58 protein-coding genes (2 of these 58 only partly in view) are annotated in these 55487 nt (G+C 74.3%); 24 read left to right on the top strand and 34 right to left on the bottom strand.

What is annotated here, in order from left to right; translation table 11 throughout:
• Window positions 1–229 carry the final stretch of an HNH endonuclease signature motif containing protein gene (locus ACYVDO_RS09255; protein ID WP_460935012.1) on the top strand. It extends 1271 nt beyond the left edge of the window, so only the last 229 of its 1500 coding nucleotides appear in the window; the start codon falls outside the window, past its left edge; its stop codon occupies window positions 227–229.
• A 97-nt stretch (window positions 230–326) separates the two neighbouring features.
• Here ACYVDO_RS09255 and ACYVDO_RS09250 read toward each other — a convergent pair whose 3' ends face one another.
• The 10 genes from ACYVDO_RS09250 to serS all read right to left on the bottom strand — a co-directional run bounded on the left by ACYVDO_RS09250 (window position 327) and on the right by serS (window position 10383).
• Window positions 327–962, bottom strand: coding sequence for a VOC family protein (locus ACYVDO_RS09250; RefSeq protein ID WP_460935010.1), 636 nt, complete (start codon window positions 960–962; stop codon window positions 327–329).
• 48 nt (window positions 963–1010) lie between these two features.
• On the bottom strand, window positions 1011–1835 hold the full coding sequence (locus tag ACYVDO_RS09245) for a TrmH family RNA methyltransferase (RefSeq protein WP_460935007.1): 825 nt from the start codon (window positions 1833–1835) through the stop codon (window positions 1011–1013).
• A 106-nt stretch (window positions 1836–1941) separates the two neighbouring features.
• Window positions 1942–2283: a thioesterase family protein gene (locus tag ACYVDO_RS09240; protein ID WP_460935005.1), complete on the bottom strand. Its 342-nt coding sequence runs from the start codon at window positions 2281–2283 to the stop codon at window positions 1942–1944.
• A gap of 108 nt (window positions 2284–2391) precedes the next feature.
• Window positions 2392–3681 (bottom strand): ABC transporter permease, encoded by a 1290-nt coding sequence (locus ACYVDO_RS09235; protein ID WP_460935003.1) that lies wholly within the window; start codon window positions 3679–3681, stop codon window positions 2392–2394.
• Window positions 3678–4559 (bottom strand): ABC transporter ATP-binding protein, encoded by an 882-nt coding sequence (locus ACYVDO_RS09230; protein WP_460935001.1) that lies wholly within the window; start codon window positions 4557–4559, stop codon window positions 3678–3680. The genes ACYVDO_RS09235 and ACYVDO_RS09230 overlap by 4 nt, the downstream gene beginning before the upstream one ends.
• Before the next feature lie 145 nt (window positions 4560–4704).
• The gene (locus ACYVDO_RS09225; RefSeq protein ID WP_460934999.1) at window positions 4705–5373 is read right to left on the bottom strand and encodes a response regulator; all 669 of its coding nucleotides are present in this window, start codon (window positions 5371–5373) and stop codon (window positions 4705–4707) included.
• Window positions 5370–6731 carry a sensor histidine kinase gene (locus tag ACYVDO_RS09220; RefSeq protein WP_460934997.1) on the bottom strand — a complete coding sequence of 454 codons (1362 nt, stop codon included), beginning with the start codon at window positions 6729–6731 and terminating at the stop codon, window positions 5370–5372. Before ACYVDO_RS09220 ends, ACYVDO_RS09225 begins: the two co-directional genes overlap by 4 nt.
• Window positions 6732–6906: 175 nt before the next feature.
• Window positions 6907–7704 carry an HAD family hydrolase gene (locus ACYVDO_RS09215; RefSeq protein ID WP_460934995.1) on the bottom strand — a complete coding sequence of 266 codons (798 nt, stop codon included), beginning with the start codon at window positions 7702–7704 and terminating at the stop codon, window positions 6907–6909.
• A gap of 10 nt (window positions 7705–7714) precedes the next feature.
• Entirely contained in the window at window positions 7715–8926 is a 1212-nt protein-coding gene (locus ACYVDO_RS09210) for an alpha-hydroxy acid oxidase (RefSeq protein WP_460934993.1), read from the bottom strand.
• 194 nt (window positions 8927–9120) lie between these two features.
• Window positions 9121–10383: a serine--tRNA ligase gene (serS, locus tag ACYVDO_RS09205; RefSeq protein WP_460934991.1), complete on the bottom strand. Its 1263-nt coding sequence runs from the start codon at window positions 10381–10383 to the stop codon at window positions 9121–9123.
• A gap of 105 nt (window positions 10384–10488) precedes the next feature.
• Between serS and ACYVDO_RS09200 the strand changes: the two genes are divergently transcribed.
• Window positions 10489–11127, top strand: coding sequence for a LysE family translocator (locus tag ACYVDO_RS09200; protein ID WP_460934988.1), 639 nt, complete (start codon window positions 10489–10491; stop codon window positions 11125–11127).
• A gap of 6 nt (window positions 11128–11133) precedes the next feature.
• Here ACYVDO_RS09200 and ACYVDO_RS09195 read toward each other — a convergent pair whose 3' ends face one another.
• A complete protein-coding gene (locus tag ACYVDO_RS09195; RefSeq protein ID WP_460934986.1) occupies window positions 11134–11736 on the bottom strand; it encodes a DinB family protein in 603 nt (200 codons plus the stop codon).
• A 51-nt stretch (window positions 11737–11787) separates the two neighbouring features.
• Here ACYVDO_RS09195 and ACYVDO_RS09190 point away from each other — a divergent pair, with 51 nt between their 5' ends.
• Genes ACYVDO_RS09190 through zwf form a run of 4 tightly spaced genes read left to right on the top strand, consistent with a single transcriptional unit; the run spans window position 11788 to window position 15838 of the window.
• On the top strand, window positions 11788–12900 hold the full coding sequence (locus ACYVDO_RS09190) for a diacylglycerol/lipid kinase family protein (RefSeq protein ID WP_460934984.1): 1113 nt from the start codon (window positions 11788–11790) through the stop codon (window positions 12898–12900).
• Complete coding sequence (locus ACYVDO_RS09185; protein WP_460934982.1) at window positions 12900–13610, top strand: phosphatase PAP2 family protein; 711 nt, start codon at window positions 12900–12902, stop codon at window positions 13608–13610. The genes ACYVDO_RS09190 and ACYVDO_RS09185 overlap by 1 nt, the downstream gene beginning before the upstream one ends.
• Entirely contained in the window at window positions 13547–14287 is a 741-nt protein-coding gene (locus tag ACYVDO_RS09180) for a phosphatase PAP2 family protein (protein ID WP_460934980.1), read from the top strand. The genes ACYVDO_RS09185 and ACYVDO_RS09180 overlap by 64 nt, the downstream gene beginning before the upstream one ends.
• A 36-nt stretch (window positions 14288–14323) precedes the next feature.
• Entirely contained in the window at window positions 14324–15838 is a 1515-nt protein-coding gene (gene zwf / locus ACYVDO_RS09175) for a glucose-6-phosphate dehydrogenase (protein ID WP_460935067.1), read from the top strand.
• Window positions 15839–15978: 140 nt separating this feature from the next.
• Here zwf and pheA read toward each other — a convergent pair whose 3' ends face one another.
• Window positions 15979–16935, bottom strand: coding sequence for a prephenate dehydratase (pheA, locus tag ACYVDO_RS09170; RefSeq protein WP_460934978.1), 957 nt, complete (start codon window positions 16933–16935; stop codon window positions 15979–15981).
• Between the two features lie 112 nt (window positions 16936–17047).
• Between pheA and ACYVDO_RS09165 the strand changes: the two genes are divergently transcribed.
• Window positions 17048–17677, top strand: a complete 630-nt coding sequence (locus tag ACYVDO_RS09165) for a TMEM165/GDT1 family protein (RefSeq protein ID WP_460934976.1) — start codon at window positions 17048–17050, stop codon at window positions 17675–17677.
• 171 nt (window positions 17678–17848) lie between these two features.
• Here ACYVDO_RS09165 and ACYVDO_RS09160 read toward each other — a convergent pair whose 3' ends face one another.
• Entirely contained in the window at window positions 17849–19138 is a 1290-nt protein-coding gene (locus ACYVDO_RS09160; protein WP_460934974.1) for a glycosyltransferase 87 family protein, read from the bottom strand.
• 41 nt (window positions 19139–19179) lie between these two features.
• Here ACYVDO_RS09160 and ACYVDO_RS09155 point away from each other — a divergent pair, with 41 nt between their 5' ends.
• Window positions 19180–21354: a hypothetical protein gene (locus ACYVDO_RS09155; protein WP_460934972.1), complete on the top strand. Its 2175-nt coding sequence runs from the start codon at window positions 19180–19182 to the stop codon at window positions 21352–21354.
• On the opposite strand, the gene ACYVDO_RS09150 is transcribed toward ACYVDO_RS09155, so the two are convergent.
• From ACYVDO_RS09150 to ACYVDO_RS09130, 5 genes are all read right to left on the bottom strand, one after another.
• Complete coding sequence (locus ACYVDO_RS09150; protein ID WP_460934970.1) at window positions 21278–22780, bottom strand: hypothetical protein; 1503 nt, start codon at window positions 22778–22780, stop codon at window positions 21278–21280. The genes ACYVDO_RS09155 and ACYVDO_RS09150 overlap by 77 nt on opposite strands.
• A gap of 15 nt (window positions 22781–22795) precedes the next feature.
• Window positions 22796–23533, bottom strand: a complete 738-nt coding sequence (locus ACYVDO_RS09145; protein WP_460934968.1) for a glycosyltransferase — start codon at window positions 23531–23533, stop codon at window positions 22796–22798.
• Window position 23534: 1 nt separating this feature from the next.
• The gene (locus ACYVDO_RS09140; protein WP_460934966.1) at window positions 23535–24425 is read right to left on the bottom strand and encodes a DUF5926 family protein; all 891 of its coding nucleotides are present in this window, start codon (window positions 24423–24425) and stop codon (window positions 23535–23537) included.
• An 89-nt stretch (window positions 24426–24514) separates the two neighbouring features.
• The gene (locus tag ACYVDO_RS09135; RefSeq protein ID WP_460934964.1) at window positions 24515–24982 is read right to left on the bottom strand and encodes an ATP-binding protein; all 468 of its coding nucleotides are present in this window, start codon (window positions 24980–24982) and stop codon (window positions 24515–24517) included.
• Window positions 24983–25019: 37 nt separating this feature from the next.
• Window positions 25020–25856: a glycerophosphodiester phosphodiesterase family protein gene (locus tag ACYVDO_RS09130; protein WP_460934962.1), complete on the bottom strand. Its 837-nt coding sequence runs from the start codon at window positions 25854–25856 to the stop codon at window positions 25020–25022.
• 96 nt (window positions 25857–25952) lie between these two features.
• Here ACYVDO_RS09130 and ACYVDO_RS09125 point away from each other — a divergent pair, with 96 nt between their 5' ends.
• Window positions 25953–26432 (top strand): RNA polymerase sigma factor, encoded by a 480-nt coding sequence (locus tag ACYVDO_RS09125; RefSeq protein ID WP_460934960.1) that lies wholly within the window; start codon window positions 25953–25955, stop codon window positions 26430–26432.
• Window positions 26429–27022, top strand: coding sequence for a methylated-DNA--[protein]-cysteine S-methyltransferase (locus ACYVDO_RS09120; protein WP_460934958.1), 594 nt, complete (start codon window positions 26429–26431; stop codon window positions 27020–27022). The genes ACYVDO_RS09125 and ACYVDO_RS09120 overlap by 4 nt, the downstream gene beginning before the upstream one ends.
• A 140-nt stretch (window positions 27023–27162) precedes the next feature.
• On the opposite strand, the gene ACYVDO_RS09115 is transcribed toward ACYVDO_RS09120, so the two are convergent.
• The gene (locus tag ACYVDO_RS09115; RefSeq protein WP_460934956.1) at window positions 27163–27804 is read right to left on the bottom strand and encodes a DUF421 domain-containing protein; all 642 of its coding nucleotides are present in this window, start codon (window positions 27802–27804) and stop codon (window positions 27163–27165) included.
• 278 nt (window positions 27805–28082) lie between these two features.
• Window positions 28083–28289, bottom strand: a complete 207-nt coding sequence (locus ACYVDO_RS09110) for a hypothetical protein (protein WP_460934954.1) — start codon at window positions 28287–28289, stop codon at window positions 28083–28085.
• Between the two features lie 95 nt (window positions 28290–28384).
• Between ACYVDO_RS09110 and ACYVDO_RS09105 the strand changes: the two genes are divergently transcribed.
• Together ACYVDO_RS09105 and ACYVDO_RS09100 are read left to right on the top strand one after the other, a co-directional pair.
• On the top strand, window positions 28385–29209 hold the full coding sequence (locus ACYVDO_RS09105; RefSeq protein ID WP_460934953.1) for a DNA glycosylase AlkZ-like family protein: 825 nt from the start codon (window positions 28385–28387) through the stop codon (window positions 29207–29209).
• A gap of 65 nt (window positions 29210–29274) precedes the next feature.
• Window positions 29275–29817, top strand: coding sequence for a dihydrofolate reductase family protein (locus ACYVDO_RS09100; RefSeq protein ID WP_460934951.1), 543 nt, complete (start codon window positions 29275–29277; stop codon window positions 29815–29817).
• 64 nt (window positions 29818–29881) lie between these two features.
• Here the strand turns inward: ACYVDO_RS09100 and ACYVDO_RS09095 are convergent, their stop codons facing one another.
• Together ACYVDO_RS09095 and ACYVDO_RS09090 are read right to left on the bottom strand one after the other, a co-directional pair.
• Window positions 29882–30748 carry an ABC transporter permease gene (locus tag ACYVDO_RS09095; protein WP_460934948.1) on the bottom strand — a complete coding sequence of 289 codons (867 nt, stop codon included), beginning with the start codon at window positions 30746–30748 and terminating at the stop codon, window positions 29882–29884.
• Complete coding sequence (locus ACYVDO_RS09090; protein ID WP_460934946.1) at window positions 30745–31644, bottom strand: ABC transporter ATP-binding protein; 900 nt, start codon at window positions 31642–31644, stop codon at window positions 30745–30747. The genes ACYVDO_RS09095 and ACYVDO_RS09090 overlap by 4 nt, the downstream gene beginning before the upstream one ends.
• Window positions 31645–31774: 130 nt before the next feature.
• Between ACYVDO_RS09090 and ACYVDO_RS09085 the strand changes: the two genes are divergently transcribed.
• The gene (locus ACYVDO_RS09085) at window positions 31775–32974 is read left to right on the top strand and encodes a sensor histidine kinase (protein ID WP_460934944.1); all 1200 of its coding nucleotides are present in this window, start codon (window positions 31775–31777) and stop codon (window positions 32972–32974) included.
• Entirely contained in the window at window positions 32971–33660 is a 690-nt protein-coding gene (locus ACYVDO_RS09080) for a response regulator (protein WP_460934942.1), read from the top strand. The genes ACYVDO_RS09085 and ACYVDO_RS09080 overlap by 4 nt, the downstream gene beginning before the upstream one ends.
• A 15-nt stretch (window positions 33661–33675) precedes the next feature.
• Here the strand turns inward: ACYVDO_RS09080 and ACYVDO_RS09075 are convergent, their stop codons facing one another.
• Window positions 33676–34635, bottom strand: coding sequence for a helix-turn-helix transcriptional regulator (locus ACYVDO_RS09075; RefSeq protein ID WP_460934940.1), 960 nt, complete (start codon window positions 34633–34635; stop codon window positions 33676–33678).
• 57 nt (window positions 34636–34692) lie between these two features.
• Between ACYVDO_RS09075 and ACYVDO_RS09070 the strand changes: the two genes are divergently transcribed.
• From ACYVDO_RS09070 to ACYVDO_RS09060, 3 genes are read left to right on the top strand one after another with little or no spacing between them, the layout of a single operon-like run.
• Complete coding sequence (locus tag ACYVDO_RS09070; protein ID WP_460934938.1) at window positions 34693–35265, top strand: dienelactone hydrolase family protein; 573 nt, start codon at window positions 34693–34695, stop codon at window positions 35263–35265.
• A 2-nt stretch (window positions 35266–35267) separates the two neighbouring features.
• The gene (locus ACYVDO_RS09065; protein ID WP_460934936.1) at window positions 35268–36161 is read left to right on the top strand and encodes a DinB family protein; all 894 of its coding nucleotides are present in this window, start codon (window positions 35268–35270) and stop codon (window positions 36159–36161) included.
• Window positions 36158–36829, top strand: a complete 672-nt coding sequence (locus tag ACYVDO_RS09060; protein ID WP_460934934.1) for a mycothiol transferase — start codon at window positions 36158–36160, stop codon at window positions 36827–36829. The genes ACYVDO_RS09065 and ACYVDO_RS09060 overlap by 4 nt, the downstream gene beginning before the upstream one ends.
• Here ACYVDO_RS09060 and ACYVDO_RS09055 read toward each other — a convergent pair.
• From ACYVDO_RS09055 to ACYVDO_RS09035, 5 genes are all read right to left on the bottom strand, one after another.
• Complete coding sequence (locus ACYVDO_RS09055) at window positions 36798–37403, bottom strand: GNAT family N-acetyltransferase (RefSeq protein WP_460934932.1); 606 nt, start codon at window positions 37401–37403, stop codon at window positions 36798–36800. The two genes, ACYVDO_RS09060 and ACYVDO_RS09055, sit on opposite strands and share 32 nt — an antisense overlap.
• A 63-nt stretch (window positions 37404–37466) precedes the next feature.
• The gene (locus tag ACYVDO_RS09050; RefSeq protein WP_460934930.1) at window positions 37467–38678 is read right to left on the bottom strand and encodes an ATP-binding protein; all 1212 of its coding nucleotides are present in this window, start codon (window positions 38676–38678) and stop codon (window positions 37467–37469) included.
• 66 nt (window positions 38679–38744) lie between these two features.
• On the bottom strand, window positions 38745–39602 hold the full coding sequence (locus tag ACYVDO_RS09045; RefSeq protein ID WP_460934928.1) for an alpha/beta fold hydrolase: 858 nt from the start codon (window positions 39600–39602) through the stop codon (window positions 38745–38747).
• A 228-nt stretch (window positions 39603–39830) separates the two neighbouring features.
• Window positions 39831–40358 (bottom strand): DUF3806 domain-containing protein, encoded by a 528-nt coding sequence (locus ACYVDO_RS09040; RefSeq protein ID WP_460934926.1) that lies wholly within the window; start codon window positions 40356–40358, stop codon window positions 39831–39833.
• 16 nt (window positions 40359–40374) lie between these two features.
• A complete protein-coding gene (locus tag ACYVDO_RS09035; RefSeq protein WP_460934924.1) occupies window positions 40375–40701 on the bottom strand; it encodes a rhodanese-like domain-containing protein in 327 nt (108 codons plus the stop codon).
• Window positions 40702–40755: 54 nt separating this feature from the next.
• Between ACYVDO_RS09035 and ACYVDO_RS09030 the strand changes: the two genes are divergently transcribed.
• Window positions 40756–41763: an aminoglycoside phosphotransferase family protein gene (locus ACYVDO_RS09030; protein ID WP_460934922.1), complete on the top strand. Its 1008-nt coding sequence runs from the start codon at window positions 40756–40758 to the stop codon at window positions 41761–41763.
• Here ACYVDO_RS09030 and ACYVDO_RS09025 read toward each other — a convergent pair.
• The 4 genes from ACYVDO_RS09025 to ACYVDO_RS09010 all read right to left on the bottom strand — a co-directional run bounded on the left by ACYVDO_RS09025 (window position 41756) and on the right by ACYVDO_RS09010 (window position 45426).
• Window positions 41756–42616, bottom strand: a complete 861-nt coding sequence (locus ACYVDO_RS09025) for an Fpg/Nei family DNA glycosylase (protein ID WP_460934920.1) — start codon at window positions 42614–42616, stop codon at window positions 41756–41758. The genes ACYVDO_RS09030 and ACYVDO_RS09025 overlap by 8 nt on opposite strands.
• A gap of 12 nt (window positions 42617–42628) precedes the next feature.
• Complete coding sequence (locus tag ACYVDO_RS09020) at window positions 42629–43711, bottom strand: App1 family protein (protein ID WP_460934918.1); 1083 nt, start codon at window positions 43709–43711, stop codon at window positions 42629–42631.
• Between the two features lie 191 nt (window positions 43712–43902).
• The gene (locus ACYVDO_RS09015) at window positions 43903–44526 is read right to left on the bottom strand and encodes a hypothetical protein (RefSeq protein WP_460934916.1); all 624 of its coding nucleotides are present in this window, start codon (window positions 44524–44526) and stop codon (window positions 43903–43905) included.
• A 168-nt stretch (window positions 44527–44694) separates the two neighbouring features.
• Window positions 44695–45426 carry a GAF and ANTAR domain-containing protein gene (locus tag ACYVDO_RS09010; protein ID WP_460934914.1) on the bottom strand — a complete coding sequence of 244 codons (732 nt, stop codon included), beginning with the start codon at window positions 45424–45426 and terminating at the stop codon, window positions 44695–44697.
• A gap of 112 nt (window positions 45427–45538) precedes the next feature.
• On the opposite strand from ACYVDO_RS09010, the gene ACYVDO_RS09005 reads away from it, so the two are divergent.
• Together ACYVDO_RS09005 and ACYVDO_RS09000 are read left to right on the top strand one after the other, a co-directional pair.
• A complete protein-coding gene (locus ACYVDO_RS09005) occupies window positions 45539–46423 on the top strand; it encodes a carbohydrate kinase family protein (RefSeq protein WP_460934912.1) in 885 nt (294 codons plus the stop codon).
• A 26-nt stretch (window positions 46424–46449) separates the two neighbouring features.
• On the top strand, window positions 46450–47286 hold the full coding sequence (locus tag ACYVDO_RS09000; protein WP_460934910.1) for a fructosamine kinase family protein: 837 nt from the start codon (window positions 46450–46452) through the stop codon (window positions 47284–47286).
• A 9-nt stretch (window positions 47287–47295) separates the two neighbouring features.
• Here the strand turns inward: ACYVDO_RS09000 and ACYVDO_RS08995 are convergent, their stop codons facing one another.
• Window positions 47296–47805, bottom strand: coding sequence for a mycothiol transferase (locus ACYVDO_RS08995; RefSeq protein WP_460934908.1), 510 nt, complete (start codon window positions 47803–47805; stop codon window positions 47296–47298).
• A gap of 181 nt (window positions 47806–47986) precedes the next feature.
• On the opposite strand from ACYVDO_RS08995, the gene soxR reads away from it, so the two are divergent.
• The 4 genes from soxR (at window position 47987) to ACYVDO_RS08975 (ending at window position 52310) form a co-directional block, all read left to right on the top strand.
• Window positions 47987–48493, top strand: a complete 507-nt coding sequence (gene soxR / locus ACYVDO_RS08990; RefSeq protein WP_460934906.1) for a redox-sensitive transcriptional activator SoxR — start codon at window positions 47987–47989, stop codon at window positions 48491–48493.
• Window positions 48490–49218: an endonuclease/exonuclease/phosphatase family protein gene (locus ACYVDO_RS08985; protein ID WP_460934904.1), complete on the top strand. Its 729-nt coding sequence runs from the start codon at window positions 48490–48492 to the stop codon at window positions 49216–49218. The genes soxR and ACYVDO_RS08985 overlap by 4 nt, the downstream gene beginning before the upstream one ends.
• Before the next feature lie 99 nt (window positions 49219–49317).
• Window positions 49318–51558 carry an MMPL family transporter gene (locus ACYVDO_RS08980; protein ID WP_460934902.1) on the top strand — a complete coding sequence of 747 codons (2241 nt, stop codon included), beginning with the start codon at window positions 49318–49320 and terminating at the stop codon, window positions 51556–51558.
• Window positions 51559–51590: 32 nt separating this feature from the next.
• Window positions 51591–52310 carry a hemerythrin domain-containing protein gene (locus tag ACYVDO_RS08975; RefSeq protein ID WP_460934900.1) on the top strand — a complete coding sequence of 240 codons (720 nt, stop codon included), beginning with the start codon at window positions 51591–51593 and terminating at the stop codon, window positions 52308–52310.
• A 9-nt stretch (window positions 52311–52319) separates the two neighbouring features.
• Here ACYVDO_RS08975 and ACYVDO_RS08970 read toward each other — a convergent pair whose 3' ends face one another.
• Window positions 52320–55487, bottom strand: the 3' portion of a protein-coding gene (locus ACYVDO_RS08970) for a BTAD domain-containing putative transcriptional regulator (RefSeq protein ID WP_460934898.1). 228 nt of this gene lie beyond the right edge of the window; the window shows 3168 of its 3396 coding nt (coding positions 229–3396); its start codon lies beyond the right edge, outside the window — the gene reads right to left on this strand; it ends in the stop codon at window positions 52320–52322.

Here is a 55487-nt window from a genome sequence, read left to right as displayed (position 1 = left end):
GCCGCGCCCACCGGACACCGGTGCCGCAGCCAGCGACCGGCCACCGCCTACCCCACCACCACCTCCGCCGAGCCGCCGCACCCCGCTGGGTCCCACGGCATACCGACCACCCACCGGCGAACCCGCCCGCTGGGCCGACATCGAGCTCGGCCCCGACCGCGACCTCCCCCCACCCCCGCCCACACCCCTACCGCCACCCCTACCCGCACCCCAGCCCGCCCCGGTCTGACGACGGCGAGCCCGAGAGGCGCTGATCCCGGGACGACGACGCCCGCGCCGGTCAGGACCGGGCGGGGCGTCGAGGTGAAGCCGGAGTTGGTGCGACGTCAGACGGTGACGTGTCCCGTCGGGGTGTCGAAGGTGACGGCGAGCAGGCCCGGCGTGCCGTGCGGTGCGACGAAGGTGAAGTCGATGACGGTCGAGGTGCCCTCCGGGGGCAGGTCCAGCCACTCCCGCACGCGGGCGGGGTCACCGGCGATCTGCAGGCCCTCGATGGTGACATCGGTGTGCGCGCCCACGGACGGGTGCAGGCTCGCGTCCTCCCACTGCACGAAGAACGGCAGCTGCGGGTCGGAGATGAGGCCCTTGACGCCGAGCTGGCGCCAGCGCAGCTCCACGCCGTCGGGACGGTGCCGGTTGCCCTCGACCGACTGACGGCCGATGCGCTGCTCCACGGGCGTGATGTCGTCGACGGCGACGACCCAGCCGAGCCAGCCGCCACCGTTCTCGGACCGGGCGCGGACCGCCTGGCCGAAGGGCGCCTTGTCGGAGGCCGGGTGGTCGAGCACCTCGACGACCTCGACGTAGCGCTCGTGCGCCAACGGGAGGATCACGTTGCGAGTCCCGAACCGGGGGTGGATGCCCCCGTCGACCGGGTCCACGCCGATCAGCTTCGACAGGCGTTCCGCGGTCGCCTGCAGACCGTCGTGCTCCGCTGCATACGACACATGGTCAACTCGCATACCCGACATCGTGGCACACCCGCGGGAGTGCTCCTGACACGGGTGTGCTCAGTGTGACGAGGCACCCGCCAGACCGCGCTGGCGCACCGCCTCGTAGATGACGATCGCCGCCGATGTGGCCACGTTGAGCGAGTTCGCCTTGCCCGCCATGGGGATGCGCACCCGGTATGCCGCGTGCTCGAGGACCTCGTCGGTCAGCCCGAGCTTCTCCGCCCCCACGGCCAGCGCGACGGGGCCGGTGTAGTCGACGTCGGTGTGCAGGAGGTCGGTGTCCGGCGTCGTCGCGACGAGCGCGATCCCGTTGCGGTCCAACCAGGCCAGCGTCTCGGCGGTGCTGTCGCTCGCCACAGGGACGCTGAACACGGTGCCCTTCGAGGCGCGCACGAGGTTGGGGTTGCCCCAGTCGGTCACGGGGTCGGCGGCGACCACCGCGTCAGCCCCGGCGGCATCGGCAGTGCGGAGCATGGCACCGAGGTTGCCCGGCTTCTCCACCCCCTGGCAGAGGACGACGAGCGGCCGGGCGCCGAGGACCAGGTCGACGCAGCGCCGGGTCACCGCCGGGACGACCGCGAGGAACCCGTCGGGGCCTTCGCGGTAGGCCACCTTCTCGAAGGCGGCGCGCGACACCTGGACCGTGTCGACCCCTCGGGCACGGACCTCGTCGACGACGCGGGTCTGGGTCGGCGGGTCGAGCATCAGCTCGGGGCAGTAGTAAAGGGCCTCGGGCCGGACCCCGGCATCGAGGGCGAGGGTCAGCTCCTCGTACCCCTCGACGAGGGTGCGGCCCGACTCCTCACGTCCGCGGCGTCGGCGCAGCGCGGCAAGGGACTTCAGGCGCGGGTTGGCGGGCGAGGTGAGGTGCAGGTCAGCCATGGCGGGCCCCAGTGTGTCAGGTGCCGGTGTGTCGAGCGCCGGTATGTCAGGCGCGGGTGTGTCAGGTGCCGGTGTGTCGAGCGCCGGTATGTCAGGCGCGGGTGTGTCAGGCGTCGAAGCGCGCGCGGTCGACGACGACCCGGGTGATCCGGCCGTCGGCGACCGCCGTGCCCTCCTCGTCCACGGCCCGGACGTCGAACACCAGGCTGTGGCCCTCGACCACCGGCTCGTCGGCCACGACCTCGACCGCCGCGCCCACGGCGGTGGGCCTGCGGTGGGCCAGCTCGACCGACCTGCCCACGCTGGTGTGGCCCGGCGGGAGGTGCGGGACCGCGGCCTCCACGGTGGCGGCCTCGAGCCAGGCGAGGAGCCGTGGTGTCGCGAGCACCTCGACCTCCCCGCTGCCGAGGGCGCTGGCCGTGTCGTCGTCGGTCACCACGTGGCGCATGACCCCACGCTACCGAGGGCCGTGACACGGCTGAGCCACGGACCGGCCCGACGACCGACCGGCACCGGGCCCGACCGGACCGGGCCCGGCCGCACCCCGACCAGCCGCTCAGACCTCGGTGCGCCAGGCCTGGCGCACCGAGAGCTTGCCCCCCGTCTGGAGCAGCGCCCGCCGGTAGATGCGCTCGCCGACCAGGATGAGCGCGGCGGCGAGCCCGACGAGCAGCATCAGGGCGACGAGGGGCTCCCACCAGGCGGCCTCGCCATCGAGGACGCGCATCGGCATGAGGATCGCCGACACCGGCGGCACGAACGAGCCGATGGCCCGCGGCGTGCCGTCGAGGAAGAGGGCGCCGAAGTACATGAGCACCATGAGGCTCGTGATGGGCGTCGAGGTCGACTGGATGTCCTCCGTCCGGCTCGCCAGCGCCCCGGCCACGGCCCAGAGGCAGGACAGCGCCACGAACCCCACGACGAAGAATCCCAGGAACCACCCCACCGAGCCGGACAGCGAGGGCACGTACCTGCCGTAGTCCGTGAACGACATCCCCACCAGGCCGACGCCGACGAAGACCGCGAGCTGGCCGAACGCCAGGACCGTGTTGCCCACGATCTTGCCGGCGAGCAGCTGCCGAAGGGGGATCGCGGCGGCGATCATCTCGACGATGCGGGACTGCTTCTCCTCGACCACGCTGCCCGCCAGCGTCATCCCGAACATCAGGGACGCGAGGTAGAAGAGGATGGCGAACACGAACCCGAGGGCGGCCACCAGACCCGACCGCTCCGCGTCGCCGTCGAGCTGCCGCAGGGCCACGGCGGTCCCGCGGTCGAGGACGTCGACCGTGGTCCCGGCGGCTCGGGCGTTGGCGGCGAGGACCTCGTCCCGGACGACTTCGGTCACGACGCCCGAGAGTGGCGCGGCGGCCCGGTCCTTGGTGACGAGGGTCCACGCGTCCCCCTCCTGCCGGAGCCAGGCGTCGGCGTCCCCGGCCTCGACCGCAGCACGGGCGGCGGCTGCATCCGGCACGGTGCGCTCGCGCACGACGACCTTGCGGTCCACGTCACCGGCCCCCTGTGCCACGCTCTGCGTCATGGCGGTGGCGGCGGGGCCGGTCGCGACGACCTCGTAGTCGCTGGTCCGGTTCTGCAGGTAGCCCTGGATCCCGAGGGCCACCGCGATGAGGGCCACCGTCAGGAAGGTGCCGACCAAGAAGGTGCGGTCGCCTAGCTTGACGACGACCTCGCGCCGCGCCACCTGCACCCACGCCCTTCGGGTCCGGGCGTCCGACACGTCCTCCCCACCGCCGGTGCCGCCCTCCCCCGGCAGCGGTCCCCGGGCGTCCCCTCCACGCCCGGGAACTGCGCCGGCCCGCACCTGGTGCTGCGTCGTGCCGCTCACGCCGTCGCCTCCTGGTAGATCTCGCTGAGCCGCGGCACGACCCGGCGGAACTCCTCGACCGGCCCTCGGCGCAGCGCCTGCGCGAGGACCTCCTGCTCCGCCCCGGGCTGGAGCACCTCCACGAGGGCCTGGTGCCCGGCGACGTCCGCGACGTGGATCCCCGGGAGGTCCCGGACCCAGCCGACGTCGCCGGCCGTGACGACGCGGTAGCGCACGGGGCCGCCGGCGCGCAGCTCCTCTGCGGTCCCCTGGGCCACGACGCGCCCGTGGGCCATGATGACCAACCGGTCGCAGAGCCGGTCGACGAGGTCGAGCTGGTGCGAGGAGAACAGCACCGGGACACCCCGCCGCGCGTGCTCGCGCAGCAGCGCCGCCATCGACTCGACCGCGCTCGGGTCCAGGCCGGAGAACGGCTCGTCGAGGACGAGCGCCACCGGAGCCGGGACGAGCGCGGCGATGATCTGGACGCGCTGCTGGTTGCCGAGGGACAGCTTCTCGACGCGGTCCCGAGCCCGATCCGCGAGCCCGAAGCGCTCGAGGTGCTCGTGCACAGCAGCCCGCGCTGCGCCGGCCTCCATGCCGCGCAGGACGGCCAGGTGGACGAGCTGGTCGAGGATTGGCTGCTTGGGGTAGAGCCCGCGCTCCTCGGGCATGTAGCCGAAGCGTCGCCGCACAGCCGCCGTGACCGGCTCGCCGCGCCAGAGCACGTCACCGCCGTGCGCGGCCAGGACGCCCATCACGAGCCGCATCGTTGTCGTCTTCCCCGCACCGTTGCCCCCGACGAACCCGGTGAGACCGCCCTCGGGGACGGTGAAGCCCACCGAGTCCACCGCCGTCGTCTCGCCGAACCGTCTGGTCAACCCTCTCGTCTCCAGCATGCCCGCCACGCTAGGCGGCCGGGGCAGCCGGACGGATCCCTCGCGAGTCGGAACTCCACCCCCGGCGGGGAGCCACCTGCCCCCCGTGAGGCGGAGTCTCGGTCGGCCTCCGTGTGCCCCGGTCGCCGGGCCCGTCCGCCCCCGCTCAGCCGGCGCCGGGGACCACCCCGGCGCGGTGGGCCCACACGACCGCCTGGACCCGGTCGCGCAGCTGCAGCTTGGCAAGGACGTTGGACACGTGCGTCTTCACCGTCGCCTCGCCCAGGACGAGCCGGTCGGCCACCTCGGCGTTGCTGAGGCCCTCGGCCACCAGGCGCAGCACCTCCAGCTCACGGACGGTGAGCAGGTCGACACCCGGACCGGGCATCCGCGCACCGCGCCCCACCGGGCCCTCGTCGCGTGTGGCCAGGCGCTCGATCACCCGCCGCGTCACCTCGGGTGCCAGCAAAGCGTTGCCCTGCGCGACGGTGCGCACCGCGTCGACGAGGGAGTCGGGGTCGGCGTTCTTGAGCAGGAACCCGCTCGCGCCCGCCTCGAGGGCGTCGAAGAGGTAGTCGTCCTGGTCGAACGTCGTGAGGATGACGACCCGCCCAAGGCCCGCGGCGACGACCTGCCGGGTGGCCTCGATGCCGTCGGTGCCCGGCATCTGCACGTCCATCAAGACGACGTCGGGGCGCAGCTCGCTGGCCGCCGCGACCGCAGCCGCACCGTCGGAGGCCTCGCCCACGACCTCGAGGTCGGCCTCGACCGACAGGATCATCCGGAACCCGGACCGGACCAGCTGCTGGTCGTCGACGAGGAGCACCCGGATCATCCGACGCCCTCCTCGCCCAGCGGGAAACGAACGCGCACCCGGAAGCCTCCGCCCACGCGGGGGCCGACGTCGACCACGCCCCGGCGCGCGGCGGCCCTCTCACGGACCCCGAGCAGGCCGAGCCCCGTCCCGGACGTGCCCGGGCGGGGGCGCCCGTCGTCGACGACCTCCACCTCGGCATACGGGTGGGGGGCGCCCGGGTCCACGCGGACCACGACGGTCACGGACCGCGCGGTGGAGTGCCGCCGCACGTTGGTCAGGGCCTCCTGGATGATCCGGTACAGCGCCAGCCCCAGCGTCGCAGGGACCTCGCCGGCGGCTCCGGGCCGGCTCTCGACGAGGTCGTACGTCGCGACGAGGCCCGGCGCGTTGGCGGCGTCGACGAGCGCCGACACGTCGCACAGGCCCGGCTCGGGCGACCGGGGCGTCAGCTCCCCGGGACCGGCGGAGTCGGCGGGGTCGCGCAGCGCACCCACGAGCTGGCGCATCTGGTCGACGGCCTCGCGCGACGACGTCTCGACCGAGGCGAGGGCGCCCGCGGCCGCGTCGACGTCGGTGCGCAGCACCCGCCGGCTCGCGGCCGCCTGGATGCCGATCACCGAGATGTGGTGCGCCACCACGTCGTGCAGCTCACGAGCGATCCGCAGCCGCTCGGCCAGCACGGCCTGGCGCCGGAGGTCGGTCGCCTGGCGGCTGATCGTCGACGCCTGGTCGGCGAGCCCCGCCTGCTGCCGCGCGGCCCGCCACGCCAGCTGCCCCCCGACCACGGCGCCGCCGAAGTACAGGATGTTGACCATGGCGGTGATGGCGACGTAGGCGGTGACCGGCGGGACGAGCCCGCGTGTCCGCGCGTCGGGGCCCAGGTCGGCACGGATGTTGTCGAGCCCGCTGCCCAGCGCGAACTGCCAGGCCAGCCACAGGAACATGAAGACGATGACGCCACCCACGACGAGGGACATGTCGCGGCGGTGGCGGGCCCAGGCGACGCCGGAGAAGATCGCGGTGAAGTAGACGACCTGCATCGCGAACTGGCCCATCACCTGGGGCATCGTCACGCCGAGCACGAACATGTGCGCCGCCGCCAGGACGGTCACGACCAGCGGCCAGCGACGCCGGCCGACGAGCAGGGCCGCGCCGGCGGCCGCCACGAGGTCCTGCACCCATGGCGGCGCCGTGACGTGGTCCAGCCCTCCCGCGCTGCGACTGAGCTCGAGGAGCACCGTGGTGAGCAGCACCGCGACCGCCCCGACGACCCAGTCCTGGCGGGACACCGTCCCTCGGCGCTCCCAAGGGTCCTCCACCGCGAAGAACTGCGCGAGGGACCTCCGAGCCGAGGTCGGGGGCGGCACGAGGGTCACTGCTCCAGCCTATTGACGACGCCGCCGCAGGCCTTCCCCCCGGGGGCGGACGCGATCGCGGCCGGGTCCGCCGCGAGGGGGAGCGTCCGGCCTGCCGGCCGTGCAACCGCCGGCGGCCGTCCGGGGTTCCGCCCCACCGCCAGGGTGACGGTGCCGGTCGCTGGGGGTCGGAGCCTCAGGCGTCGAGCAGCGAGCGCAGCACGGGGAGGAGCCCGTCCTCGTCGACGTGCCCGGTGACCTCGTCGGCGACGACCTTCACCTCGTCGGGGGCGTTGCCCATGGCGACCCCGCGCGCGGCCCAGTGCAGCATCTCGAGGTCGTTGCGCTGGTCGCCGACCGCGACCGTGTAGCGGGGCTCGACGTCGAGGCGGCGGCGCAGGATCTCCAGGGCCGAGCCCTTGGAGACGCCCTCGGGGTTGAGGTCGAGCCAGGCCGAGAAGCCGACCGCGTAGTTGACGCCGTGGAGGCCGATCCGCTCGGTGAGGGCGAGGAAGTCCTCCGCGGTGCCCTCGGGAGCCCGGAAGGTCACGCGGGTCACCGGGTCGGCGACGAGCTCCTCCCACGGCACGACGCGCAGCTCACCCTGCAGCTCGCCGTCCGGGAACGGCGCGCTCAGCTTGAAGCCGACGCCCAGCTCCTCGACGGCGACGACGGCGTCCGGCCACTCGACCCGCAACAGGTTGAGCGCGGGCGCGGGGTCGAACGTGACGGCCTCGAGGACGTGGAACCCCTTGTCCTCGGACGGATCGAGCTCGATCGTCACCGCGCCGTTGGAGCACACGGCATACCCGGTCGTGATCCCCAGCTCGTCGAGAATGGGGGTGGTCGCCACGATGGAGCGGCCGGTGGAGACGATGACGTGGTGGCCGGCGGCCACGACGTCGCGGACGGCGGCGCGCACGTCCGGCGACATGACGCCGGCGTGGTCGATGGTGGTGCCGTCGACGTCGAGCGCGACGAGGTGGGGCTTCACGCCCCCAAACCTACGGGAGCCGGACGTGGCCCGGGTGCAGGTCCGCGACCGTCGCGACGCCGAGCAGCGCCATCGTGCGCCGGACCTCCTGGGTCAGGATGTCGACCGCCCGCTGGACGCCGGCCTCGCCACCGGCCATGAGCCCGTAGAGGTAGGCGCGGCCCACCATCACGCTGCTCGCGCCGAGCGCCACCGCGGCCACGACGTCGGCTCCGGACATCACGCCGGTGTCGAGCATGACCTCCTTGTCCGGGCCGAGCGCCTCGCGCACCTCCGGCAGCAGACGCAGCGGCACCGGCGCACGGTCGAGCTGGCGGCCGCCGTGGTTGGACAGCACGATCGCGTCGACGCCGGCGTCGAAGACCGTGCGTGCGTCATCGACGGTCTGGATCCCCTTGATGACCAGGGGGCCGTCCCACTGCGAGCGCACCCACTCCAGGTCGGCCAGCGTCATCGTCGGGTCGAACAGCGCGTCGAGCAGCTCGGCGATGGTGCCGCTCCACGAGCTCAGGCTGGCGAACGTCAGCGGCTCGGTCGTGAGCAGGTTGAGCCACCACGCCGGGTGCATGGCGGCGTCGGCGACGGTGCGCGCGGTCAGGGCCGGCGGGATGGAGAAACCGTTGCGGGCGTCGCGCAGCCGCGCGCCGGCCACCGGGACGTCGACGGTCAGGACGAGGGCCTCGAACCCGGCCTCCTTGGCGCGGCGCATGAGGTCCTCGCCCGCGCTGCGGTCACGCCAGACATACAGCTGGAACCACTTGCGCGCTGCGGGGGCCGCGGCCGCCACGCCCTCGATCGAGGTCGTGCCCATGGTGGAGAGCGTGTACGGGATGCCGGCCCGCTGGGCGACGCGCGCCACGGCACGCTCGCCCTCGTGCTGCATCATCCGGGTGAAGCCCGTGGGCGCGAACGAGAACGGCAGCGCGGAGGGCCTGCCGAGGAACTCGGTCGTCGTGTCGATGGCCGAGACGTCCTGCAGGATCGCCGGCCGGAACTCCAGGCCCGCGAAGGTCCCCCGCGCACGGCGCAGGCTGATCTCTCCCTCGGCCGCCCCGTCCGTGTAGTCGAACACCGAGCGCGGGGTGCGTCGGCGCGCCACCGTCCGCAGGTCCGCGATCGTGAGGGCGGAGTCGAGCCGGCGGCGCTTGGGGTCGAGCTGCAGCGGCTTGGGGCGCAGCAGCGGCTTGAGCTCGGACCACTTGGGCAGCTGTCGTTCGGTCACCCGTCCAACCTAACCCGGTCGCCGAAACGGGCAACACGGCAGTTGCTGGCACGAAACGGCAGTTCAGAAGTCCCGTTTCACGTCAGCAACTGCCGTTTCGCAGCGAAGGGTCGCGCGTGGGCCGCCCGGACGCCCCCCACCAGGCAGGCCGGTCGGGGGCACCCGGTCAGGGACGTCCGGCCAGGGGCATCCGGTCAGGCGGGGCGGAGGACCTCGAGGCCGAGGAAGGGACGCAGCGCCTCGGGGACGACGACCGAGCCGTCGGCCTGCTGGTGGTTCTCGAGGATCGCCACCATCCACCGGGTCGTGGCCAGCGTGCCGTTGAGCGTGGCGACGGCCCGGGTGCCCTGGCCGTTCGGGTCGCGCTCGCGGGTGTTCAGCCGGCGCGCCTGGTAGGTCGTGCAGTTCGAGGTCGACGTCAGCTCGCGGTACCGGCCCTGCGTCGGCACCCACGCCTCGCAGTCGAACTTGCGCGCCGCCGGTCCGCCGAGGTCCCCGGCCGCGGTGTCGATGACGCGGTACGGGACCTCGATCTTGGCGAGCATCTCCTTCTCCCAGCCGAGCAGCCGCTGGTGCTCGGCGGCGGCGTCCTCGACCCGGCAGTAGGTGAACATCTCGACCTTGTGGAACTGGTGCACGCGGATGATGCCGCGGGTGTCCTTGCCGTACGACCCGGCCTCGCGGCGGTAGCAGGCCGACCACCCGGCATACCGCTTCGGACCGGCGGAGAGGTCGAGGATCTCGTCGGCGTGGAAGCCGGCGAGCGCGACCTCCGAGGTGCCGGTGAGCCAGAGGTCGTCGTCGGCGAGCCGGTAGACCTCCTCGGAGTGCTTGTCGATGAAGCCGGCGCCGGCCATGACGTCGGTCTTGACCAGCGTCGGGGTAATGACGGGCGTGAACCCGTGCTCGACCGCCTGCGCGATGCCCATGTTCAGCAGCGCCAGCTCGAGCCGCGCGCCGACGCCGGTGAGGAAGTAGAACCGCGAGCCCGACACCTTGGCGCCGCGCTCCATGTCGACCGCGCCCAGCATCTCGCCGAGCTCGAGGTGGTCGCGGGGCTCGAAGTCGAAGCTCGGCACCTCGCCGACCGTCTCGAGCACCTCGTAGTCGTCCTCGCCGCCGACCGGGACGCCCGGCTCGACGACGTTGCCGATCTGCCGGATGAGCGTGCCGAGCTCCTCCTCGGCGGCGTCGGCGTCGGCCTGTAGCGACTTCACCTGCGCGGCGAGGTGCTTGGTCTTGGTGAGCAGCGCGTGCTTCTCCTCGCCCTGCGCCTGCGCGACCTGCTTGCCCATCGACTTCTGCTCGGCGCGCAGCCGCTCGAACTCGGTGAGGCTCGCCCGGCGCCGGTCGTCCGCGGACAGCACCGCGTCGACCACCCCTTCGTCCTCGCCACGGGCGCGCTGGCTCGCGCGGACCCGGTCGGGGTCCTCGCGCAGGAGCTTGATGTCGATCACCGGGTCAGCCTAGCGAGGGGGTCCGCGGTGTCCGGTACGAGATGCGGCGTCCGCCACGTGATTCCCCGTTGCCCCGGTGCCGCCCCCGGTCCGATCCTGTCGGGTATGCCGTCCGCCGCCACCCTGGGCACGTTCGCCCTCGCCGCCACCGCGCTGATCCTGCTGCCGGGGCCCGCGATGCTGTTCCTCATCTCGCGCGGGATCGGCCAGGGCAGCCGCCGCCTGGCGCTGGCGTCGATGGCCGGGATCGAGACCGCGACGGCCCTCATGGTGGTCGCGACGGCGTTCGGCCTGTCCGCCGTGATCAGCGCCTCGGTGGTCGCCTTCTCGATCGTGAAGTACGCCGGCGCGGCATACCTGCTCTGGCTTGCGGTCCGCGAGTTCCGCAGCCACGGGCACTTCGCCCTCGACCGGGTCCCCGTGACCAACCCGCGCCGGGCGTTCGGCGACGCCTTCCTCGTCGGCATCACCAACCCCAAGACCGCGGTGTTCTTCGTGGCCTTCTTCCCCCAGTTCCTGCACCGTGAGTCCGGGCCGGTGTGGTCGCAGGTACTCGTGCTCGGGGCGATCTTCGTCGTGATCGGGGCGCTCTTCGACAGCGTCTACGCCCTCAGCGCCGGCAGCCTCGGCCAGTGGCTCGGTCGCCACCCCAGGGCGGTCGAGCGGCAGAAGTACGTGTCGGGCTCGATCTTCCTGGTCATGGGCGGCGCGGCCGCCCTCACCGGCCACCCGCAGAAGGCCTGAGCGGCGTCAGCGGTCTCTCGCGCCGGGCACGACGCCCACGTCGACGAGGTGGTGGGCGAGGTCGTGCAGCAGGTACTGGCCCAGCGTGAGCACGGTGAACTCCGAGCCGTTGCCGCGCAGGCCGCGCCGCTGCCAGTCCTCGCCGTCGACATCCTCGAAGGCCCGGCAGGTGGTGACCGCGGCCTCGACCAGCTCCTCGGCGACGACGGCCGGGTCCTGCTCGCGGTAGCGGCCGGACACCGCCGCCTCGTCCTGGTCCCAGTTCGCGAACTGCGCCCCGTCCTCGGCGAGCATCTGCCGCACCCGCCCCTCGAAGACCCGGCACGCGTCCCGGACGTGGCAGGCGTACTCCAGCGGCGACCACACACCGGGCGCGGGTCGCTCGCGCCCGTCGTCCCGCTCGAGCACCGCGCGCCAGGGGGCCGTCAGGGCCAGCACCTGCTCGGCCACCTGGGGGCCGGTGACCGCCGCCGCCTCGAACCCGCACTCGGGGCACCTCTGCTCGAGCACCCAGGTCCAGTCCTTGGTGTCCGCGGGCACGCTGTCCGCGGGCACGCTGTCGGACACATCGGGCACGGCGTCCCGGGGGCGGTCGTGGGGGGCGTCCATGGCGCCACCGTACGGCCAGCACCCCCACCTACCCTGGGGTAGCGTCTGCCCGTGCTCCAAGAACATGCCGGGTGGGTGGTCGTCGGCGCGGTCCTCGTCGTGCTGCTCGCCGCCCTCGGCATCGCCGCCTGGTCGAGCGATCGGTCCAGTCGACGCCGCGGCGCCCACCGGGCGCGCCGCTGGGGTCGCCGTCCGCACCGCAACGACTTCCGACCGGAGGGCACCGTGACCGAGGCTCCACGCCGCAGGGTGGCGATCATCGTCAACCCCACCAAGTTCGAGGACCTCGAGTCGGTCAAGGAGCACGTCACCCGACAGGTCGTGAACCACGGCTGGTCCGAGCCGGCCTTCATCGAGACGACGGCCAAGGACACCGGCAAGGGCCAGGCCGAGCAGGCCCTGCGCGACGGCTTCGACCTCATCTGCCCCCTCGGCGGCGACGGCACCGTGCGCGCCGTCGCCGAGGCGATGGTCGGCAGCGACACCCCCCTCGGCCTGCTGCCCGGCGGCACGGGCAACCTGCTCGCCCGCAACCTCGACCTCCCGTTCGACGACCTCGACGACGCGCTCCGCGTGGCCCTCACCGGCCAGAACAAGCGGATCGACGTCGGCCGGCTGACCGTCGACAGCAGCGGCGAGGACCAGCGGCCCGAGACCCACGTCTTCCTCGTCATGGCCGGCTTCGGGTTCGACGCGGCGATCATGGCCGACGCCCCGGAGAAGCTGAAGGCGAAGGTCGGCCCCGCGGCATACATGGTCTCGGGCACCCGGAACCTGCGCGGCCCGCAGTTCAAGGTCCGGGTGAAGGTCGACGACAACGAGGAGTTCAGCCGCCGCACCCGCACCGTCGTCATCGGCAACGTCGGCAAGCTGCTCGGCGGCCTCGTCCTGCTCCCCGACGCCGAGGTCGACGACGGCCAGCTCGACGTCGTGATCCTCTCGCCCAAGGGCTTCGTCGGCTGGGCGGCGGTGGCCGGACGCGTCCTGTCCAAGCGCCGCAAGGGCCACGAGCGGGTCGACCACCACACCTGCCGCGAGATCCGGGTCCGGGCGGACCGCCCCCAGGAGGCGCAGGTCGACGGCGACACCATCGGCAAGGCCCGGGCCATCTCCGCGGAGGTCGTCCCGCACGCACTGGTCGTCCGGGTCGGGACCGTCGACTGATGCCGGCCGCGACCGCCACCGCCGCCACGTCCCCCGCACGCTCGAGGGTGGTGCGGCTGGGCCGGGGTGCGCTCGCGATGGTCGCGTTCGCGGTGCCGTTCGTGCTCATCGGGTATGCCGTGCGGCAGAAGTTCGACCCGCTCGTCCACCTGGACAACGCGATCGCCGACCGGGCGACCGACGCGACCCGGGCCGTCGGCGCCGGCAACGCGCTCATCGTCCTGCAGGCCGTGAGCCAGCCGTGGGTGCTCTACATCGGCGCCACGCTGGTGTGCCTGTGGGCGTGGCTGGCCAAGGGGCTGCGCAACCGGGCGCTGTGGGCCTTCGTGACCATGATGGTCGGCTGGAACCTCGCCCTCGACGCCAAGCTCATCGTGCAGCGCGCCCGCCCTGTCGTGGACGACCCCATCTCGCACGCCCCGGGCTACTCCTTCCCGTCCGGGCACGCCGCCAACGTCGCGATCGTCGCCACGGCGATGGTGTTCCTGCTGTGGCCCGTCCTGTCGACGGTGGGCCGTCGGGTGCTCACCACGGTGGCCGTCGTCGTGGCCCTCGCGGTCGGCCTCGACCGGATCTTCCTCGGCGTCCACTTCGCCTCCGACGTGGTCGCCGGGTGGATTCTCGGTGTGGGCACTACCTTCTCCTCATGGCTCGGATTCATCGGCAGGACCTCACCGACCTCGCCCTCCGGGCCGTCGCACCCGGCGTAGTCGTCTGGGGGGCGATCGTCGGCTTCGGCCTGCTCATCACCGGCCCCCTGACCGGCCTGTCGAAGAGCGAGGAGTCGGTCAACAGGACCCTCGCCTCGGACCGCACCCCCACGTGGAACACGATCACCATGCTGTGGTCCCACGTCGGCAACACCGAGTACGTCATCGCGGTGTGCATCCTGGTCTCGCTGATCCTGCTGTGGCGCACCAAGGACCTGCTGTTCAGCCTGGTCCCCGTCATCGCGATCTCGTTGCAGGCCACCATCTTCGTCCTCGCCACCCTCGTCATCGGGCGTCCGCGGCCCAAGGTCGGCCACCTCGACCCGGCGCCGCCGACGTCGAGCTACCCGAGCGGCCACGTCGGTGCCTCGACGGCGCTCTACCTGTCCTTCGCGCTGCTCGCGACGCGGATCGAGCGGGCCTGGCTGCGCCGGCTGACGGTCGCGATCTGCCTGCTGCTGCCGCTGCTCGTGACCTACGCCCGGCTGTACCGCGGGATGCACCACGTCACCGACGTGGCCGTGGGCATGCTCAACGGCATCGTGTGCGCCCTGCTGGCGTACGCCTGGTGGCGGCACCGGGCGCGGGCCCGCGGCGAGGCAGGCGAGGCCGGCGAGCGCAGTCCGAGCAGGCGCGGCGGGCGCGCCGGCGGCCTGGCCCGCCCGGAGAGCGCCTGACCGCGCCCTCTGCGCACCGCGTCCCGCGGTGCCAGAATCGACGACGTGCCGGATGCCACGCCGCCCCGCCCGCAGACCATCTCCTACCCCGCGTCGGAGCGGGTGACCACCCGGAACCCGCTCGAGCCCGCCGACCCCCACGTCATCGTGCTCTTCGGCGCCACCGGTGACCTGGCCCGCCGCAAGCTGATCCCCGGGCTCGCCCACCTCGTCACGAGCGACCTCGCGCCCGACATCCGCGTCGTGGGCACCTCGCTTGAGGACCACGACGACGAGGGCTTCCGAGCGTTCGCCAAGAAGGCGGTCGAGGAGTTCGGCTCGCACCGGTTGACGCCCGAGCAGTGGGACGCCTTCGACGACCGGCTCGTCTACGTGCCGCAGGGAGCCGGGCCGGAGCGCCTGGCGCAGGCGGTCAAGGAGGCCGAGGAGCAGCTCGGCCCGCAGACCCTGCGGCTGCACTACCTGTCGGTGCCGCCCAAGGCCGCGGTCGCGGTGCTGCAGATGCTGCGGGAGGCCGACCTCGTCGACCGGGCCCGCGTCGTGATGGAGAAGCCCTTCGGCACCGACCTCGAGAGCGCCATCGCCCTCAACAACACCGTGCACGAGACGTTCGCCGAGGAGCAGGTCTTCCGGATCGACCACTTCCTGGGCAAGGAGGCGGCGCAGAACATCCTCGCGTTCCGGTTCGCCAACGGCCTGTTCGAGCCGATCTGGAACCGCAACTTCATCGACCACGTGCAGATCGACATCCCGGAGACGCTCGGCCTGGACCAGCGGGCCAACTTCTACGAGGCGACCGGGGCGTACAAGGACATGGTGGTCACGCACCTGTTCCAGGTCATGGCATTCGTGGCGATGGAGCCGCCGACCGCGCTGGAGCCGCGCGCGATCTCGGAGGAGAAGAACAAGGTCTTCCGGTCGCTGCTGCCGATCGACCCGGACTGCGTCGTCCGCGGCCAGTTCGCCGGGTACACCTCGCTCGACGGCGTGGCCCCGGACTCCGACACCGAGACGTTCATCGCGCTCAAGGTCGGGCTCGACAACTGGCGCTGGGCGGGCGTCCCGTTCTACCTGCGCACCGGGAAGCGGATGGCGGAGGGAGCCCGGATCATCTCCATCGCGTTCCGCGAGGCGCCGCGCTCGATGTTCCCGCACAACTCCGGCGTCGGGTCCGCCGGCCCCGACCACCTCACCTTCGACCTGGCCGACGAGTCCAAGGTGTCGCTGTCCTTCTACGGCAAGCGGCCGGGGCCGGGCATGCGGCTGGAGAAGCTGTCGATGCAGTTCTCCACCCAGGAGACCGAGCGTGCGGCCGACGTCCTCGAGGCGTACGAGCGGCTGATGCTCGACGCCATGCGCGGCGACCACACGCTGTTCACCACCGCCGAGGGCATCGAGTCACTGTGGGAGCGGTCGCAGCCGCTCCTCGACGACCCGCCCGAGTCCAAGCCCTACCCGGTCGACTCGTGGGGCCCCAACGCCATCCACCAGCTCATCGCCCCGCACGCCTGGCGGCTGCCCTTCGAGCGCGCCTGGCGCGAGAAGAAGTAGCCTGCCCGGCTCGCGCAGAGAGCGCCCCGCGCCCCGCGCCCGGCGCGACCGCGCCCCGCGCCCCGCGCGAAACAACGGTTGCTCGACGTCCCGCGGGACGACAACCCGCGGGTTGCCGCGCAACCGTTGTTTTGCTGGGGTCAGGTGCTGCGGAGCTCGCGCAGCCAGGCGCGCGCGCTGCCGAACGCCTCGTCCGTCGTCTGCGGGCTCACCTGCACCGCGGCGCCGTGCGCGGCGGGGTAGCTGCCGAGGAACCGCACCTGCGCGCAGACCCGCTTGAGCCCGAGCAGCGCCTCGCCGACCCGTTCGTCGAGCACGTGGCCCTCGATGTCGATCGAGAAGCAGTACGAGCCCATCGAGGCCTTCGTCGGCCGGGACTCCAGCCGGGACAGGTTGATCCCGCGCACGGCGAACTGCTCGAGCAGCTCGAGCAGCCCACCCGCGTGGTCGTCCCGCTGGTACAGCACCAGCGTGGTCTTGTCGGCGCCGGTGCGCTCGGGCAGCCGCCCCGGCCGCGCCACGAGCACGAACCGGGTCACCGCAGCGGCGTTGTCGCCGATGCCCTCCGCGAGCACCTCGAGGCCGTGGTTGCTCGCCGCCACCGGGGCGCAGACCGCCGCGTCGTAGGCCGGCCGCTCGCCGCCTGCGCCCGCCGCACCGTCGGCGTCCGGGTGCAGGGCAAGGCCCTGGGCCGCCGACGCGGTGGACAGGGTCGGGACGTAGGTCGCCTCCGGCAGGTGCGTCCCCATCCAGCCGCGGACCTGGGCCCACGCGTGGCTGTGGGTGCCGACGGCGCGCACGGCGGACAGCGGCGTCCCCGGCCGGGCCGCCAGCACGAAGGTGATGGGCACGAGCACCTCGGCGGTGACCACCAGCGGGTCACCGCTGGCGAGCGCGTCGAGGGTCGCACTCACGCCTCCCTCGACCGAATTCTCGATCGGCACCATCGCGCCGTCGGCCTCGCCGGAGCGCAGCAGGGCCAGCGCCTGGTCGACCGAGCCGCAGGGGCGGTGCGTGGCGCCCTGCGACGGCGCCCACGCGGCCAGGGCCATCTGCGTGAACGTGCCCTCGGGGCCGAGGTAGGCGTACGTGGTCATGGGGCGACCCTCTCGGATCCGGTGGGGTGGCCGCCCGCGGTGGTCACCTCGCGGACGGGTGTGCCGGACACCGGCCAGCGTAGGCGCGCCGCCCGGATAGGGTCGACGCGCCATGGACCTCGACCTCGCCACCATCGCCATCGTCTTCGCCGCCATCTTCGTCGTGGAGCTTCCGGACAAGACGTTCATCGCCACCCTCGTGCTCGCGACCCGGTTCCGCCCGTTGTTCGTGTGGATCGGGGTGTCGCTGGCCTTCCTGGTCCAGACCCTGGTCGCGGTCGTCATCGGCGGCCTGCTCACCAACCTGCCCAAGCGGCCGGTCGAGGTCTTCGCGGCGCTCATGTTCCTCGTCGGCGGCTTCATCCTGCTGCGCGGTGCCAAGAAGGCCGACGAGGAGGAGAAGGAGACCGAGGAGGAGTTCGCGCACAAGGGCGCGGCGACCGCCGTGGGGCTCAAGGCGATCGCGGTGTCGTTCTCGGTGCTGTTCCTCGCCGAGTGGGGCGACCTGTCCCAGCTGCTCACGGCCAACATGGTGCTGCGCTTCCACCAGCCGCTGTCGGTCTTCCTCGGCGCGTTCCTGGCGCTGGCCACGGTGTCGGCGCTCGGGGCCGTCATCGGCCGGGCGCTGCTCGCGCGGGTGCACCTCACCACGATCCGCCGGGTGGGCGGTGTGGTCTGCCTGCTCCTCGCGGCCCTGACCACGCTGGAGATCCTGGGCGTCATCTCCGCCCCGCACGCCTGAGCCCGCCCGACACGGACGTCTGCGCACAGACCAGCGTGTCAGTGCGCAGGGAGCGGGTCACTGCGCAGTGGCACGCGGGCGTGCGCACAGACGCGCGGGTGTGTGCCGGGGAGGGGAGGTATGCCGGGGAGGTGAGGCATGCCGGGGAGGGGAGGTATGCCGGGGAGCCGCTCAGCCCCGGGCGGTGACCGCCTCGGGGTGCGCGGGGGCGCCCGGCTCGAGCGCGCTGTCGTCCGCGTCGCCGCCGGTGGTGCCGGGCTCGCGCAGGTGCAGGGCCCACCAGAGCAGGGCCAGGGCCATGAGCGAACCGAACGTGTCGGCGTTCTGCAGCACCCGCCCGATCCACCGCGGCCAGTCCGGGTGGCTGAGCCAGGAGATGCCCCACCACGGCATCCGGCACAGGAAGAAGCCGGTGATGGCGGCAGCGGCCCAGATCCGGCGGCGGTCGCGCAGCGGGTCGGCCCCGAGCACCGCGAAGACCACGACCACCATCCAGTGCAGGTGGTGGATCCACGCGACGGGGGACAGCAGCACCGCCATGAGCCCCATCGCCGCCACCTCGCTGATCGAGTCGCCCGCACGGTAGGCGCGGCGGCCCAGCTGGTAGCCGACGACCCCCACGACCGCGACCAGGGCCAGCCACAGGACGTTGCCAGCGAGGCCGTCGGGGCCGACGCGGAGCAGGAACCCGCGGATCGACTGGTTCGACGTGCCGGCGTTCGGGCCGAGCCGGGTGGGGTCCTGCAGCGCCCCGCCCCAGAACGCGAACGACGCCTCGGGCAGCAGCACCCACGACCCCACCGTCACCACCACGGCGGTCACCACCGCCGTGGCCGCCTCGCGCCAGCGCCGGTTGACCAGGTAGTGCACGACGAAGACGCCGGGCGTCAGCTTGATCGACATCGCCAGCCCCACCAGCACGCCCGGCGGCACGTGCCGGAGCACCCCGGGCCGGGGCCGGCGCAGGTCCATGAGGCAGGCCAGCACCATGAAGGCGTTCACCTGCCCGAACCGGATCCCGTCCGACACCGGGTGCAGCCAGATCATCGGCGCGGTGAGCAGCGCGAGCACGATCGGCATCCACGGGCCGGTGCGGTGCAGCAGGCGCCACCCGGCATACCAGACGATGGCCGTCGTGGCCGCGACCTGCGCGAGGGTCCACAGCCACCCCACCGCACCGAACGGGATGAGCGCCAGCGGCACGGCGAGCACCGCCGCGAAGGGCGGGTAGGTGAACGGGAGCAGCTGCGGCGACTCGGTCATCGCCGAGTAGATGGGGCGACCGGTGAGGATGGACACGCCGGCCTCGCGGTAGACCTCGACGTCGACCTGCCACTGGTCCAGCGGCCAGAACACGAGGTAGCGCAGCGTCGGGACGGCGGCGGCCGCGAGGACGAGCACGACGGCCAGCGTCCACCGGGCACGAGCGGGCCAGGCGGCGATGCGGCGCAGGGAGGTCACACCCGCATTCTGTCGTGTGCCCTGCCCCGTAGCCTGTACGGGTGACCCGCCGCGCCCTGACCCTGCTCGCCGGCCTCTTCACGGTGCTGGTGGTGGGGGCGGGTGCGGCGTCCGCGGCGAGCCCGGCGGGGCCGGGCACGGCCACCGGCCCGGTCATCCTCATCGGCACGGGCGGGTTCACCTGGACCGACGTCGACGAGCAGAACACCCCGGCGCTGTGGTCGATGCTGCGCGACGGCTCGACGGCCGCCCTCTCGGTGCGCTCGGTCTTCACCAACACCTGCCCGGTCGACGGCTGGCTCAGCCTGTCCGCGGGCAACCGTGCCGCCGCACCCGGGCCCGGCAAGGACGGCGCGCGCAGCACCTCCGACCCCTGCCCGGCGATCCCGGAGGTGGACAGCGGTGTCGTCCCGGGCTGGGACCGGTACGTCCGTGCCGCCGACGCCCGCAAGTTCGACAGCACCCTGGGCACCCTCGGCGAGACGCTCGCCACGAGCGGCCAGTGCATCCAGGCGGTGGGGCCGGGGGCCGGGGTCGGTGCCGCCTACACGAACGGCTCGGTGCCCCGGTATGCCGCGTACGACGCCGGCCAGCTGACCGGCCTGCTCTCCCGGTGCCGGGTGACCCTCGTGGACGTGGGCGCGATCCGCGACCCCGCCGAGCTGCCCCCCGGTGAGTCCGCGGGAACCCCGGCCGGTCGCGCCCAGCAGGCCAGGGCCATCGACAACCGCATCGGCGAGGTCCTCAAGGCCGCCCCGAACGGCTCGGACATCGTGGCGGCCAGCCTGTCCGACGCCGGCGCGCAGGAGCGGCTGCGGCTCGTCGCCGCCAAGGGCCCGCACTACGGCTCGGGCACGCTCTACTCCCCGTCCACCCGGCAGGACGGCCTGGTCCAGTCGGCCGATCTCACCGTGACGCTGCTCGCAGCTGCCGGGGCCGACGTCCCCACCGGGCTCGGCGGCAAGGCACTGCGCCGCGGCGAGGAGGGGTCCAACTCCGAGGCGGCGGCCCGCGACCGGCTGCGCCACCTCGTCGACTTCGACGACGCCAGCCACGACGTCCACGCGCTCGTCCCGCCGTTCTTCAACGCGGTCGTCTACACCCAGATCGCCATCTACCTGCTGGCGGCGGTCGTCTGGCGACGGGACTTCGGCGCGATCGGGCTGCGGCTCAAGCTGCTGCGGATCACCCGCCGGGTCGCCGTCGTCGCCGCGGCCGTGCCCGCCTCGACGTTCCTGGCCAACCTCCTCCCGTGGTGGCGCTTCCCGGTGCCGATGATCGGGGTGGTCGTCGCCGTCGCGCTGTTCACCGCGGCCATCTCGGCGGTCGCGCTGCTCGGCCCGTGGGCCCGGCGGCTGACCGGGCCGCTGTCGGTGGTCGCGCTCGCGACGATGCTCGTGCTGGGCATCGACGTGATGACCGGCTCGACCCTGCAGATCTCCTCGCTCATGGGGCTCCAGCCGGTCGTCGGCGGCCGGTTCTACGGCATGGGCAACGTGACCTTCGCGCTCTTCGCGACCGCCGCGCTGCTGCTCGCCACCGCCGTCTCGAGCCACTTCGTCCGCCGCGGCCGCCCCCGCCTCGCGGCCGCCGCCGCCGCCGCCATCGGGCTGGTCGCCGTGGTCGTCGACGGCCTCCCCGCCTGGGGAGCCGACGGCGGCGGCCCGCCGGCCCTGCTGCCCGGCCTCGCCTACCTCGTGCTGGCCATCCTCGGCATCCGGATGACGTGGCGCCGCGCACTGGTCGTGGGCGGTGGCACCGCCGCGCTCTTCCTGCTCGTCGCCTTCCTGGACTCGCTGCGCCCGCCCGACAAGCAGTCCCACCTCGGCCAGTTCTTCGAGGCCCTCGGCAACGGCACCGCCGGCGACATCGTGCTGCGCAAGCTCGACCAGAACATCGGCATCCTCTTCGGCAACTACCGGCTGGCGCTGCTCGTGCCGATCGCGCTCGTCTTCGTCATCTACATCCTCGCCCGCCCGACGTCGTGGGGGTCGCGGGCGCTGCAGCGCTCCTACGACGCGATCCCCACCCTGCGACCGGGTCTCATCGCCCTGCTCGTGACGCTCACGATCGGCTTCGCCATCAACGACTCAGGGGTCGCGATCCCGGCCAACGGCGCGATCATCGCGGTGCCCCTCATCATCGCCGTGTCGGTGCGGGCGCTGGAGGACGAGGCCCGCTCGAGCGCGACGACCCGCGCCATGCGGCGAGTGTGAGCCACCCCCACACGAGCAGCACGGCATACGGCACGGGCACCCGGCGCACCCACAACGTGATCCGCTGCACCGTCGCGGTCATGCCCTCGACCCGGCCCGGCACGTAGGCGAGCGTCACGGCGAGCAGGTGCGCGAGCAGCGCCCGGTCCAGGACGCTGGCGCCGAGCAGGGGCAGGGTCGCCCAGGTGAGCAGGAGGTACCAGGGCAGGGAGTATGCCGCCGCGAGGGCGTAGGCGGTGGAGAGGACGAACGTCCACCGGGTCGCCGTGCCGAGCACCCCGGCAGGGGCCAGCCCCCGGGTGAGGCGGCCGAGGGCGACGACCAGGACGAGCGCGACGAGGACCGACAGCACCGTCACGAGCGTGCGGGCACTCGACCCGCCCAGCGGCCCGGACACGAGCTGGTAGACCAGCCGCCACGGGGTGGCCAGGGAGATCGAGCGCCGGGCCCGCTCGAGCTGGTCGAAGACGTGCGGCCCGGCCCACCAGTGCAGCGGCACCGCGGCGACCAGCGCCCCCGTCACGAACCTCGCGGACCGCCACCCCCAACCGCGACGCTCGTGCGTCCACCAGGCGAGGACGACCGCGACCACCACGACCGCGGCGGTCACCTTGGTCGAGACGGCGAGGCCGGCGAACAGGCCCGCGACGAACGCGCTGCGCGGCGCCGCCCACAGGGTGAGGACGACCAGCGCGGCGGCCACGACGTCGACGTGGGCGCCGAACACCGCCAGCCCGATCACGAGCGGGTTGGCGAGCCAGAGGGCCGCGACCCGCCCCCGGCCGGCGCCGGACTGGTGCAGCAGGGCCGCGACCGCGAAGAACGCGACCAGGCAGATGACCTGCCACCACACGACCGTGGCCCGCAGGCTCGCGCCGCCCGCCGCGGAGGCGGCCTGCTGGAGCAGCGTGGCCAGCGGGCCGTAGATGCTCGGGGTGCCGTCCCACGGCGGGCGGACGGCGGAGATGACGGGGTCGTGGCCGGGCCAGGCGTTCGGGGGGGTGAGGTACGGGTCGCCGCCGAGGACCGAGATCCGGCCGTACGCCGCGTAGTTCGTGTGGTCGGCGGAGCCGAACGCCGTGGCCCACCCCAGGGCCACCACCGGCAGCGCCGGCAGCAGGAGGAGCCAGGTCCACGGCCCCCGTGTCGGCAGCCCCCAGCGCAGGTGCAGCAGCACGCCGGTGGCACCCAGGACGTAGGCGGTCCACAGCAGGGCGGTGACCAGCCAGGGTCCGGGGGCCCAGGGCAGCTCGTGGCCGCCCGGGCCCAGCGGTGGCTTCGCCGCGCTCGGGCCCGAGATGCCGACGAGGAGCAGGAGCAGGACCGAGACCACGAGCAGGCCGGCCGCGACCACGCGGCCCGGCGTCCACGGGACCTCGGCCCGTGCCGCGGCCGGGTCGTCACGGCGCTGCCGGTCGGCCGGCACTGCCTGCGCCGGTCCTCAGCGCAGCCGGCGCCGGGCCCGGCGCCGGGCGAGGGCGAGCCCCACGTCGCGGTACTGCGCGGCGCGGTGCAGCTGGGAGCGCAGGTCCGTCCCGGTCACCCGGTGGTGCAGCTCGCAGGGGACCTCCTGCACCTGCAGCCCCGCGAGCAGGACGTCGACGGTGAGTCCCACCTCGACGCCCCAGCCGCGGGCGAGCGGGCTGGCCGCGTCGAACGCGGCGCGGGTCAGGCAGCGCATCCCCGACAGCGGCTGGGCCGCCACGAAGCCGGTGAGCTCCTCGATGCCGGTCCGGGCGAGCCGGACCACGAAGCCGCGGCCCCCTCCGGGCGTCCGCTGCGGGGGCAGGGTCGCGATCGTCATGTCGGTGCGGCCCTCGATCACCGGCGCCACGAGGACGCCGAGGTTGGCGGCCGAGTCCTCGAGGTCGGCGTCGACGAAGAGCAGGGGCCGCCGGTCGTCCGAGCCGCCCACGCGGCCCTCGACCCCCTCCTGCCGCGCGACCCAGCCCGCCCCGGTCGTCATCGCCGCCGCCTTGCCGCGGTTGCGCGCGTGCCGCACGACCTCGGCGCCGGCCTCGCGGGCGACCTCGGCCGTGGCGTCCGTGCTGCCGTCGTCGACGACCACGACGAGGTCGACGCCCGGCAGCCCGAGGACGGCGCGCACCGTCGCCGCGATGCGGTCGGCCTCGTCCTTGGCCGGGATCACGGCGGCGACGCCGGTGGTAGGGGAGGTCATGTCAGCGCAGGGTCACCTGGCGGCTCAGCAGGCCGGAGCGGGCGCGCCGCTCCTCCGGCGTCAGAGGCGTGTCCGAGCCGAGCACGCCGGCATACCGCTCCATGAGCTCGGCGAGCGCGTCCTCGTAGTCGGCGGCCTCCTTGTCGGGGTCGAGGTCCCAGACGGGCACGAGCAGGCCGCAGGCGCGGAACGCGCCGAGCAGCCGGGTCGACCCGCCGAGGCCGTCGTCGCCGGCGGCACGCAGCCGCGCCAGCGCGTCGGTGGCGACGTCCTCGTCGTCGGGCAGGACGAGCCGGATGTGGGTGCGCTCGCCGATGCGGCACCAGTACGCCGAGCGGGTGCCGGCCATGCGCACGGTGGGGATGACCGACTCGTTGGCGCGGTCGAGCGACTCCTGGGCGGCCTCGTCGAGGTCGCTGTCGCCGACCCAGAACTCGAAGCCCTCGTGCACGGTGACCTCGAAGTCGGCCGTCGTGTCGAGCAGGTCCTGCAGCCTCGGCGAGTCGGCGGTGGAGCCCGGGGTGTGCACCAGGGGCACGCCCTGCTCGGCCTCGGCGGCGGCGAGGAGCGAGGTGGCGAGGTCGCGGGAGGCGTCACCGGACACCGAGCCCGACTGGGTGCTGAAGAGCACCGTGCCGTCGGCCCGGTGCAGGCCGGGCCACGCCATGGGCAGCACGGTCGCGACCGTCACCTCGTCGGGGGCACCCTCGGGCGCCTTGCCCTTCGCGAACCGGACCGTGGCGGTCGCCGCCGGCAGGATCTCGCGCATGGCCACCCAGTCGGTCTCGTTCGGCAGGCCCTCGAAGGGACGCGCGACGAACGGGGCGGGCTCGACGCGTGCAGGACGCGAGCCGGAGTCTGCGCCCTTGCGGCGCCGTGATGCCTTACCCATGGCGCAAACCCTAGGGGGTCGGGCCCCGGGGGCGGGGACCGTGTGGCAGGGACCGTGTGGCGGGGACCGTGGCGTGGACCCGTGCGGCCTCAGTGGCTGCGGCGCCTCGACGGGCCGCCGAGGGAGGCCCAGACCGTCGAGCCGGTGCGGTCCTCGGTCACGCCCCACTCGTGGGCCAGGCTGCGCACGATCCGCAGCCCGCGGCCCGAGGGGGCCCAGACGGCGCGCGGGGCGGGACGCGGGGTGGTGTCGCTGCCGCCGTCGGTGACCTCGACCTCGACGACCCCGGCCTTGACCTTCCAGTGCACGCGCAGCATCCCGTCGGAGAGCGGGCGGGCGTGGCGGATCGCGTTGGACACCAGCTCGGAGGCTACGATCTCGGCCTCGTCGACCACCGCGGGGGGCACGTCCCGCTCGGAGAGGTCCTCGACGACGGCGCGGCGGACCTGCGCCACCGACGTCGCCCGCCAGGGCACGCGGATGGTGCGCGAGGCGTCGCGGACGGGGTTCGCGGTCGCCGTCCGCAGGGGCCGGCGGGGCTGTGGTGCTGCAGTCATGCGGTGCTCAGTCCGTTCTCGGGGAACGGGTGGGAGGTTACCTGCTGGCGTGCACAGCGTCGAGGACGGCACGGGGGCGGTTGGTGATGATGGCGTCGACGCCGAGGTCCAGGCACAGCTGCACGTCCTGCGGCTCGTCGACGGTCCAGACGTACACGTCGTGCCCGCGTTCGTGCTGACGGCGCACGGTCTTCGGGTGGCGCCGGACGATCTCGAGGTCCAGGCCGACCGTGCGCACCCCCCGCGGCAGCGAGCCGTCCCGGAACCGCAGCGGCACCGAGTCCTCCACGAGGTACACCGACGGGACGTCGGGGCAGAGCTGGCGCATCCGCTGGACCGCGAGCTGGGAGAACGACATCACGCGCACCCAGTGCTGCCCCGGCTGCTGCGGCCCGTCGAGCCCGAACTCGGCCAGCACCTTGGCGAGCTGGCGCTCCACCAGCCCGGCGTACCGGGTCGGGTGCTTGGTCTCGATGGCCAGCCCGATGGGGCGCTCGCTCTGGGTGACCGTGGTCAGCAGCGCCCGCAGGGTGAGCAGCTGGTTGCGGTTGCGGTCGGGGACCTCGTCCTCGCCGCCGTGCTGGGCCTTCCAGGAGCCCCAGTCCAGGCCCTCGAGCTCGGCGAGCTCCAGGGTCGAGACGATGCCGCGGCCGTTGCTCGTGCGGTTGACCCGGCGGTCGTGGACGCAGACGAGGTGCGAGTCGGCCGTGAGCCGGACGTCGCACTCGAGGGCGTCGGCCCCCTCGTCGATCGCGCGCAGGTAGGCCTTGAGCGTGTGCTCCGGCTCCTCCGAGCTGCTGCCGCGGTGGGCGATGACCAGGGGCGGGTGCCGGCGGTCGCCAGCAGACGGCGTGGGGACGACGGCGTCGGGCACGCGACCATGGTTCCACACGCCGGCTGGCACAGTGGCCCTGACCGGTCGGGTCGCCGGTGGCGCTCACACGGGAGGGAGGTGCGGCGTTCGTTGGGTGTGACCCTGCCTCCCTTCCAGCACCTCGTCGACGCGCACTGGCGTGACGTCGCCCGGCTCGCGCACGCCCTCGCGGGCCCGGTGGACGGCGACGACGTGGCACAGCAGGCGTGGACCCAGGCCCTCGCGGCATACCCACGGCTGCGCACGGCCACCAACCTGCGCGGGTGGGTGCTCACGATCACGCACCGGTGCGCGATGGACGCGCACCGCCACCGGGGCCGCCGTGCGGTGCCCCACGACGACCCCGGGCGGCTGGCCGCCGGGCCGACCGTGGCGGCCGCCGACGCGGCGCTGCCCGACACCGACCTGTGGCGGCGCGTCGGCGCCCTGCCGCAGCGCCAGCGCGAGGCGGTCGTGCTCAAGTACGTCGCCGACCTCGACCACCCGACCATCGCCGCCGCCCTCGGCTGCTCGCCGGCCATGAGCCGGCGGCTCGTGAGCGACGCGCTCGCCACCCTGCGCAAGGACCTGCCATGACCGATCCCACCCGCCTGCTCTCCGGGTTCGAGCCCGACGTGCACCCCCCACGGTTCGACCCCACGGACGTCGCGTACGTCGTCGAGGACACCGCCGTCGGCCGGATGCTGTTGGCGCGCAACCCTTCCGGGGCGCTCGTCGCGTCCTCGTTCGTGCCGGACACCGAGGCCGAGGACCGGGTGCTCACCCGGATCAGCGCCCGGGTGTCACCGCGCGTGCTGCGCCAGCCGGGCGAGCTCGACGACGCGCGGCGCGAGCTCGAGGAGTTCCTCGCCGGCCGTCGCCACGCGTTCACGCTGCGCACCGACCTGGCGCTGGCGTCGGACTTCCAACGCGTCGTGCTGCCGGGGCTGGTGCGCACGGTCGGCTACGGGCACCGGGCGACGTACGGCCAGCTCGCCGGGGCGGTGCAGCGGCCGGGTGCCGCGCGGGCCGTCGGGGCTGCCCTCGGCGCCAACCCGCTGTGCGTCGTCCTCCCGTGCCACCGCGTCGTGGCCTCCTCCGGGGCCCTCACGGGGTATGCCGGTGGGCTGGCGGCCAAGCGCTACCTGCTCGACCTGGAGGCCGAGCACCTCGCCGACCCCGCCTGACCCGGACCCGGCGTCATCCTCCGGACCGGCCCGACCCCCGCAAGACAACGGTTGCGCGGCTTCCCGCGGGTTGTCGTCCCGAGGGTCGTCGAGCAACCGTTGTTTTGCCGGGCGAGGGCGGGGTGGTCACGGTGGGGAGGTCAGGGGTGCTCGGGGTGGCCGTCGGGGCCGTGGCGGGACGCGAGCGCGGCGGTGAGGGCCTCGACCGCGCGCCGCAGGTCCGCGACCGTCGCGTCCCTGGCCTCGGGCTGCAGCTGCACCGTCAGGGTCCCGCCGGGCTCCATCGACGCGGACCGGACCTCCGCGAGCCCGTCGGCGCCCTGCTGCTGCAGGGCGTTGAGCAGCTCCGCCTGCGTCATCCCCAGGCGGCGCAGGGCCTTCCGGTCGGCGACCCCGTCCACCACGACGAGGGTCGGCCTGCCGTCCAGCAGCCAGGCGACGCGGGGGCTGACCATGGCCCACCGGTCGAGCGCGGTGTTGACGGCGACCAGCACCACTGCGCCGAGGACCCCGCCGACGAGGGAGTTGTCGTTGCCGATGATGGCGTTCTGCACGACGTTCGACAGCAGCAGCACGACCACGAGGTCCAGGCTGTTCATCTGGGCCATCAGCCGCTTCCCGGCCACCCGGATGATCACGAGGATGGCGACGTAGACCAGGACGGTGCGCAGCACCTTCTCCCACGGCGGCACGCCGAACGAGAACAGGTCGCCGGCGATTCCGCGCGAGGCGCCGGGCAGCGCGGCATACACGCCGGACAGGGTGGTGACGACGTCGGGCACGGCAGCCTCCTTCGGCGTCCGCGGGCGCGGACGCCTCAGGTGACCACGCCGCCGCGTCGGTCGCGAGGAGCCTCGCCGTGCCGTCGGTGTGGGCACAATGGGCGGGCACGCAGTCGCGAGGCGGGGAGGGTCGGTGCACCAGCGGGGGGACAACGACGGGCGGAGGGTCCGGGTCCGGGTCTCCCGCGTCCGGGCCTCCCGCGTCCGGGCCTCCCGCGTCCGGGTCTCCTGTGTCCCGCGGAGCCGGAGGTCCTGAGGTGCCACCCGCCACGGCCAGGTCACGCCGTTCCGCCGCTGCGCCGCGCGTGCTGACGCCCGAGCAGGCGCGACGGATCGCGGTCCGGGCGCAGCTGCTCGCCGAGCCGCGGCCCACCGACCTGCTCGGGCTGGTCCGGCACCTCACCGTCGTCCAGGTCGACCTCACCGCTGCGGTGGCCCCCAGCGCCGACCTCGTCTGCTGGGGCCGGCTCGGCTCCGCGTTCCACCCCGACGACCTCGACGACCTGCTCGACGCCCGCCAGGTGATCGAGCTCGACGGAGGCTCCGGCCGGCCGAGGACCTCGCCCTGTTCCGGGCCGAGATGGCGCTGTGGCCCGGGCCCGAGCCGCTCACCGAGTGGCAGGTCGACCTGCAGGAGTGGGTCGAGGACAACGACGGCTGCCGGCTCGACATCCTCGACGTGCTGCGCTCGGAGGGCCCCACCGCCGCCCGGGACCTGCCCGACTCGTGCGTGCGGCCGTGGCGCTCGAGCGGCTGGAACAACAACCGCAACGTGACCATGCTCGTCACCCAGATGGAGCGCCGCGGCGAGATCGCGGTGTCGCACCGTGAGGGCCGCGAGCGGATGTGGGACCTCGCCGAGCGGGTCCACCCCGACGACGACGTGGTGCCGGTGGAGGAGGCCTTCGAGACCCGGCAGCGGCGCCGGCTGGCCTCCCTCGGGCTGGCCCGGGCCCGGGTCGCCGAGGTGCCCGGAGAGCCGTACGACGTGGGGCCGGTCGGCGCGGAGGTGGTCGTGGAGGGCGTCCGGGGGACGTGGCGGGCGGACCCGGAGCTGCTCGAGCGGGCGGACGAGCCCTTCGAGGGCCGGACGGTCCTGCTGTCGCCGCTCGACCGCCTCGTGTTCGACCGCAAGCGGCTCACCGAGCTGTTCGGCTGGGAGTACCAGCTGGAGATGTACAAGCCCGCTGCCAAGCGGCGCTGGGGCTACTGGGCGCTGCCGGTCCTCGACGGGGACCGGTTCGTCGGCAAGCTCGACTGCACCGCCGACGTCGAGCACGGCGTGCTGCGGGTGGACGCCCTGCACCGGGACGTGCCGTTCGACCGGGCCCTGGAGCGGCGCGTGGACCGCGAGGTCGCCGAGCTGGCCCGGTGGCTCGACCTCGATTTGGCGCGGGCGCGATGAGTTCCGCACCCGTCCCCGGTCGGTAGGTTCGACGGCATCCGCACCCCACCACCGGAGGAACCACCATGGGCCAGATCCACGTGCACGAGTTCATCTCGCTCGACGGCGTCTTCGAGGACCCGTCCTGGACCTTCGAGCACGGGTTCGACCCGGCGATGGGCGAGACGCTGGCCGCCGTGATGGCGGACGTCCGGGGGATCCTGTTGGGGCGCACCACGTTCGAGGCGTTCGCCCCGGCCTGGCGCGACCGTACGGTCGAGGACGACCCGGGCGCCCCGTTCTTCAACGAGACCACGAAGTACGTCGTCGGCGCCGGCGAGCCGACCCAGGAGTGGGGGCACACCGAGCGGCTCGGCGCCTACGACCCCGAGGTCATCCGCCGGCTCAAGGACGAGGACGAGGGCGACCTCTACGTCAGCGGCAGCGGCAGGCTCGTGCGGGGGCTGCTCGCCGACGGCCTGGTCGACCAGCTCCATCTCTTCGTCTACCCCGTCACCCTCGGCACCGGCTCGCGCCTGTTCGCCGAGGGCGAGTCGCACCGGCTCGCCCTGGCGGCGCACGACGTCTACGCCAACGGCGTCGTCCACCTCGCCTACGCCCCGGCGTGAGGGTGGGCGGCCCGCTCCCCCGGAGCGAACCGCCCACCCCCGGCGTGAGCCCGGGACCCGGCCCCTACTTGAGCTCGCTGCGCAGCACGCGCCAGGCGCCGAAGGCCAGCGGCAGCACCACCCAGAGCAGTGACGAGGTGCCCAGCTGGGCCCACTGCTGACCGGTCATGTCGCCCTCGAGGAGCGGCTGCATGGTGGCGTTGATGTCCAGCCACTTCGCCGCGTCGTGCAGCCAGCCCACGAGCGACCCGAGGATGCCCCAGACCGTCGGCAGCACCAGGTAGGCGACGATCGCGGCCGGCGTGTTCAGCAGCGACAGGCCGAAGCCCACACCCTGGAGCAGGCCCAGCGCCAGCAGCAGGGCCATCCCGCCGACCAGCCCTCCCGTGAGCTCCCAGTCGGCGTCGGCGCCCCGGACACCCACCGCGAGGCCGTGCACGAGCGCCCCGAGGAGCAGCGACATCCCGAAGGCCAGCACGGCGGTGGCCAGCGCGGCCAGGGTCTTGGCGAGGATGACCCGGCCCCTGCGCGGCTCGAGCGCGAAGGTCGTCAGGCCGGTCCGCTGCGACCACTCCGCAGTCGCCGCCATCACCCCGACGAGGGGCACGAGCAGGCCGAGGGGGGTGGCGGTGGCGGTGAAGTACGCGGCGTACGCATGGTTGCCACCCTGGACGAACAGCAGGATCACCATGACGGCGGCGACCACCAGGCCGATGCTGAGCAGCAGCCAGAAGCCGGCGCGGGTGTCGACCTGCTTGCGCCACTCGACGCGCGAGAGGGTGAGCAGCCCCACCGGCGCCGTGGGTCGCGGGCCAGGGATCCGGGGCAGGCGCGCCCGAGCGGCCGCCGGCCCCGCGGGCCGGGCGCCCACGGCTGCGGTGCCGGTGCCCGGGCTCTCGGCCGGCGTCGTGGCGGTGGTCCCGGTGCTCATGCCGCCACCTCCTCGCGCGCGTCCGCGGCGGTGAGCTCGAGGAACATGTCCTCCAGCCCACGGCCGTCACCGGACCTCAGCTCGACGAGCACGACCCCGTGCCGGGCCGCGGTCGCGCCGACCTCGCCCGGCTCCGCCTCGACGAGCAGGGTGCCGCCCGCGCCGTCCGTGGCGACGAGCCCGTCGGCGTCGAGGGCCGCGCGCAGGGCGGCGACGTCGGCGGCCCGAACCACGGTCCCGGCGCCGCGCAGCAGCTCCTCCGTGGTGCCGTGGGCCACGATCCGCCCTCGGCCGATGACGACGATGTCGTCGGCCACGCGCTCGATCTCGTTCAGCAGGTGCGAGGACAGCAGCACGGTGCCGCCCTCGTCGGCGAAGCCGCGCAGCAGGCTGCGCATCCACCGGATGCCGGCCGGGTCGAGGCCGTTCGCAGGCTCGTCGAGGACGAGCACCTGCGGGTCGCCGAGGAGGGCGTGCGCGAGGCCGAGCCGCTGGCGCATCCCGAGGGAGTAGTTGCGGACGCGACGGCTGCTCTCGCGCTCGGTGAGCCCGACGAGGTCGAGCACCTCGTCGACCCGACGGTGGTCGACCCCCATCAGGGTCGCGCCGAGGCGGAGCACCTCGCGACCGGTCCGGCCGGCGTGCTGGGCGGAGGCGTCGAGCAGGACGCCGACGTGGCGCCCCGGGTTGGGCAGGGCGGCGTAGGGCCGGCCCAGCACGGTCGCGGTGCCGCTCGTGGCGGGGGTGAGCCCGCACAGGATCCGCATCGTCGTCGACTTGCCCGCCCCGTTCGGCCCGAGGAAGCCGGTGACCCGGCCCGGCTCGGCCCCGAAGGACACGTCGTCGACCGCGGTCACGGCGCCGTAGCGCTTGGTCAGTGAGTTCACGGTGATCATGGCCTCCACGGTGGCCGGCAGGGTTCCCCGGCCACATCCGCCCGAGGCATCGCGCACCCCCTACCAAAGTCTGGGCGCGCGCGACTTCGGTCGGAAGCCGACCGGCCGCCACGCGGCATACCCTGCCGGGGTGCTGCTCACGAACCCCCACCCGCTCCCGCGCACCGTCTGGGGCGAGACGTGGCGGATCCTCGCGGCCGGGACGTCCAGCGCGCTGCTCTTCGCCCTCGTCGTGGCCGGGTCGACGAGCGTGGGCCGCACGCCCCCCGGCTGGCTCACGGCCCTTGACGTCGCCCTCGGCGTGGTGTCGCTGGTGCTGCTGCCGCTGCGTCGGCGCTTCCCGCTCCCGGTGGCCGTGCTGCTCGCCTGCTTCATGTTCGTGTCGATCTGCTCGGTCGGGGCCGCCTCCATCGCCCTCATCTCGCTGTGCACCCACCGGCGCTGGTTGCCCGTCGCGGTCACGGCGGTGCCGTCGGTCCTCGCCGGCCTCAGCTACGAGCAGATCCGCCCGACCAGCAACGGGAGCGGGTTGTGGGAGACCGTCACCAACATCGTCATCGGTGTCCTGATGTATGCCGTGTGCGTCGCGATCGGGTACTACGTCGGCGCCCGTCGGGCGCTCCTCGCGTCCCTGCGCGAGCGGGTGGAGACGGCCGAGCGGGAGCAGGCGAGCCGGGTGGCGGAGGCTCGGGCGACCGAGCGTGCCCGCATCGCCCGGGAGATGCACGACGTGCTCGCACACCGGATCTCGTTGGTGGCCATGCACTCCGGCGCCCTGGCGTTCCGCGACGACCTCGGCCGCGAGGAGGTCGCGCAGGCGGCCACGGTGATCCGGGACAACGCCCACCTCGCCCTCAGCGAGCTGCGCGACGTGCTCGGCGTGCTGCGGCTGACCGACGGCGAGGACCTCGGGGTCGAGCAGCCGGAGCGTCCCCAGCCCACCCTGTCCGACCTCGAGGAGCTCATCGGCGAGGCCCGGGCCGCCGGGTCGCGGATCGACGCGGAGCTCGACCTGGAGCACGCGGGCGGTATCCCGGACTCGTTGTCGCGCAATGCCTTCCGCATCGTGCAGGAGGTGGTCACCAACGCCCGCAAGCACGCCCCCGACGAGCCGCTCGCCCTGGCGGTCCGGGCGGTCCCCGGCGACGGCGTGGGCATCACGGCCCGCAACGGCATCCCCGCCGAGGACGGGCGGCCGGCGCTGCCCCGTTCGGGGATGGGCCTGGCGGGCCTCACCGAGCGGGCGGTGCTCAGCGGCGGCACGCTCACCTTCGGGGTCGACCGGCGTGGCGACTTCGTGGTCACCGCCCGGCTACCGTGGGACCGGTGAGCCAGGGGCAGCCGGTCGAGGGCGCGGTCCGGGTCGTCCTCGTCGACGACGACCCGCTCGTGCGTGCCGGACTCCGGATGATCCTCGGGGGGTCGCCCCGGATCGAGGTCGTGGCCGAGGCCGGCGACGGTGTCGAGGGGGTCGAGGTGGTCCGCCGCGAGCGCCCCGACGTGGTGCTCATGGACATCCGGATGCCCCGACGTGACGGCTTGGAGGCGACGCGGCTGCTGGTCGCGGAGCCCGACGGCGGGTCGCTGCGACGCCCACGGGTCATCGTCCTCACGACCTTCGACACCGACGACCTGGTGGTGCAGGCGCTGCGCACCGGCGCGAACGGGTTCCTCCTCAAGGACACGCCGCCGGCCCAGCTCGTCGACGCCGTGCTGGCCGTGGCCGCCGGCGCTCCGATCCTGTCGCCGAGCGTGACGGCCCAGCTCATCGCCCGGGTCTCGCAGGACGACGACCCCAGGCTGGCCGCGGCCCGGCTGCGCCTCGCCACCCTCACCGACCGCGAGCGAGAGGTCGCGCTCGCGATCGGGCGTGGCCTGTCGAACGCCGAGATCGCGGCCGAGCTTTTCATGGGGGTGCCCACCGTCAAGGCCCACGTGTCGCGCCTGCTCACCAAGCTCGGGGCCGACAACCGGGTGCAGGTCGCCCTCACCGTGCACGACGCCGGCCTCGCCTGATCGGCCGCTCCGCGGTCAGTGCTCGGGACAGGCGAGGAGTAGCCGCTGCGCGAGGGCGCGGGTCGCGGCCCGAACCTCCTCGCCCCGCACCACGCGGTAGCCCACGGGCAGGTGGGCGAGGTCCGCGGCGTACCCGCTCGGGTTGCTCGTGCTGCCCACGACCCGGCACCGGCCCTCGTCCACGGGCTCGACCCGGCCCATGGTCCGGGGCAGCCAGCGCTCCACCCTCTCCGCCGGGGCCTGCACTTCCACCTCGACCTCGAACTCCCAGCCGGCGGCGAGGTTCTCCTCCAGGGCCCGGACGGGGTCGAGCCCCGCCGGCGGGGCGAAGGTCGTCTCGAGCGGCTCGACGTCCAGCACCCGGTCGACGCGGTAGGTGCGGGGCGCGCCCGAGGTGACCGAGTGGCACAGGAGGTACCACCGGCTGTGCCGGACGACCACGGCCCAGGGCTCCACCTCGAGCGACAGGTCCCGCCCCGCCTCGGTGCGGTAGCCCAGCCGCACCCGGTGGTGGTCCGCACACGCCCGTACGAGGGTCACCGTGGTGTCCGGCCGCGGCCGGGCGGCGCCACGGTCGGGGACGGGGGCCGTGGTCCTGCGCACCACTTCCGCCTGTGCCGCAACGGATTCCGGCAGGGTGCGCAGGATCTTGGCGAGGGCGCCCCCCACCGGGTCCGAGACGTCGCCGGCGTCGTGGTGCCCGTCGAGCACGGCCATCACCAGCCCGAGCGTCTCAGCCGGGGTGAAGACGAGCGGGGCCGACCGCAGCCCGCGTCCCGGACGGTACCCACCGGCCGGGCCGCTGACCGAGGTGATGGGTATGCCGGCCTCGCGCAGCGTCGCGACGTACCGCCGGGCTGCGCGGGGCGTCACCCCGAGCCGGTCGGCGATCCGCTCGGCGGTGATGCCCGGCTGGCTCTGGACCAGCTCCAGGGTGACGAGGGCGCGGGCGGTGGGGCTGGCGTCGGGGTCCACGAGGTCGATTCTCGACGCGGACGCGAACCGTCCGCAATGGGTCCTAGCGTGTCCGCCATGACCGAGATCGTGCTGTTCCACCACATCCAGGGCCTGACCCCCGGCGTCGTCGAGTTCGCCGACGCGCTGCGCGCGGCGGGCCACACCGTCCACACCCCGGACCTGTTCGAGGGGCGCACCTTCGCCTCGATCGAGGAGGGCCAGGCCCACTGCCAGGAGGTCGGCTTCGAGGCGATCCGCGAGCGCGGCGTCGCCTCCGTGCAGGAGCTGCCCGCGGAGCTCGTCTACGGCGGCTTCTCGCTCGGCTGCATGCCGGCGCAGAAGCTCGTGCAGACCCGTGCGGGTGCGCGCGCGGCCCTGCTCTACCACGGCTTCGCCGACCCGTCCTGGTTCGGCACCTGGCCCGAGGGCGTCCCCGTGCAGATCCACGCCATGGACGCCGACCCGTTCTTCGTCGACGAGGGCGACATCGACGCGGCGCGGCCGTTCGTCGAGGCCCACGAGGGCGCGGAGCTGTTCCTGTACCCCGGTGACGGCCACCTGTTCGCCGACAGCTCGCTGGCCGGGTACGACGCCGGCGCCACGAAGCTCGTGCTCGAACGCTCGCTCGAGCTGCTCGCGAGGCTGTGACCGTGGCCGGTCCGGCGCAGCGGGAGGGGCTGCCGGAGGGACTGCCGGGCGGACTGCCGCCCAGGCAGGCCCGGACCTTCCGGGACGAGCAGCTGCTGGGGGCGACGTTCGAGCACGTGGACCTGTCGGGCGCACGGTTCGACCGGGTCGACCTCACCGGGGCCAGGCTGCAGATGGTGGACCTCGCCGACGCCGAGGTCCGGGACACCGCGTTCCGCAACGTCCGCCTGCGCGGCGTCGAGCTGCATGACGTCGAGATCAACGGCGAGCTCGAGAACGTGCGGGTCAACGGTGTCGACATCGGCCCGCTCGTGTCGGCCGAGCTCGACCGACTCCACCCGGAACGGACCAGGCTGCGCCCCACCGACCCGCAGGGCTACCGCGAGGCCTGGGCGGTCCTCGAGGACCTGTGGACCGGGACCGTCGAGCGCGCCCGGCGGCTCGAGGCGGTCGACCCCGGGCTGCTGCACGAGGGCGTCGACGGCGAGTGGTCCTTCGTCGAGACGCTGCGGCACCTGGCGTTCGCCACGAGCTCGTGGCTGCGCCGGGCGCTCCTCGGCGACCCCTCCCCGTGGCACCCCCTCGAGCTGCCCTGGGACACCATGCCCGACACCCCCGGGGTGCCGCGCGACCGGGAGGTGCGGCCGTCCCTCGACGAGGCCCTCGAGCTGCGCCTCGCCCGCAGCAGCGAGGTCGCGGCATACCTGGCCACCCTCACCGACGAGCAGCTCGCCGGTCGGACCGATCCGCTCGCGGGCACCGGGTGGCCGCCCGAGGGGTCGCAGTTCCCGGTGAAGGACTGCCTCGACGTGCTGCTCAACGAGGAGTGGTGGCACCGGCAGTTCGCCGAGCGCGACCTCGCCGTGCTCAAGGCCCGTCAGGAGGAGAAGCGATGACCGACAGGCCGCCCACAGGCGCCACCGTGGCAGGCAGCCAACCGCCAGCAGACACCGACCCGCGCCCCGGGTCCGACGAGACTCCTTGGGAGCCGCCGCTCGCCGGCGGCGAGGCCGAGGCGCTGCTCGGCGCGCTCGACCGGTTGCGCTGGACCTTCCGGTACAAGACCGACGGGCTCGGCGCCGACGGGTTGGGTCAGCGTGTCGGCGCGTCGTCCCTGACTCTCGGCCGGCTGCTCAAGCACCTGGCCGTTGCCGAGGACCACGCGTTCCACACCAAGCTCGACGGCTCCACCCTGCCGCCGGTGTGGGACGGCAACGGCTGGGACGACGACCCGGACTGGGAGATCACCTCGGCCGGCGCGGACGAGCCGGCGCAGCTCTACGCCTACTGGGACGACGCGGTCGCGCGGTCGCGCGAGCGGGTGCGGGCGGCCCTCGCGCGGGGCCGCCTCGACCAGGAGGTGCACGCCGCGACCGACGCCGGCGAGCACGCCAACCTGCGGCGGCTGCTCTGCGACATGGTGGAGGAGTACGGCCGCCACACCGGCCACGCCGACCTGCTCCGCGAGGCGGTCGACGGCCGGGTCGGCGAGGACCCACCGCCCGGCTGGCGCCCGGTCTCGGGTCGAGCGGTCAGCCGGCAGGGGCGACCGTCCGGCTCATGACGCAGTTGCGCGTGCCCTTGGGCCGGTCGTAGCTGAAGCCCGCGCGCTCGAACAGGGCGCGGGTCCCGCTGTAGAGCACCGAGACCTTCGCCCCGTCGTTGTCGTGGGGGTAGGCCTCGACGAGCCCACCGCCCGCGGCCGCCACGAGGGCGAGCACCCCCTGCACGGCCACGGCCGACACCCCGGAGCGCCGGTAGCGCTTGTCGACGAACAGGCAGGTGATCCGGTAGTCGGGGTCGCGCTCGCTCGTCTCGTCGTACTCCTTGCGGTGGTAGATGTTCGGCAGCTCGGACGGGCTGCCGTACTGGCACCAGGCGACGGCATCCTCGCCGTCGAACACGAGGGCGGCATGGGCACCCCCGGTGCGGACCAGGCGCTCCTTGAGCTCTCGGTTCCGCTCCGGGTCGTAGGTCTTCTCCGCGGCCATCGTGTGGAAGTACGTGCACCAGCACCCGCCGAAGACCCCGTTGTGGCGCTCCATGAGCGCTGCGTATGCCGGCCAGCTCGTCGCGTCGAGCGGCCTCACCGTGAGCGCGCCCGGGTCGACGGCCGTCGCCTTCGTCGTCCTCGTCATGGGCTCACGGTAGGCCGGTTCGCGGACGAGGGGCGTCCTGGACGCCGGCCGACAGGGAAAGGGTCAAGCGGTCGTGCGCAGGTAGCGGCCGAAGTGGGGCACGGTGAACGCGATGCGCCCACGCTCGCCGGAGTAGATGAGCCCCTTCTTGAGCAGCGCGTCCCGGGCAGGGGAGAGCGACTGGGGCTTGCGGCCGAGGACCGTCGCCACCTCCGAGGTCGCGACCGACTCGATGTCGTCGAGGTCGCCGCCGGCCTCCACGGCCGCGGTCGCGGCATCGGCCATGGCCCTGAGGTACTCGCGCTCGGCCGGCGTCGCCCGCTCGTACCGCGACCCGAAGAAGCCGACGGCGAGCTCCGCCTCGGCCTCGGGAGCCGCCACCGCGACGTCGTCGACGGTGATCGGCGTGCGCGGCGCGACGTCCCACGCGACCTTTCCGTACGCCTGGATGAAGTACGGGTAGCCGGCGGTCGCGGCATACATCGCGTCGAGGGCCTCCGGCGTGAACCCGGCGTCCTCGTCCTCAGCCGGTGCGACGAGGGCGAGGTCGGCCGCCGAGCGGTCGAGCCGGTCGATGCGCTGGTACCGGAACAGTCGCTCGGAGTACGACTTGCTCGCCGACAGCACGGCGGGCAGGTGCGGCAGCCCGGCGCCGACGACGATCACGGGCAGCCCGGACTGGCTGATCTCGTGGCAGGCCGCGCACAGCGCGGAGACGTCCTCCGGCCCGAGGTCCTGCATCTCGTCGATGAAGACGGCCACGCCGCGACCGACGTCCGCGGCGAGGCCGCCCACGTCGGTGAGCAGCTCGACGAGGTCGATCTCGATGTCGCCGGAGTCGGCACGGCCGGAGGCGGCGGGGGCGTCGATCCCGGGGTTCCACCGCTCGCGCAGCTTGGCGCCGGGCGCGGTGTCGCGCTGGGCGAACGCCTTGATGACGCCGAGCACCTGGTCGACCTCGTCGCCCGCCGGGTGCCCGAGCTCGCGGACCGCGACGTGCAGGGCGGCCGAGAGGGGTCGGCGCAGCCGCTGGTCGGGCCGGGCCTCGAGCTTGCCGGTGCCCCAGTGCGAGCGGACCGCGGCCGAGCGCAGCGCGTTGAGCAGCACCGTCTTGCCGACACCGCGCAGCCCGGTGAGCACGACCGACCGTTCGGGCCGGCCCCGGGAGACGCGTTCGAGGACGACGTCGAAGGCGTGCAGCTGCTCGTCGCGCCCGGCGAGCTCGGGCGGGCGCTGCCCGGCGCCGGGGGCGTACGGGTTCCGGATCGGGTCCACGATCGCAGCGTATGGGGGTCTCTAGCGGATCCTCGATATTTGCGGATACGAGTCCAGCGTGTCGGATCACGCCGGGCGGTGGGTGCGAGGGGCGCCCTCCCGCCGCGCCACCCACCCGAGCACGTCCTTGGGCACCCGCCCGGTGGAGGCTGCCCGCATGTGGCCCATGCCGCGGTACCAGACCAGGGTGCAGTCGGGGATCTGCTCACTCGTCCGCCGCACCGCCTCCCGGGAGAAGAACAGGTCCCGGTCGCCGCAGAGCATGAGCACGGGCACGTTGATCCGCGGGAGGACGGGGCGGGCGTCGAAGGCCTCCTCCGCGTCCGCCTCGACCCGCAGGTCACCGGCCGGGACCGACGCATCGGCGAAGAGGCGCCCGGCCAGCGGCCCCAGCGCCCGGCGGAGGCCGGCAGCCCTGGGCCCGGGCAGCAGGTACTCGAGGAAGGCGGACCCCGCGTCCGCGTGGCGACCGTCGGCCCGGGCCCGCGCCCACCGCACGTCGATGTCCGTCCCCTCGGGAGTGACGGTGGCCGCGGCCACGAGGACGACGACCCTGCGGACCACGTCCGGGTGCTCGGCCGCCACGTGCAGCGCGATCATCCCGCCGTACGACTCCCCGATGAGCAGGTCGACCGGAGACCCGACGTGCCCCTCGATGAACCGGGCGCAGTCGGCCGCCATGTCGGCGACGGTGTGGCCGGCCGGCATGCCCCGCGGACGGGTGATGGTCCACACGGCGTACCCGGCGCGCACGAAGGGCGTGAACCGCGCCTCGGTGAACCGCGCGAAGAGGCCGCTCGGCAGCCGGCTGCCGGGCCCGCCCGGGAGGTTCACCAGCGTCCGGGGTCCCTCACCGAGGACCGCGTACTCGATGCCGCTCGCCGAGGTGCCGGTCCGGCGTGGAGGTCGTGCGGAGCGTCCCACCGCCCCAGCGTCACCCGCCGCGGGCGCCGGCGGGTCCCCCGAAAGGACGACGGAGCGGCACGGGGGCGTGGGGAGCGGGGAGCGGGGAGCGGGAGCGGGCGCGGGGGAGCGCACGGGCAGTGCCGTCCGTGCTGCGTCACTGATACGCCGGGTGCATCAGTGACGCAGTCCCGGCACGACTCGATGGTCGGGCGCCCGGCGCCCAGCGCCCGGCCCCCGGCGCTGGCCTCAGCGGCGGTTGCGGCGACGGACCATGTGGCCCACGACGGCCGGGATCCAGCCGGTCTCACCGCGCATCCACCGGCCGGCCACGAGGTTGTGCGGCACGACGACGAACGTCCCCTTGAAGCCCTCGGTCAGCGCCAGGTCGGTGCCGAAGACGTCGGTCACCACCTGCCAGTCGAGGTCGGTGTGGCGGTCGAGGTGCTCGCCGATGCCGAGCGCGTACCGCTCCACGACCGCGGCATGGTCCGGACGCGACCCCTCGGGCGACTGCTCCCAGCTCCGGTAGGCCGCGTCCAGCCCGGCCGAGAGCGAGTCGAGGTCGTCGACGTCGACGCGTTCGGCCGCCAGGGCCTCGAGCGCGGCGGCGATGCGCGCGCGCTCGTCCGCGCCGAGGGGCGCCACGACCGGCCGCAGCGACGCCCCGTCGTCCACGAGCGAGGCGCCGGCTGCCGACGGGTCGAGGGTGTCGCCGGTGTCACCGGCCTCCTCGGGTCCGGCGTCGTCGGCGCGACGCCGGCCGAACCACGCCATGGCGGGGCCGCCGGCCCTACTTGACCGTCGCGGGACCGTCGTCGGCCACGAGCTCCTTGCCCGCGCCCTCCCACGCCTTCATCCCGCCGTCGAGGTTCGCCACGTCGAAACCCTGCTGGGACAGCCACGCCACCGCCCGCGAGGACCGGCCGCCGCTGCGGCACACCACGGCCAGCGTGGCCGCGTCGGTGTCGGGCAGGGCGTCGAGCCGCGACGGCAGGTCGCCGAGCGGGATGTGGACGGCACCCGGCGCGTGGCCGGCGTCCCACTCGTCCTGCTCGCGCACGTCGAGGAGGACGGCGTCGTCGGCGACGTCGTGCACGGAGACCTGGGGAATGTCCATGCGCCCATGAAACCACCCCTGCCGGCGGGTCCGCCCGCCGGTAGCGTGCCGCGGGTGCAGGGGACGGCGAGGGACATCACACGGGTCGTGGCCGCGGCCGAACGGGGCCTGCGCCACCACCCCGACCCGGGCCCCGCCCTCGACCGGCTGGCGGAGCGGCTCACCGAGGTCGTCGGCCGGTGGGACCTCGTGCTGGAGGAGGTCTACGGCGAGGGACTGGGCGTGCCGGTGGTGGCCGTCACCACCGGTGGGCGGCCGGCGGTGCTCAAGCTCGAGGGGACCGGCGACGCCTTCCGCAGCCAGGTCGCGACCCTGCTCGCCGCGGAGGGCCGGGGGTATGCCGCGGTGCTCGCGTCCGACGTCGACCTCGGCGCGGTGCTGCTGGAGCGGCTCGGGCCGAGCCTCGCCTCGGCCGGACTGCCGCCGCGGGAGCAGGTGGCCCACCTCATGGGGCCGGTGCAGCGCACCTGGCAGCTGACCCTCGGCGCCGTCCCCGCCGGAGCCCCGTCGCACCTGCCCGGGGGTAGCAAGGCCGAGCAGCTCGCCCACGTCCTGCGCACCCTGCCCGCCCGCGTGCTGTCGCCCGAGCAGCGGGAGGGCTGGGCCCCGGCACTCGCCGAGGCCGCCCGGCTCGCCGACCACTTGGCCGCGACCCGCGACCCGCCGGGCGAGGTCCTGTGCCACGGCGACCCCCATCCCGGCAACGCGCTGCTGGTGCCGGACGCACCGGCCGGCGCCCCGGCGTACCGGCTCGTGGACCCGGACGGGCTCGTGACCGAGCGGGAGTACGACCTCGGGGTCGTGCTGCGCGACGTCAGCCGCGAGCTGCTCGCGTCGGACGGCCCCGGCGCCGCGCGCGAGCTGCACGACGCCCTGTGCCGGCAGGCGGCCGCCGCGACCGGCACCGACGGCGAGCGGGTGCGGCAGTGGGCGTTCGTGGAGCGGGTGACGACCGGGCTGTACCTGCAGTGGTTCCGCGACGAGGACACGGCGGAGTCGTTCCTGGACTCGGCGATGCTGCTGTGCGGGGTGGCCGCCCAGCCCGGACCGCGCGCTACTTGAGCAGGCGGGACATCCGACGGTCCGCCAACGGCTTGCCGCCGGTCTGGCAGGTCGCGCAGTACTGCAGCGAGGAGTCCGCGAACGACACCTCGCGCACGGTGTCGCCACACACCGGGCAGGTCTCGCCCGTGCGGCCGTGCACGCGCATCCCGGCCCGCTTGGCGTCCTTGAGCTCGGCCGCCGGCTTGCCCGAGGCTGCGGCCACCGCGCCCGCGAGCGTCTCGCGCAGCGCGGCATACAACCGGTCCACGGCCTCCTCGTCGAGGCTGGACGCCATCGCGAACGGCGACATCTTCGCGACGTGCAGGATCTCGTCGGAGTAGGCGTTGCCGATGCCGGCGATGAAGCCCTGGTCGCGCAGCAGCCCCTTGACCTGGGCCCGCCGCCCGGCGAGCAGCGCGCCGAACGCCTCGCGGGTGAAGTCGTCGGAGAGGGGGTCGGGCCCCAGCGTCGCGATGCCCGGGACGTCGTGGGGGTCGCGGACGAGGTAGGCCGCGAGCCGCTTCTTCGTGCCCGCCTCGGTGAGGTCGAAGCCCGAGCCGTCGGAGAAGCGGGTGCGCAGCGCGATCGGGGACTTACCCGGGCGCAGGACGGTGTTGGGCATGGCATCGGACCACCGCAACCAGCCCGCCCGCGCGAGGTGGAAGACGAGGTGGATCCCGTCGCAGTCGAGGTCGACGAACTTGCCGTGCCGCGACACCGAGTCGACCGGCACGCCGGCGAGCGCCTGCGGCGGCGGGTCGAACGTCTTGAGCACCGAGAACGACCCCAGCTCGACCCCGGTCACGGCCAGCCCGGCGGTCCGCTCGGCGAGGAAGTCGACGAGCGCCTGGACCTCGGGCAGCTCCGGCACGACGCCAGTCTGTCAGAGGCTGCCGTCACCGGCCGGGGTTCGCAGGGCCACCCGCAGCAGCTGCAGCAGCCCGTACCCGTCACCGGCACGACACACCGGGACGTCCTTCTCGTGCCGGTCGCGCGAGGGGGTGAGCTCCTCGAGCGACACCGGTATGCCGTGCGACAGCACCTGCTCGGACGGCGTCAGCTCGCGGATCGCGATGGCCTCGACGCGGTCCGGCCGCTGCCGGGCGAAGTCGCCGTAGATCTTCGGGTCGTGCTGGCCGTCGTCGCCGACGAGGACCCAGCGGATGTGCGGGAACTCGTTCGCGAGGCGGTGCAGGCAGGCCCGCTTGTGGTCCTGGCCGCTGCGGAACCAGCCGGTGTTCGTCGGGCCCCAGTCGGTGAGCAGGAGCGGTCCCGCCGGGTAACCGTGGCGGCGCAGGAACCGGGTCAGGGTGGGGGCGGTGTTCCAGGCCCCGGTGGAGAGGTAGACCATCGGCGCCCCCGGGGACGCCGCCAGCAGCTCGCGGTACATCGTCGCCATGCCGGGGACGACGTGGCGCGCGTTCTCGCTCTTCACGAACGTGTTCCAGGCGGCGATCATCGGCCGCGGCAGCGAGGTCGAGATGACGGTGTCGTCGATGTCGCTGATCAGCCCGAGCCGCTGGTCCGCACCGACGAGCACCACCGCTGCCTGCACGGTCTCGGCGTCCGGGGAGCTGATGGTCGCCTCGGCCCAGCCGGGGGGCAGCCCGTGGTCCTTGATCTTGACGTCGATGTAGCCGCTGCGGTCGGTGCGGGTGTGGATGCGCTTGCGCCCCAGGACGATCGTCACCGGGACGTTCATGGCGGGCGCCGTGATGAAGGCGCGCCACCCACGCCTTTCCTCCTCGGCCGAGCGCAGCTGGGCGGCCGAGGCGCCGGCGTCCTCACGCTGCCCGTCGGTGTTGCGCCGGGTCAGCAGCACGCGGCCCAGGATCCGGGCCCACTCCTCGCTGCCGTACCCCGTGTGCGCCACGACCCGCGTCTGCCAGCCCCGGCCGCGGAGCACGGCGTCGACCCGGCGGTGCCAGGCGTCCTCGACGATGGCGGCGGCGTGCGGTCGGGCCATGGCACGACCCTACGTTCTCGGGAGCCTGGCCGCGCCCGCGCCCGCGCCCCGCGCCCCGCGCCGGCGCCCCGCGCCCGCGTCCCGGCCCCGACCCGGCGCCACCGGGCCGCGCCCTCCTGCCACGGGGCCCGCGCCCTCCCCTGAGGGGGACGCTGCCCGGGCGGCTGGTGGGGGACCCTCCCGGCTGCGCGTCAGGGCCGGGAGAGCACGGTGCGGAACTGGTCGACGAGCCGGTCGCCGGTCGCACCGAGGCCGTCGAACTCGAAGACCTTGGTCCCACGGCTGGCGAGCAGCAGCGGGCCCGCGCCCCGGTCGAGGTCCTCGGCGAGCATGACGTCGTCGGCGGCCAGCTGGGCGGCCCGCTCGCTGTCGGCGAAGAGCTCGATGGCCGGGGCGTCGAGCTCGAGGGCCGTCGCCAGGCGACCCAGCACCCCCGGCTCGTCGAGGGCGTGGCCGCCCTCGAAGAACTCGCGCTGCACGGCCTCGAGCACCCCCGGCACGCTCGCGTGCTCCGAGGCGAGGAGGGCGATGACGGCGGCGGCGACGCGGGGCGCGGCATACCTCCCGGTCTGCACCACCTCGACGTCGACGAGGGGGCCAGCGGCCCGCAGGACGGCGCTGACGGACGGCAGGTACGCGAACGCGGAGGGGTCGTAGAGGTCGACCAGGTAGACCAGGAGCGTCGAGTGGTCGACCGGTTCGGCGGCGGCGCCGGGGTCGTGCAGCCGGGTCAGGTGGTCGCTCGGTGCGCGCCCACCGTGCAGCGTCCCGGTGTCGGCGAGGCCGCGCACGTGCGCCCGCCTCTGCCGGTGCACGCACCACGCGTCGACACCCCACCCTGACGGCCGGACGCCGCGCTCCGGCGAGCCATGGCAACAGCCACGAATCCCACCACTCATGTGCACCTCCTCGGACCGACAAAAAAAGCAACCGGTTCGGCCTCATGGCCGGACCCGGTTGCTTCAGGTGGTCTCGAGACTAGCTCACATCGCCTCGGAACGGGAAGAAGTGACCTCTGCCACCACCTGGGCGGCGAGCACCCGGAGCTTGAGGTTCTGCTCCTGGGACTGCCTGCGCAGCAGCTCGAAGGCGACGAGCTCATCGATTCCGTGGCGGCCCATGAGCACCCCCTTGGCCTGCTCGATGACGGCCCGGCTGGCCATGGCCTGCTCCATCTGGGCCGCCACCGCGCGGGCCCCCGCGAGCTCCACCGCGGCCCCGATGGCCTCGGCCGCGCGGCCGGCGGCGATCCGCACGACGGCGATGTCGACCACGTCGAAGGCGTTGCGCTGGTGGGCATAGAGGTTGAGGGCGCCGAAGCGCCGGCCGGCGGACGTGAGGGGCACGGCCAACAGGGTCTGGACCTCGCCCGGGTCGCACCCGGCGATGAACGCGGGCCAGCGCTCCTCGCCGCCACTGAGGTCGACGAGGTTCTCGCGCCCGTTGCGGAAGGCGTCGAGGCACGGCCCGTCGCCAACGGCGTACTGGACGGCGTCGATCTCGAGCGTGCCAGCGGTCGTGTAGGCCGCGGTGCGCGGCCGGTCCTCCATGACGACGGTGACGCCCACGGCGTCGCACCCGTCGATGGTGCGGTTGACCGACTGCACCAGGCGCTCGAGGTAGGGGGTGAGGTCGTCGAGCCCGTCGAGGGAGCCGGCGAGGTCGTCCATCAGCCGCTGGGCGGCGTCAAGGCCCTGCGTCGTCTCCGTGTCCACAGGAGAACGGTATACCGGGTCCCGGGGCCTCCACTGCCGTTCCGCGCACCGGGATCCGCCGGGGGTTCGACACGGATCGCGTGGGGTGCCGGCGCGGGGGCAGGATGGACCGGTGAGCGCACCCGTGGCCGCCGTCATCGGCGGCGTCAGCTGGAACCACGTCATCGACGTGCCCAGGCTGCCCCGCGGTCGCACCGAGACGATCGTCGCGACCGCCTCACGCACCGGCATCGGCGCGACCGGCTCGGGCAAGGCGCTCAACCTCGCCCGGCTCGGGTTCGAGACCCGGCTGCACGCCCTGGTCGGCGAGGACGACGAGGGCGACCTGGCCGTCGACACCCTCGAGGCCGCCGGGGTGCGGGTGCACCGCGTCCCCGACCCCCGGGGCACCGAGCGGCACGTCAACCTGATGGACCCGCAGGGGCGGCGCACCAGCATCTACGTCAACGACAGCAGTGCCGACCCGCCGGTCACGACCGAGGACCTCGGCGACTTCGTCCAGGGTGCCGACTACACGTGGGTCAACCTCTCGAACTACGCGCGCCGTGCCCTGCCCGCCCTCGCCGACCGGGCGATGCCCGCGTGGGTCGACATCCACGACTGGGACGGCGTCTCGGCCCACCACCAGGACTTCGTCGACGCGGCGGCCTACCTGTTCATGTCCGACGAGGGCCATCCCGACGCCCTGGGCCTGGCGGCGATGCTGGCACCGTCCCGGGAACTCGTCGTCGTCACCCACGGGAGCCGGGGCGCGACCGCCTTCGTCGGCGCGGACGACCCCGTCCACGTCCCGGCTCGCCCGGTGGAGGCGCTCGACCCCAACGGTGCGGGCGACGCGTTCTGTGCCGGGGTGATGTACGGGCACAGCCGTGGGTGGGACTGGCGCCGCTCGCTGGAGGCGGGTGCCGTGGTCGCCGCCGGCTGTGTCGCCTCGTCCCACCTCGCCGACCCCGGCCTCACGCCCGAGCTGGTGGACCGGCTCGTGGACGCCGGGTGAGGGCGGGGGTCCGCGGTGAGGTTCCGGTGACGGACGGCGAGCGCGCCGGTGGCGAGGGCACAGGCGGCGCGGGAGCGGGTGGCGAGGGCCCGGGCGGCGAGGTGTTCCGCAAGGGGAGCGCCACCGCCCCGTCGGGCTACTTCCGCTGGGAGGCCGCCGGGCTCGCCTGGCTGGGGGCTGCGCCGGGGGGCGCCCCGGTCGCCGAGGTCCTCGACGAGGGGGCGGACCACCTCGACCTGCGCCGGCTCACCTTCGCCAACCCGGACCCGGCGATGGCCGAGGCCCTGGGGGCCGGGCTCGCCCGCACCCACGACGCCGGGGCGCCCGCCTTCGGGTCCGGCCCGGCCGGCTGGGAGGGCGACGGCTGGCTCGGGCCGGTCTCCGAGCTGCTGCCGCTGCCACTGCGCCCGGTCGGGTCCTGGGGGGAGTTCTATGCCGGGCAGCGCCTCCTGCCCGCGCTCGCGATGGCGGTCGATAGGGGTGTCTACCGCAGATCCGATACTGCGGTGGTGGAGGCCGTCGCACGCCGGGTGGCCCGGGGGGAGTTCGACGACGGCAGCAGCCCGGCCCGGATCCACGGTGACCTGTGGTCCGGCAACGTCGTCTGGACCCCGCGCGGGGGAGTGCTCATCGACCCGGCGGCGCACGGCGGCCACCGGGAGACCGACCTGGCGATGCTCGCGCTGTTCGGCTGCCCCCACTGGGACTTCGTCATCGGCGGCTACCTCGAGCACCACCGGCTGGACTCCGAGTGGCCCCAGCGGGTGGCGCTGCACCAGCTGCACCCCCTGCTCGTGCACGCCGTGCTGTTCGGCGGCGACTACCCGCACCGCGCCCTGGAGCTGGCCCGGCGCTACCGCTGAGCGGTCGGCTCAGGCGTCTTCGAGCAGGCCGCGGACGAAGGCCGCCTGCCCGACGTGCTGCTGGTCGTCGTTGACGACGCTCACGAGCCGGACCCCGAGGGTGACCGGCGGGTCCCAGCGCTCGTCGACGACCCGGGACAGGTCGTCCGGCGACAGGGTCGCGACGTAGCCGACGGTCTGCTCGTGGACCGCGTCGAGGTAGCCGGTGAGCTGGTCGGCGGTGAGGCCCCGGACGGCGGCGACGTCCTGCGACGACTGCCCGTAGCCCGTCGCCTCGGGGCCGAACGGGAGCCCGAACCGGCCGTGCCAGTCCTGGGCCGTCCACACCTGCTCGAGGCCCGCGACGTCCGCGACGTGGTCGTCCTGGACCCGGGCCAGGTGCCAGACGAGCCACGCGATGGAGTTGGCGTGGGGCGTCGGCCGGGTCGCCAGCTGGTCGGGGTCGAGGCCCTCGACGGCGTGGTGCGCCCCGTCCCGGATCCGTTCGAACGCGTCCACGAGCAGCTCTCCCAGGGTCATGCTCCCGACCCTAGGCGGCTCCTCCGCGGCTCGCGCGTCGGACCGGGCGTCCGGACCCCGCGTCCGGACCCCGCGTCCAGCCCCCGCGTCCAGCCCCCGCGGCGGCGCCGGCCCGAGCCGCCGGCGCGAGCCGCCGGGGCGCCTCCTCGGGCCCGCGCTAGGGTTGAAGAGCACTCGAAGTATGAGTCCGACGAGCACCGGAGGTGCAGTGGTGGACGCCCGCGACGTGCTCACGGTCTCGCAGGTGGCGGCCCGCAGCGGGTTCGCCGCCTCGGCCCTGCGGTTCTACGAGAGCGAGGGCCTCATCCGGGCGAGCCGGACACCGGGCGGACAGCGCCGGTACGAGCGCAGCGTGCTGCGCCGGCTGGCGTTCATCCGGGCCGCCGCCAACGTCGGCCTCTCGCTGGAGGAGATCCGCGAACAGCTCGACGGGCTCCCGGCCGGACGCACCCCGGCCAAGTCGGACTGGCACCGCATCTCCGCGCACTGGCGCGGCCGCCTCGACGAGCAGGTCGCTGCCCTGGAGGCCCTGCGCGACAAGCTCGACTCCTGCATCGGCTGCGGCTGCCTGTCGCTCAAGCAGTGCGCGATCTCCAACCCCGCGGACGAGGCGGGCGGGTCGCAGGAGGCGCCGGGCGCGGCCTACCTGCCCCGGCTCCTGCGCCGCCCGCCGCGGGCGGCGCCGTGACGACGCGACTGGTCCTGCTGACCTACAACATCCACGGCGGCATCGGCGTCGACGGTGTGCTCGACCTCCCGCGGATCGCCGACGTCGTCGAGGCCAGCGGAGCCCAGGTCGTGGCCCTGCAGGAGGTGGACCGGCACCTACGCGCCCAGAGCCGCTACGAGGACCAGGCGGCGCTGCTCGCCGACCGGCTCGGCATGCACCTGGCGTATGCCGTGTGCGTGGACCGGGAGCCGGAACGCCCGGGCGCGCCGCGGCGCCAGTACGGCACCGCCCTGCTGACCACCCTGCCCCTGGAGGGGGCGAGGACCACGCTCCTGCCCTGCTTCGAGGGGAGCGAGCAGCGCGGGCTGCTCGACGCCACGGTCCGCGTGGACGGCCTGGCCCTCCGGGTGCTCGGCACGCACCTGCAGTGGGACCGGGAGGACGAGCGGGTGGAGCAGGCGCGGGTGGTGGTCGACGCCCTCGACGACCGGCCGACGGTGCTGCTCGGCGACCTCAACACCGAGCCCGGCTCGCCGACCCACCGGCTGCTGGCGCAACGACTGGTGGACGCGTGGGAGGTGGTCGGCGAAGGTCGCGGTCACACGTGGGACACCGACGACCCACCGCGGCGGATCGACTACGTGTGGTGCGGCGGCGGCGTGCGGCCCGTCGCGGCCCGGGTGCTCCCGTCCGTCGCGTCCGACCACGCCGCGCTGCGGGTCGAGGTCGAGCTGCCCGGCTGAGGCGGGCCGTGAAGGCTGCCCCAAGCCGATCCCAAGTGGCTCTCAAGCGGGTGCGCCGACGCTGGTCCCGACCAGTCAACCTCCGCACAAGGACCACCCATGTCTCGCTTCCTCTTCCGCCTCGGCCGTGGTGCCGCGGCCCACCCCTGGCGGACGATCTCCGCCTGGGTCCTGCTCGCCGGCCTCGTCGCCGGGCTCGCCGGCGCCGTCGGCGGCACCCCGCAGGACGACTACGACGTGCCGGGCGCCCGCGCACAGGTCGGCATCGACCAGCTGCGCGCCCACCTGCCGGCCGCGGGCAACGCCGCCGCCCGTGTCGTCGTGCACGACCGCGACGCGATCCCCGTCACCGCGGCCGCCCTCGACACCCTGACCTCCCGGCTGGCGTCCATGCCGCACGTGGTGCTCGTGGAGCCGGCGCAGCGCTCCGCCGACGGGGACACGGCGGTCGTGACCGTGCACTACGGGGTGCCCGTCACCGACTCCGACCTCATGGGCAACCTCGCACCGCTCGACGCGGCCGTGGCCCCGCTGAGGTCGTCGGGCCTGCAGGTGGAGCTCGGGGGCGACGTCCCCGAGAGCGCCGCCGCGCCGATGGCCGGCCGTGGGGAGCTGATCGGCGTGCTCGCCGCCCTCGTGGTCCTCGTCCTGGCGTTCGGCTCCGTCGTCAGTGCCGGGCTGCCCATCGCCACGGCCCTGGTGGGACTCGGCGTCGGGTCGGCCGGCGTCACCCTGCTCGCGGCCGTGACGGACGTGTCCACCGCGGCGCCCATGGTGGCGACCATGGTCGGCCTGGGCGTCGGCATCGACTACGCCCTGCTGCTGCTCACCCGCCACGCGGAGTTCGTCGCCGCGGGGGTGCCCGTCGTCGAGGCGGCGGGTCGCGCCGCCGCCACCGCGGGCCGGTCGGTGGTCTTCGCCGCCAGCACCGTCCTCGTCTCGCTCCTGGGGCTGCGCCTCGCGGGCCTGCCCGTCTACAGCTCGTTCGGGTTCGCCACGGCCATCGCCGTCGTCTCGGTGGCGGCGGCGTCCCTGACGCTCGTCCCGGTGCTGTGCCGGTTCGCCGGGCAGCGGGTGCTGCCGCGGCGGCTCCGGCGCTCCGGTCACCCCTCCCGGTGGCGCGTGCGGCCCACGCCGCTGACCGCCCGGTGGGCGGCCCGGGTCGCCCGTCGACCGCTCGTCTGGGCGATGACGGCAACCGTTGCCCTGCTCGCCCTGGCCGTGCCGGCCCTCGACATGCGCACCTGGCCCCAGGACCCGAGCAGCCAGCCCACGTCGGTCACGACCCGCCGCGCGTACGACCTGGTGAGCACCGAGTTCGGTCCGGGCAGCAACGGGCCGCTGACGGTCGTCGCCGACCGGTCACGGCTGTCCGACGACCGCGTGGCACGGCTCGCCGCCGGCCTGGACGCCCGGCCAGACATCGCCGCGGTCACCCCGGTGGTCACCTCACCCGACGGGGCGCTCGCCGTCTTCGACGCCGTGCCGGCCTTCGGTCCCACCGACGAGCGTACGGGTGACCTCGTCCACAGCGTGCGCAGCGTGCTCCCGCCCGGCGCCGAGCTCACCGGTGGCACGCCGTTCTTCTCCGACATCTCGGACCTGCTGGCTCACCGCCTGTGGCTGGTCATCGCGTTCGTCGTCGGGGTCTCGGTCCTGCTGCTGGCGATGGTCTTCCGCTCGGTGGTGGTCCCGGTCAAGGCGGCCGTGATGAACCTGCTGAGCATCGGCGCCGCGTACGGCGTGATGACCGCTGTCTTCCAGTGGGGCTGGGCCACCGACCTGCTCGGCCTCGACCACGCCCAGCCGGTCTCGAGCTGGGTGCCGATCCTGATGTTCGCCATCCTCTTCGGCCTGTCCATGGACTACGAGGTGTTCCTGCTCTCGCGGATCCGCGAGGACTGGCTGTCCACCGGTGACAGCAGGTCCAGTGTCGTTCGGGGGCTGTCGGCCACCGGCCGGGTCATCACGAGCGCTGCCGCCATCATGGTCGCCGTCTTCCTCGGCTTCGCCAGCGAGGTCGACGTCGTCGTCAAGCAGCTCGGGATCGGCATGGCCGCCGCCATCCTCCTCGACGCGACCGTCGTCCGGATGGTGCTCGTCCCGGCCACCATGTCGCTGCTCGGTGACTGGAACTGGTGGCTGCCGAGGTGGCTCGACCGCCTCCTGCCGACCGTCCACGTCGAGGCGACGGGGGAGCCCCTGGCCACCGACGGCGCTCCGGCGACCGGGACCGCCGACCCGGCGACCCCCGGCGCTCGACCGGGCCTGCGACCGACACCGCTGGCGCCATCCCATCCCGCAGCCGACGACGAGCCCGAGCTCGTCGGCGTGCCCTGACCGATCCTTCACCACCCGAACGGAGAACCACCATGACCGCCACGACCAACGCCACCTGGCCCGAGCAGCTCCGCTTCCCGGGCCAGACCGCGGCCCACCCCGGCCCGGTCGACATGACGATGATGTACGTGATGCACCACGGGTTCCGCCGGGACCTGGCCGCGTTCGGCGCCGCCGCGCAGGCCACCCCCGTCACCGACCGCGAGTGCTGGCAGGCCCTGGCCGAGCGCTGGGACCTGTTCGCCGAGGTGCTGCACCACCACCACTCCGGCGAGGACGCCGGGCTCTGGCCGATGCTGCTCGACCGCACCGACGACGACGGCCGGCGCGTCCTGGAGGCCATGGAGTCCGAGCACCACGAGATCGACCCGATCCTGCAGGCCTGCGCAGCCGGGTTCCACCGGCTGTCCACGCACGCCGACGAGGACGCCCGGGCGGCCCTCGCGGTGCGGCTCTGCGCCGGACGCGAGAGCCTGGCGCGCCACCTCGAGCACGAGGAGACGGAGGCGATCGCGATCATCCAGCAGGTCCTCACCCACGAGGACTGGGAGGCGCTCGAGGCCGAGCACTTCCGCAAGGGCGTGCCGTTCTCGAAGGTGCTGCGCCTGGTGGCCTGGGCCGCCCACGACGTGCCGGCCCCGCTTCGGCGAGAGGTCTTCTCGCGGTCCGGAGGGGTGCACCAGCTGCTGTGGCGCCTCACCCGACCGGGCTTCGAGCGGCGCGAGCGCGTGGCGTTCCGCCACGTCGCCTGAGGCCCGGACTCAGAACGCGAAGCGCTCCCGCTGGCCCCGGAACCACTCCTCGGCCAGCGGGAGCCGCCACGCCTGCAGCAGCTCCTGCGCCGCGTCGGCGTGCTGGCCTGCCAGCTCCTTCGCGCCCACCGCAGCCGCCGCCTGGGCCAGGAAGACGTCGACGGGACCGATCGCGTTGCCCGACCCGGCGCACCCCGACCGGCCGGCATACGGGGCCAGGCGCTCGTAGGCCGCGGAGGCCAGGGCACGGTCGTCGAGCCACAGCCCCACCTCGGCCGCCGCGCACCAGTTGAGCATGGCGAACCAGTCGTCGTCGCCGACGTCGACGGGGTGCTGGCGCCAGCACGAGACCGCACGCTCGTGCTCTCCCCCGCGCAACCAGAACAGCAGGACGGTCGAGGTGACCGGCAGCGGGCTCAGCCGGGCGAACTGCTCCAGCATCGGCGCCACCTCGGCGGACCGGCCCTGCCACAGGCGCAGCGTGATGAGCGCCCCGGTGGTCGCGTCCTCGGACTGCGACAGGGCCATCTGTTGGTCGAGCCGGACGATGTTCGCCATCAGCTCCTCGCACTGCTCGAACTCCCCGGCCATGGCCAGCCAGGGCAGGGTCAGCGCGTCCAGGACGATCAGCCCGTACGGCAGCCGCAGTCGCTGCGCCCCGTCGCGGGCCACCGCCGCGTGCTCCCACATCTCGTCGGGCCGGCCCAGCTCGGCGGCCACGACCGCCCGCAGGGTGGTCGTGACGACGTAGGCACGCTCGTTGCCGAGCCGGTGGGCCAGCTCCATGCCCTCGGCCATCAGCTCGCGCCGCTCGGGGGCCGTCGACGGGCGCCACAGGGCGGTGTACGCGAGCTGGCAGGCGTCGAGCAGGAGCGCGTCGTCGCCGAGGCGGCGCGCCATGGCCAGGCCCTCGTCGCACAGGGCCCGGCGCTCCTCGAACGTCGAGCCGTAGTAGATCTCCAGGGCCAGGCTGAGCATGACCCGGCACCGGACCGGGTCGTCGCCGTCGGGGAGCCGCCCCAGCACGTCGCGCAGGGCCTGCACCACGCGCTCGTTGACGGTGCCGTGCGGGCCCGACTGCCACAGGGCGCCGACCGCCGTCGTCGTCGCGGCACGGGCGAGCAGCTGGACGTCACCGAGCTGCTCCGCGACGGCGATGAGCTCCTCGGTGGTGGCGATGAGCCCCGTCCAGTCGCCGCTCCAGCGCTGGGCCTCGGCGAGGTCGGTGAGGACGTCGTAGCGCTCCCGCGGGGTGGAGTCCGGGTCGAGCGGGAGGGTGTCCAGGGCCGAGCGGAGCAGCCCGGCCGCCTCCTCGTACGCGTGCAGCCGGCGCGCGAGCGCGGCGGCACCGACCGCGGCGAGCCAGGCCCGGGCCGCGTGGGCCGGCCCGGCCGCGAGCCAGTGCCGGGCCAGCTCCGTCTCGCGCCCCGGCACGCCCTGCATGGCCTGGGCGAGGCGCGCGTGCGCCCGCGCCCGGCGGGTCGCCGGGATGGCCGCGTAGATGGTGTCGCGCACGAGCGCGTGGCCGAACAGGAAGCGGTCGATGCCGTCCTCGCGCACGAGGCCGGCGTCCAGGGCCGGGTCGAGGCGGTCCAGCAGGGTGTCCTCGTCGAGTCCGGACGCGGCGACGAGCCGGCCCAGGTCGAACGACCGGCCGACGAGGGCGGCCCACCGCAGCACCGACAGGGTGTCCTTGGGCATCCGTTGCAGCCGCCGGGCGAGGACGTCGTGGACGGCGGCGGGGGCGTGCTGCTCGGCGAGGAGCGCGGAGAGGTCACCGCCCTCCCGGGCCAGCCGGCCGTACTCGACGAGGAAGAAGGGGTTGCCGTCGGTGCGCCGGCGCAGGACGTCCGCCTCGACGGTGGACGCCGGCCGGTGGCTGACCACCTCGACGACCCGCGAGGCGTCGTCGGCCGTGAGCCCGTGCAGGTCCAGGCGCACGGCGTGGCGCCGGGCGAAGGTCTCCACCGCGTCGAGCAGCGCGTCGGCCGGCTCGGGACGGCTGCGCCAGGTGCCGAGGACGAGCAGGCGGGCGTCGTGCATGCTCTCGCCCAGCAGCCGCAGCACCCGCAGGCTCGCGACGTCGGCCCAGTGCAGGTCGTCGAGGATGACGAGCAGCGTCCGGCCCGCAGCCGTGTCCAGGACGTCGGCCGCGATCGCCTCCCAGGTCCGGAAGCGGCCGCCCCCGTCCTCCTCCCCGTCCACGTCGGGCAGGTCGCGCCCCAGGCCGCGCAGGACCTGCTGCCAGGGCCACAGCGGCGGGGCCCCGTCGTCCTGGGAGCACCTCCCGAGCAGGACGGTCACCCCCCGCTCGACCGCCACCGCGGCCAGCTCGGCCGCCAGCCGGCTCTTGCCGATGCCCGGCTCGCCGACGAGGGCGGCGAGCGTCGGCGTGCCGGAGTCGGCCCGGTCCAGGGCGGCGACGAGCTCGGCGAGCTGCTCGGACCGGCCGACGAGGGGCCAGTCCGGCAGGCTGGGCACGACGCCGTGGATGCGGGCGGGATGCGCCGGGGGCTCCTCGACCGTCTCGCGCCGGGCGGCCGCGGAGCCCTCTCCCTCGACGCGCGTGGTCGGGGCGAGCGTGGGCGACTCCTGCGCCGGCTGCCAGTCCAGGCCGGGGTCCTGGCGCAGCACCGCGCCCTGGAGGTCGCGCAGCTCCTGGCCGGGCTCGAGGCCGAGCTCGTCCCCCAGCACCTCGCGCACCTCGCGCAGGGCGTCCAACGCCTCGGCCTGCCGGCCGGCCCGGGTCAGGGCGAGGGCCCGCAGGCTCCAGAGGCGCTCGCGCAGCGGGTGCGCCGTCGTGAGGGCCTCGAGCTCGCCGGCCACCGTGGCGTGCTGTCCCAGCTCGAGCGCGGCGACGGCCCGGTCCTCGAGCGCCACCAGGCGCAGCTCCTCGAGCCGGGCCCGCTCGGCGACGGCGGAGGGGGCGTCCTCGAGCTCGAGGTACGGCGTTCCGCGCCAGAGGGCGAGCGCCCCGTCGAGGTCGGCGACGACCGACTGGAGCTCCTCGCGGGTGAGGCCACTGGACTCGTGCAGGCCGGTGCGGGGCCCGAGCCGGCGGTGGGTCCGGCTGACGACGCGGTCGAAGCGCGCCGCGTCGAGGTCGTCGTCGGCGACCCGCAGGGCGTACCCCGGGGCCACCGTCACCAGGACCGAGGAGGGGGCTCGCGCGGCGCG

This window comes from Phycicoccus ginsengisoli (genome assembly GCF_054779295.1).
Note: the sequence above shows the minus strand (reverse complement) of the source record. Positions and strands in the feature narration are given on the sequence as shown.

Excerpts from the sequence above, each read along its gene's own strand:
- ACYVDO_RS09250 (WP_460935010.1), bottom strand. The coding sequence starts at position 962 with ATGCGAGTTGACCATGTGTCGTATGCAGCGGAGCACGACGGTCTGCAG.
- ACYVDO_RS09245 (WP_460935007.1), bottom strand. The coding sequence starts at position 1,835 with ATGGCTGACCTGCACCTCACCTCGCCCGCCAACCCGCGCCTGAAGTCC.
- ACYVDO_RS09240 (WP_460935005.1), bottom strand. The coding sequence starts at position 2,283 with ATGCGCCACGTGGTGACCGACGACGACACGGCCAGCGCCCTCGGCAGC.
- ACYVDO_RS09230 (WP_460935001.1), bottom strand. The coding sequence starts at position 4,559 with ATGCTGGAGACGAGAGGGTTGACCAGACGGTTCGGCGAGACGACGGCG.
- ACYVDO_RS09225 (WP_460934999.1), bottom strand. The coding sequence starts at position 5,373 with ATGATCCGGGTGCTCCTCGTCGACGACCAGCAGCTGGTCCGGTCCGGG.
- ACYVDO_RS09200 (WP_460934988.1), top strand. The coding sequence starts at position 10,489 with ATGCCGTCCGCCGCCACCCTGGGCACGTTCGCCCTCGCCGCCACCGCG.
- ACYVDO_RS09195 (WP_460934986.1), bottom strand. The coding sequence starts at position 11,736 with ATGGACGCCCCCCACGACCGCCCCCGGGACGCCGTGCCCGATGTGTCC.
- ACYVDO_RS09185 (WP_460934982.1), top strand. The coding sequence starts at position 12,900 with ATGCCGGCCGCGACCGCCACCGCCGCCACGTCCCCCGCACGCTCGAGG.
- ACYVDO_RS09180 (WP_460934980.1), top strand. The coding sequence starts at position 13,547 with ATGGCTCGGATTCATCGGCAGGACCTCACCGACCTCGCCCTCCGGGCC.
- pheA (WP_460934978.1), bottom strand. The coding sequence starts at position 16,935 with ATGACCACGTACGCCTACCTCGGCCCCGAGGGCACGTTCACGCAGATG.
- ACYVDO_RS09165 (WP_460934976.1), top strand. The coding sequence starts at position 17,048 with ATGGACCTCGACCTCGCCACCATCGCCATCGTCTTCGCCGCCATCTTC.
- ACYVDO_RS09145 (WP_460934968.1), bottom strand. The coding sequence starts at position 23,533 with ATGACCTCCCCTACCACCGGCGTCGCCGCCGTGATCCCGGCCAAGGAC.
- ACYVDO_RS09140 (WP_460934966.1), bottom strand. The coding sequence starts at position 24,425 with ATGGGTAAGGCATCACGGCGCCGCAAGGGCGCAGACTCCGGCTCGCGT.
- ACYVDO_RS09135 (WP_460934964.1), bottom strand. The coding sequence starts at position 24,982 with ATGACTGCAGCACCACAGCCCCGCCGGCCCCTGCGGACGGCGACCGCG.
- ACYVDO_RS09120 (WP_460934958.1), top strand. The coding sequence starts at position 26,429 with ATGACCGATCCCACCCGCCTGCTCTCCGGGTTCGAGCCCGACGTGCAC.
- ACYVDO_RS09105 (WP_460934953.1), top strand. The coding sequence starts at position 28,385 with ATGGCGCTGTGGCCCGGGCCCGAGCCGCTCACCGAGTGGCAGGTCGAC.
- ACYVDO_RS09100 (WP_460934951.1), top strand. The coding sequence starts at position 29,275 with ATGGGCCAGATCCACGTGCACGAGTTCATCTCGCTCGACGGCGTCTTC.
- ACYVDO_RS09095 (WP_460934948.1), bottom strand. The coding sequence starts at position 30,748 with ATGAGCACCGGGACCACCGCCACGACGCCGGCCGAGAGCCCGGGCACC.
- ACYVDO_RS09090 (WP_460934946.1), bottom strand. The coding sequence starts at position 31,644 with ATGATCACCGTGAACTCACTGACCAAGCGCTACGGCGCCGTGACCGCG.
- ACYVDO_RS09070 (WP_460934938.1), top strand. The coding sequence starts at position 34,693 with ATGACCGAGATCGTGCTGTTCCACCACATCCAGGGCCTGACCCCCGGC.
- ACYVDO_RS09060 (WP_460934934.1), top strand. The coding sequence starts at position 36,158 with ATGACCGACAGGCCGCCCACAGGCGCCACCGTGGCAGGCAGCCAACCG.
- ACYVDO_RS09055 (WP_460934932.1), bottom strand. The coding sequence starts at position 37,403 with ATGACGAGGACGACGAAGGCGACGGCCGTCGACCCGGGCGCGCTCACG.
- ACYVDO_RS09040 (WP_460934926.1), bottom strand. The coding sequence starts at position 40,358 with ATGGCGTGGTTCGGCCGGCGTCGCGCCGACGACGCCGGACCCGAGGAG.
- ACYVDO_RS09035 (WP_460934924.1), bottom strand. The coding sequence starts at position 40,701 with ATGGACATTCCCCAGGTCTCCGTGCACGACGTCGCCGACGACGCCGTC.
- ACYVDO_RS09020 (WP_460934918.1), bottom strand. The coding sequence starts at position 43,711 with ATGGCCCGACCGCACGCCGCCGCCATCGTCGAGGACGCCTGGCACCGC.
- ACYVDO_RS08995 (WP_460934908.1), bottom strand. The coding sequence starts at position 47,805 with ATGACCCTGGGAGAGCTGCTCGTGGACGCGTTCGAACGGATCCGGGAC.
- soxR (WP_460934906.1), top strand. The coding sequence starts at position 47,987 with ATGAGTCCGACGAGCACCGGAGGTGCAGTGGTGGACGCCCGCGACGTG.
- ACYVDO_RS08980 (WP_460934902.1), top strand. The coding sequence starts at position 49,318 with ATGTCTCGCTTCCTCTTCCGCCTCGGCCGTGGTGCCGCGGCCCACCCC.
- ACYVDO_RS08975 (WP_460934900.1), top strand. The coding sequence starts at position 51,591 with ATGACCGCCACGACCAACGCCACCTGGCCCGAGCAGCTCCGCTTCCCG.